Genomic DNA, 57,671 nt, shown 5'->3' with positions numbered 1-57,671 from the left:
GCTCAAACTATTGGTCAATAGTATTGATGGTAAAAGTGTTGGGAATAAAGACACGATCTCACTCAAGAAACCAACTGACTATTGGCATACATGGTTTATGGCTCCCTGTCTGTCGTAGAGATCCTATAAACGTGCATCATAAGCTCTAAAATAAAAAGTAACGCTGTGCCATGGGTAATACATCAGCTGGCTCACAGGTGAGTGTCTTACCATCCGCACGTACTTCATAGGTCTCAGGATTGATATCCATATCTGGACAGTAGCTGTTAAAGCGCATATCGCTTTTACGAATTTTACGGATGCCGTGTACTGGCTGAATAACTTTGGTCAGCCCGAGCTGCTTATCTACTTGTTTGTCGATAGCTGCTTGCGACATAAAGGTAATGCTAGTTTGGGCAACCGATTTTGGATATGTAGCAAACATAGGACGATAATGGACAGGCTGAGGAGTAGGAATAGAGGCATTAATATCGCCCATCGGTACCGCAGCGATGAGTCCACCTTTGATAATGCATTCAGGCTTTACCCCAAAAAACTTGGGCGACCATAGCACCATATCTGCCCATTTACCCACTTCGATTGAGCCGACCATATCGCTAATACCGTGAGTAATCGCAGGGTTTATTGTATATTTTGCGATATAACGTTTGATACGGAAGTTATCGTTGTCCGCGCTTTGGTCATAATCTGTCAAATTGATGTACTCTTGCTCATCTTCAATAGTCGCTGTTGGATCTGGCGCTAGATGGCCACGTTGCACTTTCATTTTGTGCGCGGTTTGCCATGTACGGATGACTACTTCACCCACCCGCCCCATAGCTTGAGAATCACTACTCATCATCGAAATCGCACCTAAGTCATGCAAGATGTCTTCTGCGGCGATGGTTTCTTGACGAATACGGCTTTCAGCAAAGGCCACATCTTCAGCGATAGCAGGGCTCAAGTGATGACAAACCATCAGCATATCGAGATGCTCATCAATAGTATTGACAGTGTATGGTCGTGTTGGGTTTGTTGAAGATGGCAAAACATGCGGTTCTCCAATAGCCTTTAGAATATCGGGCGCATGGCCACCGCCTGCCCCTTCAGTATGAAAAGTATGAATACAGCGGTTTTTAAAAGCAGCAAGCGTACTTTCGAGATAGCCGCTTTCATTTAAAGTATCGGTATGAATGGCCACTTGCACATCATAGTCATCAGCGACGCTCAAGCAGTTATCAATAGCTTGCGGCGTTGTACCCCAGTCTTCATGTAGCTTTAGCCCCACGGCACCTGCTTCGATCTGCTCAGCAATGGGTTCTGGTACACTCACATTGCCTTTACCTAGTAGTCCAATATTTATAGGGATACTATCGGTAGACTTTAGCATCGAGGCAATATGATATGCCCCTGGTGTACAGGTGGTGGCAAGCGTACCTTGAGCTGGCCCTGTACCGCCGCCTAGCATCGTCGTTACCCCTGACATAAGCGCTGTCTCACACTGCTGGGGTGCGATAAAGTGGATATGACTATCGACACCACCTGCTGTCAGGATTTTGCCTTCGCCAGAGATTATTTCGGTAGCACCGCCAATAGGAATATCAATAGCAGGCTGGATATCAGGATTGCCCGCTTTGCCAATAGCACTGATACGACCATCCTTGATACCGATATCTGCTTTATAGATACCTGTATAGTCAACAACCAATGCATTGGTAATAACCGTATCGGCAACTTCCGCGCCTAGTAACTGTCCTTGTCCCATGCCATCACGGATGACTTTACCACCACCAAATTTGACTTCTTCACCTTTGATTTCAATAGGCTTACTACTCTCACCACTTTGCGACGTATCTGCTTGATCAACAGCAGTCTCTGTATGACTGGTTAAATCCGCCTCAACCTGTAGCCAAAGCTCGGTATCGGCTAAACGGACTTTATCACCTGTGGTAGGGCCAAAATGCTCAGCATAAATACGACGACTGACTCGCTTTTGCGAAGTAGCGGTTACCTTTTTATTAGTAGTACTCTCTGATATTTTGTCTGTATGAGCGGCGCCCATGACACGCCCCGCAAAACCATATACATCTTGCTTGCCAGCGTATGCTACCAATTCGACTTCCCGCGATTGGCCAGGCTCAAAACGTACGGCGGTCCCAGAGATAATATTGAGACGAAAACCTCGAGTCTGCTCTCTCTCAAAACTCAATGCATCATTGACTTCATAAAAGTGATAATGCGAGCCGATTTGGATAGGTCTATCGCCAGTATTACTGACACTGATCGTCTGCACCTGTCGACCTTGGTTTAAGATAATATCGCCATCTTGGATATGGTATTCACCTGCTTGCATGGTAGCCGCCTTATTTTATAGTGAGCATTTCAGTGCTATAACAATGGTATACAGCGTTACACGATGGGATTATGTACCGTGACCAATTTGGTGCCATCAGGAAAAGTCGCCTCGATTTGCACTTCATCTACCATCTCTGCGACACCTTCCATGACATCATCAGCAGACAAATACGTAGCACCTTCACTCATCAATTCGGCAACTCTTTTACCATCTCGTGCGCCTTCCATCAGCAGCATACTGATATAAGCGATGGCTTCGGGATAGTTGAGTTTAACACCGCGACTTTTGCGACGCTCAGCCACCATACCAGCCGTAAATAGCATGAGTTTATCTTTTTCTGTTGGGGTCAGGTGCATGATAATTCCTTGTTGTACTTATCGTTATATTTATAGCAGATTAGGGGGTTTCAAAGCATATGATATCGATTAAAAACAGTCGCAATTTGTCTTAGTGTCATTATTTAGAGTGACCGTATTAAGTGTCCCAAATACGTGGACGACAAGGCTCAAGTTGCCACCAATGATCTCGCAAGACTTCTCTCAGCTGATAAAACGCTTCAAAACAACCACGTACATCTGAGCCAATATAGCGGATATTGATCGCTTGGCAATTATGCGTGCAGTAGACAGGCAGTTGTGCTTGAGCAATGACTTGGCGTAATGCTACGACAGTATTATCTAGATAGCGAGTTAATGACTGCTTGATAGTTGCTTGGGCCGTTTCGGTCGATTGCGTAGTTTGCGATGCGGAGAGTGCAAGATTGTCATGGACATCGCTTAAGCTAGGTACTGCCCAAAACGATCCATAAATATGCTGGTTCGCTAATCCTAAATTTGAGGTAAACCAGCGACTTTGTGCTGCCTGCGCCACTCGCTCAGCAACGATAACCTTACCATCTCGGTAGATACTCAATCCAGTATGATAACGCCCTTGCAGAAACTGCTCGTCGTAAGCTTGCCGCCCAAATACGCTAATCTCCCATGTCAGTAGGCTAGATGAATCTGTCAAATCGAAGCGGCTCACTGCATGCATATTGGCTTCGTTATAAATGATACTCTCTTGCGGTAGCCATTCTAAACGGGTATGTGCCACGAGGTTGGCCTGTACATGTTGGCTTGCATAGGCAGCTATTTCATTTTGACCCATACTTTGGTGAGCATCGTCGCTGCCCAACGGAACTTTATGTTTTTGACTGACGCTGTCTTTGCCATACCATTTACCTGCACCTGGTGTGGTGATAACAGCGTGGCTACCACTATCCAAATTTAGGTCTATAGTCAGCGTATCGCCACCTGCAATACCTGCTGGCGGGTACAACATCAGTATGTGACAAATACCCTGCTGTACGCTTGGCTCAGGATACAGAGCACGCTGTACCATTAAGGCACCCGTGTGCTTACGATGATAAAGCCGCGTTTTTGAGTTATCAGCCGTACCTTCTTTGGCCGTACTTGTACTGCTAACAGTGTCAAAGCTTAATGCTAAAGAAGAGGCCCAACTCATTTTATATACTCATTTACCAATTAAATATGTTTCAGTATTTTATATGACAGCTATCATTTGCTATCCGTTAAGACTCTATTGCCAATCGTTAACTACAGTTCATCAACTACAGTAATGTCAAAATAACAGCGAAGAAATACAGCGTACATCATTTATCGTGCCCAGCGCACCATGATAAATCAAAGCGTCAATGTTTTTATTGATACAAGCATTATGCCAACCCTTGATAGCAGGTAATCAAATAAGAAACCTTAGCAACTCAAAACTTTGATTTGTCTGCGCTTTTTTTTATTTAACTTAAATGATAAAAGTAACACTATATTCCCAGCTATTTTCTAAACGTTTTTTGAGCCTTAGTTATTTATAAAATTAGCAGATATTTGCACCAAAATAGTACATTTTGTCCATAACAGTGCATTTTTTAGCGTTATTGTTAGCGCAATATTTTATGATGATGTTAGATAAGCAAAAATACTAAACACATAACTATTTGCAGACTTAGTCAGTAAGATAGGTGGATTGTAGGGCTATTAATCAGGTATTCTATGTTAAAAAGTCAGGTTAGACATGATTTACGCTATTTGTATCGATATAGACACTGTCGATACAGGTACTATCAATATCTGTACGACTTGATAATAGATAAGATAGTATTTATCTACTTCTAGACGTATTTTTAGTATAAGTTTCAATATAAGCAATGAGTCCTAGACATATCGGAGGGTCACTTTTTCAGCTATTTTATGCACAAACCCGTTTTATAGGCTTGAATAGTGAGCGCAGCCCCCTTATAAACAACCCATTAGTCAAAAACTACTAGACAATAAAATCATTCAATTCATTTTTATTTTATACATTTATCGATAGGACTTTTCTATGACAGATTATGATCGCATCACTGCCAACCCGCATTTTGATATGCTGATGAGTGCGCACAAAGAAGTACAGACCACACAAGCGGCTTTAGTACCTATGGTGGTTGAACAGTCCTCACGCGGTGAACGCTCGTTTGATATCTTTTCACGTCTATTACGTGAGCGCGTTATCTTTTTGACCGGTCAGGTCGAAGACAACATGGCTAACCTTATCGTTGCCCAGTTACTATTCTTAGAAGCTGAAAACCCTGACAAAGATATCCATTTGTATATCAACTCACCAGGCGGCTCAGTAAGCGCTGGCTTGGCTATTTTTGATACCATGAACTTCATCAAACCTGAAGTGTCTACTATCTGTATGGGCGGTGCTTACAGCATGGGTTCATTCCTGTTGGCTGCTGGTCAAAAAGGCAAGCGCTATTCACTTGCTAATGCTCGCGTTATGATTCACCAACCATCAGGCGGCGCGCAGGGCCAAGCAACTGATATCGAAATTAACGCTCGTGAAATCCTTAAAACTCGTGCACGTCTAAATAGTATCTTAGCTGAGCGCACTGGGCAGCCAGTAGAGAAAATCGAAAAAGACGTTGAGCGTGATTATTGGTTAGATGCACAAGAAGCCAAAGAGTATGGTTTGGTTGACGAAGTATTAGAGCGTCGTCCTGAATCTTTGTAATCTAAGCATTAACGTGATGCCTCTTTATTGAGAGTGCAGTCATAAGACCTTTTATAGTTTATTTGCCGTACAGTAAACCGTTATCAATGTCATACCTGACCATTAGAAGGTATGACCATTGAATGAATACGATAAACGACATACTACAAATAAACTAACCAGTTTTAAATTTTAGGAGCGCCTTTTATGGCAGAAGATAATACCCCGCAGTGTTCGTTTTGCGGTAAAGCCAAAAGCGATGTACAGCAACTGATTGCTGCTGATGATGCCAACATCTGTAATGAATGTATCGAGCTATGTACTGACTTAATCGCAGACAGCGCAGAGCACGGTGATGACGATAGCGAAGTAGACACTTCTTGGGTCAATAAAAAACTACCAACGCCAAAAGAGCTGCGTGCCAAGCTTGATGAATATGTCATCGGTCAGGACGCTGCCAAAAAAGCATTGGCTGTGGCCGTCTATAACCATTACAAACGTCTAAAAGTTAGCCAGACGCTAGCCAACGACAGCAAAAAAGCCAAGATCGGCGCTGACGATGCAATGGTAGAATTGGCTAAGAGTAATATCTTGCTAATCGGTCCGACTGGTTCTGGTAAGACATTGCTTGCGCAAACCTTGGCTCGTCTGTTAGATGTACCTTTTGCGATGGCTGATGCCACGACCTTAACCGAAGCTGGTTATGTTGGTGAAGACGTTGAAAACATCGTACAAAAGCTACTTCAAGCTTCTGACTATGATGTAGCCAAAGCTGAGCAAGGTATCATCTATATTGATGAAATCGACAAAATCAGTAAAAAAGGCGACAACCCATCTATCACGCGTGATGTGTCAGGTGAAGGCGTGCAGCAAGCGTTGCTAAAGCTAATCGAAGGTACTGTGGCTGCTATTCCGCCGCACGGTGGTCGTAAGCATCCACAGCAAGAGCTGATCCAAGTTGATACTAGCAACATTCTAATCATCGTTGGTGGTGCATTTGCTGGACTTGATAAAGTCATTCAGCAACGTACCGAAAAAGGCGGTATTGGCTTTAACGCTGATGTTAGCTCAAAAGATGACAGCCGTCGAAGCTCAGACTTGCTACAAGAAGTCGAGCCAGAAGATTTGATCAAGTTTGGTCTGATTCCTGAGCTGATCGGTCGTCTGCCAGTACTTGCGGCACTGCAAGAGCTTGATGAAGAAGCACTGGTACAAATCTTGACGGAACCTAAGAACGCACTGGTAAAACAGTACAAGTACTTGTTCGATATGGAAGGTGCTGAGATTAGCTTTACTCAAGAAGCCCTAGATGCCATTGCCAAAAAAGCAATGGAGCGCAAGACAGGTGCACGTGGTCTACGTTCAATTGTAGAAAACGCCCTGCTTGAGACCATGTATGAGCTACCTTCTATGGAAAATGCTAAAACTGTAATGGTTGATGCGGACGTTATCAATGAAGGCAAAGTACCTAAAATTGCTTAAGTTATAGTTAGTTTAAATAGTCCGTTATCATTAACGGACTACTAAAAAGCGTCTGGCTAAATAAGCTAAGACGCTTTTTTTATGCCTATTATTTAACCAATTTGTTTGTTAAATAGCTTGCCTGTTAGATAACTTGATACTAGATAACTTGCCTACTGAAAATTGGCGACTTTCATTACACCTGCTCTGAAATGACAGCAGCGTTTATCAATCGCGAGTAAGCATCAGCACAAACCATGCTAATGTAGATAGACTGTTTTGGCCTTTATACTTTATTTCTATATACCGCAAGATATAGCCCGTACAACCCATATGATTAATAAGACAAAGGATTGTTTATTATGCTCAACCATGTGACCGCTATGGCGACTTCATTGCGCCAACATTTACCGTTTTCCTCTAACCGTACCTCGTTGGATGACTCGGATGTTGCATCCTACTATCGCAACCATGTCGCTGCTATCACAGGCGCAGGCTCTGGTATGGGACGTGAGCTAGCCATTCATTTAGCAAAAATGGGCTGTCATGTTGCATTATCAGATATCGATCCTGAACAGCTGGCAGCGACCAAACAGTTACTTGCCAATTATGATGTCAACGTCACTATTACCGTACTCGATGTATCAGACAATAAAGCCGTGGAAGCATGGGCTGATAACGTAATTGCAGAGCATGGCAAAGTAAATTTCATCTTTAACAATGCAGGTGTCGCACTCTACTCTACCGTCGAAGGCAGTAGTATTAGTGAGCTTGAATGGGTGATGAATATCAACTTTTGGGGCGTGGTTTACGGCACCAAGGCGTTTTTACCGTTAATCAAAAACAGCGTTAAACAGAGCCAGTTTAGTGAGCATGGTCATATTATCAATATCTCAAGTCTTTTTGGCCTAACCGCTCAGCCATCACAGTCAGCCTACAACTCTAGCAAATTTGCCGTACGCGGCTTCACAGAGAGCTTACGCCAAGAGCTAAACATCCAGAACTGCGGGGTATCAGCAACTTGTATCCATCCGGGCGGGATCAAAACCAATATTGCCAATAGCGCACGCGGTAATGAGAGTATCCATGATATTGGCATGAGTACTGGGCCCAAAGCCATCAGAAGTTTTAATAAATTCTTAAAATTCGATGCCAATGAAGCGGCTTGGATTATCCTACAGGCAGCAGCGACCAACCAACAGCGCTGCCTGATTGGTAACGATGCCAAGATGATTGATGCCATCCAACGTGTATTTCCTTCACATTATAGCCAAGTGCTGAACGACTTCCATCAACTGTCCCGCAAACTAAAACCACGTCGTCATAAGAAGCTAAAGACCGTTAAATAGTATGTTATCAACATTCCCTATATCATGAGGAATTGATTAATTTATATATAAAAAGCCCAGCTATAGTCGTAGCTGGGCTTTTTGAAAGTTGCCATTATTGATGAAGGATAAGACTGAATTTTGAGACTGTTGATGATATTTTAACTCAATACTCCAAGCATTAAGGCAGTTTCATATCACCAGCGACTAACCAGCCCATACGGCGCATGATATAAGCCACCAACCCTGCAACCACCGCAGGCAATATAAACATTAATAGAATAATCGCTGTCCATAATTGTCCAGTGCTCATAATCTCTTGTGACGCTTCAATCACTCCAAACACACCAACCAAACCAGCGGTACCCATACCCGCGCCTGTCGCGGTACAAGCTAATCCAAAACCGACAGTCGCGATAGGCCCAACGATAGCGCTAGCGATGACAGCAGGCAGTAAAACGATAGGCTTTTTAAGCACGTTAGGGATTTGCAGCATACTGGTACCCAAGCCTTGAGAGATGACGCCACTAACGCCATTGTCTTTAAAACTTGCGACAGCAAAGCCAATCATATGCGCTGCACATCCTACCACTGCTGCACCGCCAGCCAAGCCACCAAGCCCAATAGCAATACAAATAGCTGCACTCGACGTTGGTAGGGTCAATAAAATACCAACCACTACGGCGATGACGATACCCATTAGAAGTGGCTGTAATTCAGTAGCGGCATGAATACCCTGACCAATAGCTGCGACCCCCGCTACGATAGGCGGATTAAGAAGTGCGCAAACTAAAAGAGCAATACCGCATACAATTAAGGGCACCAATAAAATATCAAGCTTCGTTTTACCAGCGATCCAAGTGCCAGCACGATAAGCAAACACAGAGGTCAGATAAGCACCGATTGGATTACCCGGCAGTGCTACAAAGGTTGCAGGCCCACCCACTTGCGGCGTAAAAAGCGTGCCTGCCATTAGTGCTTCAGAATGGGCACCAAGCATACCTGCTACAAGGCAGCTAAGCATCACTAGCGTTGGTGCTTTGAGATAATAAGCGATACCTACGCCGATACCAGCACCCATTAATATCGAGGCAAGTTTCCCGACCGCGACCAATGCCGGCAAATCTAACCAACCACCGATTTGCGAGATAATCAGACCTGCGATCAACGTGACAAATAGCCCTAAAGCCATACCAGTAAAAGCATCGATAAAGTATTTTTGAAAGAACGCTTTAATGATGCCTGCTTGCGGTGTTACTGAGTTAGATACTGTCATAGCCATACTCTTAATGGACGTTTAATAGGATAAAACAGCTAGAAAGCTTTTGATAAAATGAAGAGATAAAAAAAGCGTCATTACGACGCTTTTTTTTAATAAATACAATAACTGTAACCTGCCTCATCTAGCGACGCTGCTCAACGATAATAGAGTCTATACCATTGTTCTGTAGGCGCTGCTGTGCCGTCGTCACTGCTTGACGGTTATTCAAAGGACGCGAGATGACTTGATAAATTGGCAAGCCATTACCCGTCGTGTTTTTGACCACGCGAGCATCGACACCCGCCATCAGTACTTGCGCACGGCGACGATCCGCTTCATCTGCATCACTAAAGCTATTGATCTGCAAGATGTAGGTCGCCGCGGGTTTGGCAGCTTGGATACTCGCCGTACCTGCTGCTGCATTATTATTGCGGGTTGTAGCGTTGCTAGTAGCAGGCGGCGTACCATCATAAGTTGCATCTTCTTCAACGACAACGATATCCTCACTAGACCCAGCATTATTACTACCAGCAGGCTCGACAGTCGCATTTTCCGAACCACCGAAGCTGCCCGCTTCTGTACTGCCTGCTGCATCGCTCTCTGGTTGAGTCACGACGACGTCTGGTTCAAACGCACCGATATCACCTATTTGATCATTATCAATATCAGCGATATCTTCATCAGGGATGGTTGCCATCTCTTGATTTGGCAAAATATCGTAGAACTCATAATCGCCATTGTCGGTATCAGTATCCACACGTGGCTGTACTTGGCGATCAGGGTCATTCTCAGCACTACCATCAGCGGGGCTGAAATTGAATAATGGTGAGAGGTAGATAAACACCCCGATCATAAGGGTCAATACGGCCCCAACAAACATCCACAATAAGCCTGATACGCTACTTGATTTGCGCTTTTCTGTTGCGCCTTTAGGTTTTTTGGCTAGCATGGATCTCGTTCTCCCTACTGGATTTAACTATCATCATCGAATTAATGCTATCAGCTGTCTATACTCATGTCACATATTAGAAAAGCACTACATGCTAGACGGTGCAGACAAGCCTAGCAGACTAAGGCCATTTGCTAATACCTGTCTAACGGCTTTTGACAGACGCAAACGTGCTTGCATTAAGTCTAGCTCATCCTGACTTGGCGGTTCACCTGACGTCAAGCTCATTGGCAAGATACGATTGGTGTCATACCAACCATGGAACAATGCCGCCAGCTCTTTTAGGTAGTTGGTTAAGACGTGTGGCTCGTAACCAGTCGCTGCACGAAGTAACGTCGCTGGATATCCTGCTAACAGTTTAATCAGCTCGTCTTCGTTTGGCGCACTTAGCAAGTCTTGATGTGCCAAACCAATGGCATCATCTACGGTCAAATCGTAGGTTGCCAGTTTTTCTAACACGCGGCAAACGCGCGCATGAGCATACTGAATATAATACACTTGATTGTCTTTGCTTTGTGATTTGGCAAGTTCTAAGTCAAAATCAACATGCACTTCAGGCTTACGCGCTACATAGTAGAATCGTGCAGCATCGTTACCCACTTCTGCACGTAGCTCACGTAAGGTCACAAACTGACCAGAACGCGAAGACATTTGTACCTTTTCACTACCGCGCCATAATGCCACAAACTGTACAAGTACCACATCAAGGCGTTCGGCATCGATACCAAGAGCTAGTAGAGCAGCTTTTACGCGTGGGACATAACCATGGTGGTCTGCGCCCCAAACGTTAATGACTTTATCAAAGCCGCGATCAAACTTGTTCTTATGATAAGCGATGTCAGAAGCAAAATACGTCGATTGACCATTTGCACGGCGTACCACACGGTCTTTCTCATCGCCGAAATCAGTCGATTTAAACCAGATGTTGCCATCTTTTTCGTATAAGTAGCCTTTGTCATCTAGTATCTGTAGGACAGGCTCAATCTCGCTATCGATAGATCTTTCGCTAAACCAGCACTCGTAGCTCACGCCAAAGTCATTTAAGTCGTCTTTGATATCTGCCAAAATACTGCTCAATGCCGCGTCTAAAAATAACGCGTAGCTGTCACCTAGCAAAGACTTACTATTGGCAATCAAGCCATCAATGTGCGCTTCTTTATCACCTGAGATAACGGTTTTTTCGCCATCAGCATTAATCTCAAACTGAGCATCTTCTGGCACATCTTTGGCAACGTCTGCAAAGCTATGTACATAGCTATCGCCATGTTGTGTTTTTAGCGTCTGTGCGATGTCACTAACATAATCACCTTGATAGGCGTTAACTGGGAAAGTTATCTCTTCACCATTTAGCTGTAGATAACGTAAATATGTACTGGTGGCCAAGATATCCATTTGACGACCAGCGTCATTGACATAATATTCACGCGTGACGTCATAGCCGATGGCCTCTAGCAAGTTAGCAACGCTCATGCCAAATGCAGCACCGCGACCGTGACCGACGTGCAGACTTGACGTTGGATTGGCAGAAACGAATTCAACCTGGACTTTTTGCCCATCAAACTGATTACTTAAGCCAAAGCGATCTTGCAATGTGAAGATATCGTCCAATACAGAAAACTTAGCTTCCGAGTTTAAAAATACGTTGATAAATCCTGGGCCTGCGATTTCTACTTGGCGAATATCTTGATTGTCAGGCAATGCGCTGACGATTTTTTCAGCAAGTTGACGCGGATTAGCCTTGGCCGCTTTCGCTGCCGTTAGCGCGATATTACTGGCAAAATCACCGTGACTTAAATCTTTTGTACGGGTGATTTGACTGTTGTTTTGCCAATCGCTTGGTAGCGTACCATCTGCTTGTAGGGTTTGAATTGCATCATTAAATAGGGATGCAAGCGTATCAATTTGGGCTTGTGACATAGGAATTTGAACTCAATTAAATAAACAACAAAAACGGTGCGAATGCGAGCAATCGATAACGGCTTATTATAATAGCGGCCGACATTGCAGGGATAGAATAATGTAAAAAGATAAGTAACCTGTAAATATAACAATCTTTGCGCTTTATTGCACCATTTGCGCCAAAATTAGCACTAAAATCTTACCGTTATCAGGATTTGGGCTGACTAATATCAATGATGCAAAACTGATAAATAACTCATAACGTGAATTGTAGCGTTACTGTTGCTCAATACTGGGCAGTCGTTTATACCTGACTGCTTCCACGTTATAATGATGGTTTGTACGGCTCTTCTGAAATATAGAAGACGCGTTACTACTCTATTATAGGATTACGCCATGTTTGCTATTGCCGCCAGTACTGTCACCAGTTGGGGACTGTACGTCTTGTTGCCGATATTCATCGCTTTCTTGTTTTTTATTATGTGGGATATCTCTAAAACATCTGAAGCTGGACGCGCTGGTACTTTTTGGATATTTCTAGCCCTAGGCGCAGGTTCTGTTGGTTTTATCCTTAAGATAGTCATGGAAGTCGCTTTCAAAAAATGGTTAATCTAATTGGCCATTTTTATCACTATCCTTTGATATCGCTTAGGACATAAGTATCAAAACTAAAAATGTAATGTATGGCTTGTGACTGCTGCGCTTGATAAGGTGTCAGTCATTTAAATCAAAGTCTTTTGAATCAAAGCCCCTCAAATCAAAGTCTTCTAAATCAAAAAGCTACTGAGCCTTAGCATTATTCTCTATAACCTGACTCACATACGTTGGTAGGTCCCACGCTCCACCAGCAAAACCTCGGCACATGCCCGTACTAGACTCTTCGCTCTTAGCAAACGTTTCACCATTCCACGTCCATGCAGTACGATTCCAGCAATCACCAATGCCTCGGTCTTTGTGAGTGGCAGAAATCTCACCATCAAAATAATCATTTCCTGCTGTCGTGATAAGCGTAGGTTTGCTAGGTTTTGCATTATCAATGAGCCAATAGCCGTTACTTGAGTTATAAGCGCCTAGCCAGCACGTATGCGTGGCTAAAGTATAGCTATCATCAACCGGTATAAAGTCCCAACCAAGCATCGTAGAGCCATACTCTGACATTCGCTGATATGTTTCAGTCTTTGGGTTAATCAGCTCACAATCGCCCATCACGTCCTTGGACCCTATAAGCTGCTCGGCATTAATATCGACCCACTTATCAATATTTCTCTGAAAATACGCCAGCTTTGATGGAGCAAGTGTTTTATTGTCTTTTGCTGAATACGCAAATGCTTTTTTAATGATTGGTTTTGGCAAGGTTGCTTTAGGACGTTGACGATTTGGATTATTCTTACTGACCAATGCTATCGGCGTCCCTACTCGACCTTGTACATCGTCTAGTTTGAGCAATACTGACGACATACCTTTATCGCTAATCTGCCATTGATTGTCGCCCACTCTAATCTCTATCTTAGTCACTATACGAGCATGATCAACCAGGGCCTGAGTCTGCTTGGCTGATAAGTCGTATAATAGACTGTCTTCTTTGTTGGCTTGCAGCAGTCCATATTTTTTATTACTCAGCCAAAGCTCAGCATGCTTAAGATCATCTAGCGGCACTTCTGATATAAACTGAATTTGCGCTTTTGGCAGAGCTACTTTTGGCAATGCTGTGAACAATATTGAAGCAGGCTCATCTATGAGCGCTTCACTTGCGTATCCAGCCGCTCGACAAGTCCGCGTATTATCACAAACCACTTGCCAGTCGTCTTGTACAAAGCCCCAGCCTTCGGATACAGTCCCATAACCTGCCGTAGCAGGTAGCGATAGCAAGCTGATGGTAGCTACAATCAAAGTCTTTGATGTCTTCATAATGCTTTCCTTATATTAGCTACCGCCATCAATGCTACTTTTTGGCAATCAAAGTCGCGCGCATGGGAGCAGGATATCCTTCGACGGTCTTAGTAGAATCATTAGGATCCAAGAAATCTGCTAACGAATGATAAGTCATCCATTCGGTTTGTCGTTGTTCTTCAGTCGAGGTGACTGCCACATCGACGCAGCGCACATCTGAAAACCCTGCTTTCTCTAACCAGCCAATTAATGCCGCAACCGATGGTAAGAAATAGACGTTATTCATCTGCGCGTAGCGGTCGTGCGGTACCAGTACAGTATTGGCATCACCTTCAATCACTAGCGTCTCAAGTACCAGCTCACCACCTTTGACCAACTGTCCTTTAAGCTGTTGTAAATGCTCAAACGGTGACTGACGATGATAAAGTACGCCCATGCTAAATACGGTATCAAACAGCTGACTGTGCTCAGGTAACGCTTCAAGCGGTACAGGGATATAATGCGTACGGTAGCGGCCTGTATCATGAGCATGAATATGAGCATCTGCGGCACCAACGAAATGACGAATCGCCATAAACTGATGATAAAACAAGCATGATGGATCAATAATAATAACCGTATCCGCGCCAGCCCCTGCCATGCGCCAGCCGTGATAACCAGAGCCACCGCCCACATCCAATACGCGGCGACCGTCTAATCTACTTAAATGCGGCGCAACGCGTTTCCATTTCCAATCACTATGCCACTCAGTATCGATCTTAATACCTGACCCATCATTGCCGATTTGACCGCCAATCTGAAATGGCCCTTTACGCCACGGCATTAACTGCTTTAATAGTGCCATTGTTTGCTTGCGCTGAGACTCATTTAGACTTGCCTCAATCGTCAAAGTATCGCTGTTTAGATCGACATGATTGACAGCTAAGTTTGGCAAACGAGCGACTGACGCTTGGTAGGCAGGCGCATGCGCATAGTTAGCTTTGTCTTTTATATCACCTAGCCATGTTGGTAATCGTTTGAGCCATTCATAAGCGTTTGGCTGCTGCTGTGCCAACTCTAGTAGAGTTAGATATAATTCGCGTTCGGCGTTGATGATAGTGTCATTGAGCATAAAAGCAGGTTACCGTATTGATTGTTATTTAAATGAATAAAATTAAAAGGGTTAAAATAAAGAAAGATAAGTTTTAATATGTAAACTCTTTGAAATTCGTGAACTACGCATTTCCTTGCAGAATTTCTGTTTCACTACGAAGATCGTCGTATTCAAAAACACCATAACCATTGTCCTGACTTTTGAAAACAACTTTGCCTTCTTCTAACCAGTTCCATACATTTTTAGCATCATCAATAATCTCGGGATACAACTTATCTAAGATAGTATCTATATTATGGTTAGATTCCGAAGTTTCGTAGTCTACTAGGCAGAACCCGTATATAACTCCTAGCTTGCCGAGAAAACCATAACCCTTACAATATAACTCATACATCATCCAAATCGCATTACTACAATTTCCATCTCTATCAATAATTGAGTTTAGATATTCTTTTATTCGGTCAGCTTCAAATTTATAAAAATGGACGTATTTCGCAAAACTATCATAAAAATCATCTTCAAAACTATAATCAAATGAAATCAGTTCAAGATATAAATCAGGGTTGCTAGACTCTAATACATCGTCTTTATACAACCATTGCTCAAATGATTGTACGCTCATTTTTTTTATTAACACTTGATGAATATTTTGTTCAACTATAGACGGAATCATATGAACACCTTGTTCGCTCCCAAAGTAAATCCTATTTAAACGCCACAATAGAGACGAAGTTCAAAAACTGAAACCATGTCAGATGACGCGCAAACCCAACTTGATCTAACCGTGCATGATGCTCATCTAAGGTATCAGTAATGAGGACATTTTCTAACGCATTACGCTTGCCGCTAATCTCCATCTCGGTGTAGCCATTGGCACGTTTAAAGTCATAATAACGCTCTACTAACCATGCATCATATTGCTCATCAAACGCATGGGTTTTTTCAGTCAGTACCAATATGCCGCCTTCGCTCAATGCCGCATAAATCTTCTCTAGCACTGCTATCCTATCAGCAGCTGGCAAAAACTGTAGCGTCAAGTTCAAAATCACCATGTCGCACGGCTCAAGCTCAATATCGCGGATATCTGCTGTGATCACTTCGATGTCATGCTTAGGATAATTCTCACTCAGTAGCGTGGTCGCCTCGGTCGTCATCGCTGGCGATATATCAATTGCTTTAATCTGTAAGTCTTGTGGGTCGAACTCACCCGCTAGCGTCATACTGGCGGCACCCAATGAACAGCCCAAGTCATAAACACGACTAACGCGTTGACCACTATCGCTCTGCTGGCGATACTTACAATGACGACGGGCAAATATGGGTAGCATCGCTAGTACCTGTCCATAACCGGGTACACTGCGGCGAATCATGTCAGGAAAACAAGCCACCACTTGCTCATCAAATGAAAAGCGTGCGGCCTTATCCAGTGGCGTGGTAAACGGTTTATCAAATAAGGTGTCATGTTTGATAATAGGCTGGGATTGGCTCATGGGGCGACTCGTTTTTTAGAATAGAACTGAAATTAAGAATTACTGGGTGACTATTGCTTGGTAGTTTTGCTTGTCATTGTCAGTTGAAAACTAAGCAACGTAGCAAAAGCCCATTATAACATTACTGTTTGTTACTTATCGCCTTTGGCTTGCCTGCTAAGCTGAATAAATAGTGCCAAGGGTAATGAAGCGTTTGAAAGAAGCATTGAAAAACGAGAGCATCACTACCAAATATAGCGCTTAACCCATATTTATAATAATAGGAAAAAATTATGCAAACGATCGTATTAGGTGGCGGCTGCTTCTGGTGCACTGAATCTGTATTTTTATCGGTAAAAGGTGTGCAATCTGTCGTCTCAGGCTACATGGGCGGCGATGCTGTCTCTGCTAACTATGAAGCTGTCTGTAGTGGAACGACTGGCCATGTCGAAGTCATCAAAGTCGAATTTGATGAGTCTATCGTCCCGTTAGAAGTAATACTCGATGTCTTCTTTGCCACGCATGATCCCACCACGATGGATCGTCAAGGCAATGATGTTGGTAGTCAGTATCGCAGCGTAGTCTTTTACACCGAAGACAGTCAAAAACCGACCGTTGACCGTACCATCAATAAGTTACGCGATATGGGTGTCAATGTGGTGACGGAAGTACATCCTGCCGTTGAGTTCTACCAAGCAGAAGACTCACATCAAGATTTCTTCAACAGAAATCCAGGACAAGCTTACTGCAACTTTGCAATTCCACCAAAGCTCGCCAAACTGCGTAAAGAATTTAGCAAATATATGGTTAGTTAAATGAGGGTTCGCTAAATTGAATAAGACATTATTTATTCAAAAATTTCCTTAGCCTAATGTTAGATACCAGCCAAACACTTATACTATAGGTGTTTGGCTTTTTACTATTTATACATTTGACATAACCAATCAATATTATTAAAGCTAAATCTATATATAAAAACTTGCAAATAGAGGTCACAGCATGAACCCTGAGTTTTGGCAAAAACGTTGGCAAAAAGGTCGCATTGGATTCAATCAATCTATGGTCAATCCATTACTGATTGAGTATTTCAACCGCCTCAATCTAACTGCGGGTAGCCGAATTTTCGTTCCATTGTGTGGTAAATCTATTGATATGGTTTGGCTAGCGACGCAAGGCTATGACGTAGTGGGCGTTGAGTTGGTCGAAACAGCCGTACAAGAATTCTTTGCTGAGCAAAACATCGAACCTACCGTCTATCAACAGGCAGACAATCCAACGATTAAATACTATCAAGGTCAGTTGTCAGGACAGACCATCACTTTATGGGTCGCTGATATTTTTGCACTGACCGCTAAAGATATTGGCTCTATTGATGCAGTATATGATAAAGCGGCATTAATCGCCCTGCCAGCTGACATGCATGTGAAATATAGTGAGCAAGTGCGGAAACTTAGTAGCGTTACCAGTAAAGTTGATGGTGCTAACAATAAAATAACACCGCAGCTTTTACTCACGCTAAATTACGATCAGCGTAAAAAGAATGGACCACCCTTCTCTATTAATGGCGAACAATTAGAGCAGTATTATAGCGCTCACTACCAAATCAGTGAGCTAGCAAGCGTGCCTTCTTCTATAGGTTCTGCACCTGATATCACCGTCACAGAACAGGTTTGGCTATTGAGCAATAAATAAAAACTCATATAACCTTTAACAAGCTGCTAAATCGCAACGGAGAAAATGAATGAAAATGATAGTCGGTCTAATGAGTGTAATTGCTATTCTGTTAGTTGCTCTGGCAGGCCCATTGTATAAGTTTGGCGTTGTAGAATTAGGTACCGCGTTTGCAGGGTTTAAATTTGGGTTATTTGCTGGTATCGCAGCATTGGTATTGTTGGCTATACAGCTATTATTTAAACGTAATACAGCCAGTATTGGAAGCGCACTAGCCTCAGCCGTACTTGCTGTCACTGCAATCGCTATTCCGCTCAGCATGATGAGTAAAGCCAAAGATGTACCACCTATTCACGATATTTCTACCGATCTGGTGAATCCGCCTGAGTTTGTCGCGACTGCTCCACTACGTGCAGATGCGCCAAATCCCGTAGAGTACGCAGGTGCAGGAGTGGCTGAACAACAACGTACTGCCTACCCTGACTTGCAGACATTGACCTATGCTCAGTCAAAGCCTGAATTGGTTAAGGCATCCAAACAAGCCATTGAGAATTTAGGATGGGAGCTGGTCAATACTGATGCCGATAAAGGCATCGTTGAAGCAACAGAGACGACTGCTTGGTTTGGCTTTAAAGATGATGTGATCATTCGTGTGACTGACAACGATAGCGAGTGCTTAGTTGATATTCGTAGTAAATCACGAGTTGGACAGAGCGATTTGGGCAAAAATGCAGCGCGTATTCATAGCTTTATAGAAGAACTAAATAGTGTGCTAGCCAAATAAACAAGTTCTACCTTCTAAGGAATAGTCCTCGAGTTGAAATACTGTTTAACGCTTTGCATTTTCAGCTCTATGAAATCCTCTTCTAATCTCACGGCAGCGTCAATTTATCGTAACCATTTATAACCTTGGTACTTCGACAGCTTTTCTTTACTGTTTAGATTGGTTACTCTACGTTAATATCACTTCTTGCCTTTCGATAACTATTTTAACGTTTATAGGATATTTTCATGCGTTTGATTCCTTTTTCTACTTTGTCGCTGCTTAGTGTTGCTGTCGGCATCAGCCTTGCTACCACTGCTCAAGCCGCGCAGCCGCCAGCACCTGATTTATCCAATAGCGAGTTTCAACAGTGCTTAGACAATCTAAAAAACTCTAGCAAATTTAGCGGTGTTGATAGCTATACTTTTAATAACTATCGCCCAAGCCAGCCTGATCCTAGTGTCATTCAGTCACTCAACTACCAGCCAGAGTTTCAAAAAGACGTCTGGGACTACTTATCAGCATTGGTAGACAAAGAGCGTGTCGAGGACGGTATCCGAGCCAAGCGTCAATGGGGCTCGACGCTACGTCAAATCGAATCGCGTTATGGCGTAAAAGCTGAACACGTGCTCGGTGTCTGGGGCGTAGAATCTAACTTTGGTCAAACGCTAGGTAAAAAACCATTATTTGAGTCTTTAGCGACCTTGTCTTGTTTCGATCGTCGTCAAAGCTATTTCCAAGGTGAGTACGCCAATGCGCTAAAAATCGTGCAAAACGGTGATATCGCACCAAATGATATGACAGGATCATGGGCAGGTGCTTTTGGACAGACACAGTTTATGCCGAGTACTTTCTTAGAATTGGCCGTGGATTTTGACGGTGACGGTCGCCGTGATTTGGTCAATAGCGTCCCTGATGCACTCGCTTCTACCGCAAACTTCTTGGACAATCGCGGCTATCGTACTGGTGAGCCTTGGGGCTATGAAGTCAAACTACCTGATGGATTTTGGGCCGCTTCGAATCGTAAAGACAAAAAGTCAATAAGCCACTGGCGTGACCAAGGTCTGACATTGGCTAATGGCAGTCCGCTACCATATGATTTGAGCAGTGCAGGCTTATTGTTACCCGCTGGTATGGAAGGCCCTGCTTTCTTAGTTGGTAAAAACTTCGATACTTTCTACTCTTATAATGCCTCAGAAAACTACGCACTGGCTATCGCACACTTATCAGATCTAATCACTCGCGAAGACAGCAGCAAAACAGACTTTATCACTGCGTGGCCGACAGATGATCCTGGTATCAGCCGCCAGCAGGCCAAAGACATTCAGCAAGCGTTGTTAAACGCAGGTTATGATATCGGCGGTGTAGATGGCATCATCGGAGACAATACTCGTACCGCTATCCAGCAATACCAGACTAGTCGCGGTATTTTCCCAGCTGACGGACGCGCAGGTCAAAAGTTCTATCGCGCCATCGTTGGTAATGCAGCGCCGAGTCAAACTCAATACGGCCAGCCTGCAAACAGCCAGCCCCTGAATCCTGCACCTGCCGATCGCATGGGACAATTAATTCAGCAGCAAACGACTGCTCCTAGTAGCTACTCATCTCAGCCATCAGTGAGCTCCTCAACTTCTAGCAATACACGTTATCGCCGCGTTACTGATGCCGATGGCACTATCAAGCTTGTTCGTATAGACCAAGGTTCATAGTAGCAAGATAAGTAATGCTATTTAGACGCACCAAAAAAGCCACGCTAACGATAGCGTGGCTTTTTTATTTATAGATAGTAATTAGAAGAACTTATCCAATTGACTCAAAATATGTGTCTAGACAATAGGTGGTGGCTTAGGTTGACCATTGTCGCCATTCCAGTTTTCACGAGCTTTGTCGTCTAAATCGGCAGCCGTTTTTGGCTCCCACTTACCATTTTCTTTCCAAGTCGCATCGCCCCAATCTTCATCTTCTGCTTTACTGTCTAAATCTTTGTAGGCCTTGCTAGGATCTATACCGCGGCGTTTCATATCTGCTACTTGCTCTTCTAACGTATGAAACTGATCAGCATCATGCATAGACTTTTCTAGACCATCAATCTCTCTTTTTAACTCGTCATTTTTAGCATTGCTCATCGTACGCTCTCCCTAATTATTAATATTATAGTTGTCATTCTCAAACAGCTAACGTTGTTAGCATAGTTAACTGACTGACTTCATTATTACGGGTCTGAGGAATATTCACAAGCATTGCACGTATGCTTTGTATTACAAAACGTAGTCGTGATGCCAGAGTGGACGTTTTAGATAGCTATTTTTGAACGCGCTAGCGAATAATTACTCGTCTTGTTTATTCGTGTTTTAGGTATGATTTTGCAGTAGGTTTTTTGCGTAGAAGGTAAGCTTCCATAGCTCTTGTGATACCCGCGTGCCATAAGTCATTAGTTGCATCCAATTTGCACCGACTAGCTTACGTTGCAAATTATTGATATCAGCTTGAGAGATTTGGCAGCGTGAGACAGCATGAACGTTTGGCATCTCTTTTTTGATGTCTACTTCTGCTTTGGCGGTAATCAAACGATTGATGGCATTTTGCAAGCCATAGCTCGAAAAAGTAGACGGTATTCTCATGAGTGTCATGAGTATCTCGTGCCACGAGAGTGTTAGCGATCTGGTTACGTCCGTTAGATTACCACCCTCATAAGCCTGAGCACTATATTGAATTTCAAAAAACTCCGTTAACACAATTGGCTCACTAACCTTATCCGATATAAAGTCTTCGTCATCAGGACCGTTGTTCTCTACCTCGGTAGTACTAGGTAATATATCGACTGGCTTCTCATACGCGACCTTTTTACTAGTCGTATTCTCTTCGTCATTCGCTCTGACCCAGCCACCTACCATTTTATTATTGGCGACTGCATTATAATGAGCCTGTACCAGTAATGGCTCGATATCTTCTTCCGTATCATAGTAATGTAGTTGATTATCTTGCTTGGTGACTAACTTAATAAACTCTTGAAGTTGTCGGCTAATGACGGCGTCTGGAGAGTGGTTTTTAACCAGCACAATTAGCGGCTTAAGCTTCGCTTTGGCATTGAGATAACTCAAATGCATTTGGCTAACGCCGTTTTTTTGCACAGTCCCGTAGCTGTCGCCAACGATCATGACTGCGTAATCACAAGAGTCAATACACTGACGCCCATAAAAAGAGGCTTTAGATAATTTACTAGAAACATCATAGGTCAGAAATGCGCGCGCCTGAAAAAATATCGCTAAGCTGTCTAGAACCAACAACTGGTCATTGTCAGCGCATATAATATGAATATGATAGCGACGATTCGGCACAATTACCTCTAAGCGTAGGTCGTGACATAAAAAGGATAGGATGTAAAATAGAACACAAAAATCTTGTCTTGCTCAGCCTAGCATACTCTTAGCTTAAAAAGATGCACTCAATTTATTTTAACTGAGTCAACGTTGCATACAGCGTATTGATATCACTAGCTTTGATAATAACTAGTGAGAGTAGTATTGCAATGCCATTTCTGTACCGAGTAAGCGCTCAACTAAAGCGCATAGTCTATCACTATATTTAGTGGCGTGAAAAGTTAATGGCGGTCTAGTAATGGTATTTTTATTACTGGTTTTTTGTGACAGATTTTCTCGTTTTTCACTCATCAATGATGCAGATAAGTTGTTTGCAATCAATAGCTGTCCAACCCGTTCAGCAATCGCTTGACCAGAATCAATGACTTGTATTGATAGCTGCTGCTGTGCAATCTCATCCAATAAAAATGTCTTAAAAAACGGATAATGCGTACATCCCAGCACCAACTGATCGACACCTTCATTAGCAAATACTCGTATCTGTTGACGTAATCTTTCGGCTGTCTCGTCTTGTTCTGACATACCTGCTTCTACCCAAGGTACCAATTGCGGATCAAAATACTTAGTGACTACTGTGTTATTAGGTTGAGCAAAATTGATGATAACATCATCTAATAAGGTGCCATTCAAAGTCGCTTTGGTTGCTAGCACCGCTACATGACCACTCTTACTCGCCAATACCGCAGGCTTCAATGCAGGGACAAGACCCACAATAGGTATATGTGGATAGCAGCGTCGGGCGGTATCTAGCGCATATGCTGAAGCACTGTTGCAAGCAATAACTATTAGCTTACAGCCTTGCTGATGTAACCACTCTACAGCCTTTAGCGTTAGCCCTTCAATATCTTCGCTGTCGCGATTACCATAAGGTACATTTAGCGTATCGGCATAATATACATAACGCTCAGTAGGCAGCTGCTGTGCTAAATGCAAATAAACAGACAAACCGCCAACACCAGAATCAAACACGCCAATGGGCGCGCTACGGTTTCTATCGCTTACAACTGTATTACTAGCATGTTTATTGACATCTGCTAGATCCATAGTTCTGAGACTCTGGTCAACAGATATATCGACACACGGTCTGAGTTTTTCGACTGTCTGGTTTTTGATATCCATCTTTATGCTAATGCCATTATCATATTATTCATCAATTTTATTACCCAGTTAAATGCGCTATATATATGTTACATGTATGACATTACTCTAAGTCGGCTCTCTATCAACTACCTTTATACGATAGGAATTTTTTAAACCAATAGAATCAGGTGACATTATAAAATTATAGCACTCATCGGTATACAGCAATTAATAGATAAACATAATACCTAATCAGTAGGCATCGATAATGAATAAGACTGGCCACCACTCTGTAGCGTCAATATCGTCTTGCCATTTTCTTCTGATAATACTCCAATTTCAGTCAGGTGATAAAAAGTATTGCGGCCAATAAGCGCAGTCAAGCCATTTCTAACCATCATGTAAGGGCGTACCTGTTCTGTAGATGCTAATTCCTGAGAATCTGCAACATCGTCAGCGGTACTCACTTGATTCACTTGATCGCTTTCACTAAAGTCGCTGTCATTAGAATCGCTCTTATTAGAGTTATACGCCTTTAATACGATCGAATGCTCATCGTCTAAGCGAACCACATCTCCTGTCGTCGTTGTAAACTCCAACCAACTCATATCATCTTCATGGACAATACCAACATCATTGATCAGAAGTGGTGCATCTTCAACTTGGATACGGATTTTCTGTACAGGGGTCTTCAGAAAGTACTCAGTATTGCCATTATTTTCTTCTTTCCATAGTATTGTAGCAAACAAGCTGACCAATGACTCACGGGTCATTTGCCCGCCTTCATGCCACCACTCTCCGTTTGCCTTGATAGTCAAATCCATATCAGCAATATCTTCAGGATGCCATTTTTCAAGTGGTGGTATCGCACGCCCTTCGCGAGTCCCTTTCGTAGACTTAATATACTGGCTTAGTGCATCTAAATTATCTAAGCTATCTAGGCTAGAAGGCTTACTGGTTGGTGCTTCCACTATTCTCTCATGGCTGTCTTCAGTGCTATTATTATCGTTATTCATTATTAATCCCTTTATTTAGTATTCAAAGTTTGGCTTATCTATTATTACTATAAATTTTTGTTTCAGGTATGATGAAACTTTATCGTTATAACAACCTCATTTTCTTAACATTACCTTAGCATCGATACTCATAAATGCGTATCGTGTTTGTAGGACTTTTCTTTTATAATGAGTAACGATTTTTTATTGAAATGGTCAAGTGGGTGTTGTATTGATGACACATCTTACGTTATGCGTTGATATCCTTAGATAAATTGGTATTAACCATGACGGGTCAATTGATGCCGCAAAGACAGTTTTATCGGGCAGCCATATGTCTGAGTGACGTTAGCGCCGCAAGTCTATTATTCAGTTGTTAAGCTAATGATGCCCTGAGATAAGCCACTAAAAGTTTAGGAGTAGGTATGCAAGAGCAAGACAATCAAACGCCAGTTATCGATGGTAATACTGTGAATGCTGACGCACCAGTAGCGACAGAGACCGCAACGCTAGATAAAGCAGAACCAGTCGTAGCGCCAGTTGCCGCGGAACCTGAAGTCGAACGCGAATCAATGGAGTTCGATGTCATCATCGTTGGTGGTGGACCTGCAGGTCTGTCTGCTGCCATCCGTTTGCGCCAGCTCGCTATTGAAGCTGGTAATGATGAGTTTATGGTTTGTGTGGTCGAAAAAGGTTCTGAGTTTGGTGCCCATACGTTGTCTGGTGCAGTCATCGAGCCACGCGCTCTAAATGAGCTAATCCCTGACTGGAAAGAGAAAGGTGCGCCGCTTAACGTGCCAGCGACAGAAGATCGTTTTTATTATCTAAACTCTGCCACACGCTCAACTAAAGTGCCTGACTCTTTGATTCCAGGTCCAATGCACAACGATGGCAACTATATTGTCTCGCTAGGTAATGTCGTTCGTTGGTTGGCCGTACAGGCAGAAGAGCTTGAAGTTATGATGTTCCCAGGCTTCCCTGCCGATGACATCTTATACAACGACGACGGTTCGGTCAGAGGTGTGTTAACGGGTGATATGGGTGTGGCCGCCAATGGTGAAGCCAAGCCGAGCTTTGAGCCTGGTTATGAGCTTCTTGCCAAATACACTATTTTTGCCGAAGGTAGCCGTGGGCATTTAGGCAAACGCTTAATCAGCCGTTTTGATCTAGATAAAGACTCTGATCCTCAGCATTATGGTATCGGTCTAAAAGAACTATGGGAAGTTGAGCCTGAAAAGCATGAGCAAGGCGTTGTCATGCATGGTCTTGGCTGGCCATTGACTGAAACTGGCTCTACTGGTGGCTGGTGGTTATACTTTGATGAAAACAACCAAGTAAGCTTTGGTCTTGTGGCGGATTTGTCTTACCACAACCCTTATATGTCTCCATTTGATGAAATGCAGCGCTTGAAAACGCACCCTGTTATCAAAAATGTTTTAGAAGGCGGTAAGCGTATTTCTTATGGCGCCCGTGCGTTGACCAAAGGTGGTCTAAACTCACTACCGAAGTTCACCTTCCCAGGTGGCGTGTTGGTAGGTGATGATGCTGGTTTCTTAAACCCAGCAAAAATCAAAGGCACGCATACCTCGATGAAGTCAGGCATGCTCGCAGCCGAAGCTATTTTTGAGGCGCTGCAAGCTGACCGTCAGCATGATGAAGTGGTTGCTTATAGCACAATGTACAAAGAGTCATGGTTGTATCAAGATAACTATGAGTCGCGCAACTTCTCACCTGCGATTCACCGTATGGGTCTGTTCATGGGCGGCGCTTTCACCTTTATCGAGCACAACTTGCTAAAAGGTAAAATGCCATTTACTTTACATGACAATATCCCAGATTATGATCAGTTGGAGCGGGCTAACCATGCTTATCAACCAACTTATCTTAAGCCTGATGGTAAGTTGGTATTTGATAAATTGTCGTCGGTATTTATCTCTAATACCAACCATGCAGAAGATCAGCCAACGCATCTAAAACTTACTGATCCAACGGTACCTATTTCAATCAACTTACCGTTGTACGCTGAGCCTGCACGTTTATACTGCCCAGCGGGTGTATACGAAGTGGTTAAAGATGCTGAGGGTGCTAAGTTTGTCATCAATGCACAGAACTGCGTGCATTGTAAGACCTGTGATATCAAAGACCCTTCACAGAACATCACTTGGGTAACGCCAGAAGGTGGCGGTGGTCCTAACTACCCAAACATGTAAATCAGGATAATTCTGGTTTGAGCTGGTATATTTAATATCATTAAAACTGCGCTCCAATAAAAACCGCCCTTCTCTTCATAAGAGTCGGGCGGTTTTTTAATACTTAGAACAAGCTATTTTTACCAATCAATGCTACTTAGTCTGTCCAAGCATCACGATTGGCTTCATCTCTGAGTTTTACAAAGTTATCAGGATCAAACTTTATCTGATCGCCTGTTTTACCCTCTTTTACCTGACGCTCATAGTCACGTAGTATTCTTAGCGCTACAGGAGACAACAGCAAGATAGCCACTAAGTTGACCAAGGCCATCAGACCCATAGATAAGTCAGCGAAGTTCCATATAGCAGGTAAACTGGCAACAGAGCCAATAAATACCATACCTAATACTAGGAAGCGGAAAATCATAATCATCACTTTGGCATTTTTGGCACCAGAGATAAACTCAAGATTTGACTCACCGTAGCTATAGTTGGCGATGATAGACGTAAATGAGAAGAAGAAAATCGCAATCGCCACGAACACCACACCTAGGTCACCCACATACTGTGATAAGGCTAGCTGAGTTAACTGAATACCTTCTTGCTCAACATTAGGATCGACCACACCAGACAAGATAATAATCGATGCCGTCGCGGTACAAATGATAAGGGTATCCATAAATACGCCAAGCATTTGCATAAAACCTTGCACCGCTGGGTGATCAGGATGACTCTTTGCCGTTGCTGCAGCATTCGGCGCTGAACCCATACCTGCTTCGTTAGAGAACAATCCGCGTTTAATACCGTTAATCATTGCTTGCGCAATACCATAACCGATGACACCGCCTGCCGCCTGCTCAAAACCAAATGCTGATTTTACAATCAACGCGATCGCTGCTGGGAACTGGCTGAAGTTAGTCACGATAATGAATAGCGCTAGCAAGATGTACAAGATAGCCATCACTGGTACAATTTTACCCGCGATACGAGCTACTGAGCGCAAACCACCGAATACCACTGGCGCTACCAGTACTACCAATACCAAACCTGTCATCCATGTTGGCACACCGAAGGCTTCATTGGTCGCTTGAGCGATGGTATTGGACTGTACGCCATTGAACGCCAAGCCAAAGGCCACTAACAAACATAATGAGAAAAACACGGCAAGCCAGCGTTTGCCTAGACCTTTTTCGATGTAATAAGCAGGGCCACCGCGGTACACATTATCGTTGTGCGGTACTTTATATGCCTGTGCTAAGGTTGACTCGATAAAGCTGGTCGACATACCGACCAGTGCCGTCATCCACATCCAGAATACAGCACCTGGTCCACCCAAATAGATGGCAATTGCCACACCTGCCAAGTTACCAGTACCAACACGCGCGGCCAGCGACGTCATCAATGCTTCAAATGAGCTAATACCACCATCTTTGCGTCCTTGGTTGGACACGCGTAGCAACTTCCACATATGACCAAAATGACGAAACTGAATAAAACGTGTCACGACGGTAAAGTAAAGACCCGCACCAATTAGTAAGAACATCAGTAATCCATACCAAGGGTTACTAGCAATCAGCCAATCATTGTTACCCCAGATAATACCGACACCATAATTTACGATGTTATTAAACCAACCTACTATCCCTTCGTTCATATGGGCTCCTTATTTATTCTTTATACGCGTTACTTAAGTTTCATATCGATATCATATTTTGATTGCCATGGACTATATAAGCCTCTGTTCAAAATACCTGATACCAAAAAGACACGTGCATGATATAGATATTAAGCGACATGCGACCATCACGTTTACTTATCGACTTCACATAATTATTTTCAAAATAAATAATGCTTATGTTTCATCTTATATAGAATAGATTAAGTGATAATTTAATCGCACAAATTACACGGTTGCCGTACCGTTTCCGTAACGTCGGGTTTTTCAATGAAGGCTAAGCAAACTAATTTTTAGTAATTTAATTATTATTCATGCGCAGTAGTTTGCAATTATCTATATTAAACCGTGCTAATATGAATTCTATATCCGTTTAGACTGTTTTACGGTTATCGAAGCTATCAAGCAGCACAACAGGTTAGCGTGTTAAAAAGATTAAAACTCTTGTCAGGAAGACGAGATTGTTAAAAAGACACTGGATAGTCCACCCTTCTGTCTTCCTCAAGAAACGTTATTTTTGCCATTCGATGGTTTAAGTCAATGCGATGCTTAAATAGTTAATTACTTTTATTTGAAGTAGAGAACTACTGAGCATTAAACGTACTATCACGCATCATCGTTTTCACTATATAAAGCAGTACCTGACTATTTTTTATACTTTTCGTGGTAAGAAATAATCGCAGTTCTTTTTATATGGTTGATATTTTTTAGGTAAGACAAAAGGAGTTGTCCTATGGAAAACCAAAACGATCCATCTGGATATTGGCGCGCCAATATTCGTCTCATTCTCGGCAGCTTGGTTGTTTGGGCGCTATGCTCATATGGCTTTGGTATCTTGTTTCGTCCATTGTTAGCTGGTATCAAAATCGGTGGTACTGATCTGGGCTTTTGGTTTGCTCAGCAAGGATCCATTGGTATATTTATCATCCTAATTTTCTTTTACGCTTGGCGTATGAATAAGTTAGATAAACAATATGGCGTAGACGAGGAATAGCCCCATGAGTCAATTTGTAATTAATCTTATTTTTGTGGGTCTATCCTTCGCTCTCTATTTCGGTATCGCGATTTGGGCTCGTGCTGGTTCAACCAGTGAATTTTATGTTGCTGGTGGTGGTGTCCATCCGGTCGTTAACGGTATGGCAACAGCTGCTGACTGGATGAGTGCGGCGTCATTTATCTCAATGGCAGGTCTTATTGCTGCTAGTGGTTATGGCGCTTCTACCTATTTGATGGGTTGGACTGGCGGTTATGTTCTGCTAGCGATGCTTTTAGCGCCTTATTTACGTAAGTTCGGTAAGTTCACGGTTCCTGATTTTATCGGCGATCGTTTTTACTCAAAAACGGCTGCTATGATTGCTGTGGTCTGTTTGATTACCGCATCGACCACTTACGTTATCGGTCAGATGACCGGTGCTGGTGTTGCATTCTCGCGCTTCTTAGAAGTTGAGAGCAGTACTGGTCTTATCATTGCGGCTATTGTTGTCTTCTTCTATGCCGTACTTGGTGGTATGAAAGGGATTACCTATACGCAGGTTGCACAGTATGTGGTTCTGATGATTGCCTATACTATTCCTGCTGTCTTTATTTCACTTGAGTTGACAGGTAACCCGATTCCAGGCCTTGGTTTGTTTTCAAACCATGTCGAATCAGGTGTCCCTATTTTGACTAAGCTTAACCAAGTTGTGACTGACTTAGGATTTGCCTCTTATACGGCTGATGTTCCTAACAAGCTAAACATGGTGCTATTTACCTTGACGCTAATGATCGGTACAGCAGGTCTACCACACGTTATCATTCGTTTTTTCACTGTACCTAAAGTGGCTGATGCACGTTGGACAGCAGGTTGGACACTGGTATTTATCTCGCTACTATACTTTACTGCTCCAGCAGTAGGTGCTATGGCTCGTCTAAACCTAATTGACACCGTTTACCCACAAGGGGTTGCAGAAGCGCCTCTAGAATATGATCAACGTCCAGACTGGATGATGACATGGGAAGAAACAGGTCTTATCAAGTATAACGATCTAAACAATGATGGTCGTATTCAGTTGTACAGTGATAGTGGGTTAGGTGCTGCTCAGATCGCCCTTAATACTGCTCAAACTGACGGTGGCGATGTTGCTGCAGCAACTGCAGCGGTAGAAACCGCTCGTATTGCACATGACCTCGAACTTGATGGTCGTTTTGCTAACGCTGGATGGGCAGGTAACGAGCTCGACGTCAATGCTGATATCTTGGTATTGGCTAACCCAGAGATTGCACAACTGCCATCTTGGGTAATTGGTTTGATCGCCGCAGGTGGTCTCGCTGCTGCACTATCAACTGCTGCTGGCCTATTGCTCGCTATCTCATCAGCCATCAGTCATGACTTGATCAAACGTAACTTAAACCCAAATATCACTGATAAACAAGAGCTAAAATATGCTCGTATCACTATGGGTATTGCGATTGTAGTAGCAACTTACTTAGGTATGAATCCGCCAGGGTTTGCCGCACAGGTCGTAGCACTGGCCTTCGGTATTGCTGCCTCTTCATTGTTCCCTGTGTTAATGATGGGTATTTTCTCTAAACGCATCAACAATCTTGGCGCGATCGCCGGTATGTTGACTGGTTTAATAGTCGTTCTTGTCTATATCTTTATGTTCAAAGGTTGGTTCTTCATCAGTGGTACTGCTAACTTCCCTGATACAGCAGAGTACTGGTTATTTGGTATCTCACCACTATCATTTGGTGCAGTTGGTGCATTGCTTAACTTCATCGTAGCATTCGCTGTATCTTATGCTACTGCGCCACCACCAGCACATATTCAAGAGCTGGTTGAGAGCGTACGTTCTCCACGTGGCGCTGGCGGTGCAGTCGACCACTAAGCTCACAACTGATGATATATCTTCTGTTACTATATATCACTCACAGGCAGTAGCTGCTTGTGGGTGATTTTTTTATCCTATAGCTATAATAACTAAATTTTAGATTTTTACTTTATCTAATAGGTTCAATTAGACACATCAAACGCATTAAGGAATATTTTATGCTTTTTGAGTTTATCGCTACCATCGCTGCCGCATTTGGTATGGCTGGACTAGCACTTATCATAACTCACCTCAGCAAACTGGCAGGCAAACGTGCACCTAAATGGCTGATTCCCTTATTTGCTGCTATTGGGATGTTTGCATTTCAGATAAACCAGGAATACAGCTGGTATGGTCAACAAGTGCGAGATCTGCCAGAAGGCGTAGAAGTTGTCAAAACAGCAGAAAGCACGGAATGGTTCCGTCCATGGTCTTATGCTAAACCACAAACATTACGTTTTATCGCTGCCGATACTGGAAATGCTAGTGTGCAAGTAGACAACCCAAATATATATTTATTCAATTTATATTTATTTGAAAGACGAAGAAGTGTAGAGAAAGTTCCACAAGTTATCGATTGCAGTGTTCCTGCGCGTGCAGATTACGTTATACCAGAAAAAGACAGCAAGCTTACGGTTGATGAACACGTAAAGCAAACCACTGCATGGCGAGAGCTGACTACAGATGATCCTTTATTTATCAAAATCTGTACTGATACAAACGTCTAATCCAATAACGCTTAGTACAACGATGCTGGTTTATTAAACACTGATAGTACTTCGCTTTTAATAGCGTTGAGAAGCAGCTGAATAAGTATGCTTTGAATTGGCGCCCAGCAATAGCCCAGCACACAAACCACCAAAATGTGCCGCAAACGAGATGCCTTGTTGCGGCATCAACCCTTGCTTGATAGTCAACCAATAGCCAGTTCCCATGACAATACAAGCAATCAGATAACCCCAACGCCGCGCAAATATTGCCCCGCCTATCATATAACCTAACATTGCAAAGCAAAGCCCTGATGCACCAATATGAATAGAAGATGGCGACCCAATAATCCAAGTGACCAGTCCTGAGGCGACCACCAGTTTAATTACCGTGCGATAAGCATTCTTCTCAAACAGTCCAAACAAAAACAAAATCTGTAATAGCGTCACTGTATTGCCAGTCAAATGCGACAAATTGCCATGCATGGTCCATGAAGCAAACACCCCTATCATACTACCCACATCTAAAGCACGCGGTACGATACCAAAGATGTTCCACATACCAAATAAGGCCACTTCATTTAGAAAAAACATGCCCCACATCGGTATAAGTACAAAAGCATAAAGTCCGATGACCTGCTTTATCCGTACGACAATTAAGTGAAGCAACTGCTGCCAATTCATATACCGTCCTATCCTTATTACCTAGATTTTTTATGCCTACTTAATGATTTACAGCAAATAGTGGGTGCACAGCAGGTTTGAACGATAATAATGATGCGTCTTCATCAACAGTGAGATAGTTGTCACCATGTAATAACGATGTCGAATGATACGGAACCAAGGCTGTAGGAATAAAGCGACGTGCTGCATCAATGTGCTTGATTGAATCATCAAAGAAGATATGCGGCGCAAATGTTCTGAGTACCGCTGTTTTCTCCAACCCTCCCAAAAAAAACGCCATATCAACGTTCACGCCCCACTCTCGCAACGTCTTGATAGCACGTAAGTCAGCTGGTGCATTGCGCGCCGTCACCAGCGCAATTTTTATTGGCGAGTATTTTAAACCAGCAGGTAGGCGCTCTTGCAAATTTGATAATTTAATCAACAATTCAGCATAAGGACCTTTTTCAATCGGCAAATCACGCATTTGTACTTCACGATCATGAAAGGCTCGCAGCCCTTTTTGTTTGTATAGCAATTCACCTGAGTCATCAAAAAGCACCGCATCCCCATCAAAGGCAATGCGCAGCTGCTCAGTATCCAGCTCATAAGTATTCACAGGCGTCGCATCTAATATGGCACAGGCACAGATATTAGCATCCGTAACTTGCTGAGCATCCTCACGATTAGTGGTCAAGAACAGATCAACGTTGAAGTCTTTAATATAAGGCGCTACTGGGCTACCTGAAACAAAAGCAGAACGGGAGATATTGATACCATGTTCTAGAATTGCATTAAGCACCTGAATACCAGTGTCTGGACTACTTTTTGACACGATAACGACTTCGACCAATGGTGTTTCAATATCTGAATCTTGTCCGTCACTATTATCAGAATACTTATTTAGGTTTAGTAACGCTTTAATTAGCGGATAACCTGCACCAATATTCAAGGGATCATTTTCACGCTCGGTCATGTACTCCCTAAATTCTTTTATAGCACTTGTAGGTCGTTGCTCTAGCAGCTCTAGCAAATAGTTTTCCGATTCAGTCAAATCAAAAAGTGCCGTCGCAGAAATTGCGACGATAAGCGTATTACTAAAATCGACAGCCATGACTATCTCTACTTATAAAGTTATATAGGAAAATGAATGAAAACCAGTTTACTACATTCACAGGCCTTTATAACACTAAGAAAAGTTATCATCATCCAGCGTCACAGATTGTTAGTTTCTAAAATATCCTTCTCTTAATTCTTAGTCAAAATATCAGCCAATAAAAAAGCCATACTGCTTTATTAGCAATATGGCTTCATACAATAACTCTATAAGCTAAGGTTTAGATTCAGCCTACCCGAGCAGCACAAGCGAGATGGCAGGGAACATCACCAAGATAACCAAACGAATCACATCAGAGACAATGAATGGTGCCACCCCTCGGAACATATCACTCAGCTTAATGTGCGGTGCCATCGCCTTAATCACAAAGATATTCATCCCCATCGGCGGCGTAATCAAACCAAGCTCCACCGTCAATACCGCAATGATGCCAAACCAGACCGGATCAAATCCTAACGCTAGAATGATGGGATATACCACAGGTATGGTGATTACTAGCATCGCTAAGGCATCCATGAACAATCCCAATAGGAAGTACATGAACAGAATACAGATCAGCACTATCATTGGACTGACCGCCAGCCCACCGATCCAAGATGCCAAGGTATAAGACAAGCGTGAGACTGAGATAAAATAACCTAGTGCCTCTGCACCCAGTAGCATAAAGAACACCACTGCAGAGAGTGCTAGTGTCTCAATCAGTGACTGCTTAAGACCATCTAAACGCATGCCTTTAGCAAAGGCATAAGCCCATGAGACAAACGCCCCTACTGCCGCGCCCTCTGTTGGGGTAAATAACCCAAAGAAGATACCGGCAATAATCACAATAAAGATAAAGCTAAATGGTATTAGGCCAGTTAATGACAGTAGCTTGGCTTTCCACGTGGTTTTCTCACCACGTTTTGCCAAGTGCGGTTTCCAGCGTACCATCACCATGACCGTGAGTGAGTACATCACCATACCGAGCATACCCGGTAAGAAACCAGCGATGAACATGTCACCTACCGACTGCTGGGTTAAGATGGCATAGACCAGTAAGGCAATACTGGGCGGAATCATAATACCAAGCGTACCACCAGCGGCTAAGATACCGCAGGCAAAGCCTGGCTGATAACCGTACTTCTCCATTTGCGGTAAGGCCACTTTGGTCATGGTAGAGGCAGTAGCAAGTGATGAGCCTGAGATAGAGGCAAAGATACCGGATGAACCAATACCAGCAATACCAAGACTCCCCCTTACCCCGCCAAATATGGTTCGGGTGGCTTCAAAGAGTTTACCTGCCATACCTGAGTGAGTAGCAAACACGCCCATGAGAATAAATAAGGGAATCGCACTAAAGTCATACTTTGCTAAGACATCAACGGGAATGTCTTTGAGCATTTGCAGAGCACCACTAGGCGCGGTGACCGCACCAAAACCGACTAAGCCTACCCCTAACATGGCAAGTGCGACGGGTACTCGTAAGACGACAAGCAGGATCATGACAACTAGGCCAATCGCACCGATAATTTCTGGACTCATGCGCCTGTCTCCTCAGCGTCAAAGAATTCGCCTGTCTTAAAGATGTTGATGGATTCGATCAATGAGCGAATGGCGAGTAGGATGCTTAAGAAAGCACTAACCATATAGATAGGCATCATAGATATTCGAAGATCTTGGGTAACTTTGCCATACTCTAAGGCGTCAATGGCGCTCTCGTAGAGTCCCCATGAGAAGACGATGCCGATAATAAAGAAGCCCATCATAAAGATACCCATAAGGTAGCCTTTGATAGACTGGGGTATTTTCTGGGTGAAGACGTCGACGATGATTTGTGAGCGTTCGACAAACGCGGCAAAGGCAGCGAGTAATGCAAATAGCATGAAGTAGGAGACAATCTCTACACTGCCTTTGACAGTAAAGCCAAACTCACCGCCGGTGAGTTTGAATATGTAGCGTGCGACGACGTCGAGCATGGTGGTTAGTACGATGATGATGAGACTGACCCCACCGATAAACTGGCATAATCTAGAGATTAAGACGCTGAGCTTGACTAAAAATGCCATGTGACACCTCCAATTAGGTTAGACCTTACAGGCAGCACTGGCAGCTTTTGCTTTTTCATAGACACTATCAGCATCCAAACCCAAAGTATTAACATCCTTTAGATATTTTTGTGTTCCTCTTTCAAGTGGCCCTTTCCAGTCTGGATCATTTAATGGATCAGGAATCTCGACAATTTCATCACCTTTATCTTTAGCAGCTTGAATTGCCATTTGGTCATGTTTATCAAACACTTCACCGACCTTATTAGCTAATGCCATCCCTGAGTTTTTATCCAAAACTTGTTTTAGATCATCAGGTAAATTGTCATATTTGTCCTTATTCATCGTGACCATAAGCGCTGAGCTATAGAAAGGAATATTGGTATGATACTTGGTAATCTCATCAATTTTAAATGCTGTTACTGCTTCCCAAGGGAAACTCAAACCATCAACAACGCCGCGCTGTAACGAGGTATACATATCATTAGCAGGTAAACCTACTGGCGAAGCACCAGCGCTTTCAATAATATCACCAGCAACAGCTGAAGGACGGCGAATACGCATACCTTTCATGTCTTCAGGTGTTCGAATTAGCTTATCAGTTGTATGAAGCGCCCCAGGTCCAGCCCCGTACATAAATAATAAATGAGTATCTTCATATTCACTAGCTAGCGTACCATCATCATAAAGAGTCTGGAGCATACAACCCATTTGAGTGGCTGAATTTGATAAACCTGGAAGCTCAGTAATCTGAGTCAAAGGAAAGCGACCATTGGTATAACCATGCGCTTGTGAACCGATATCGATCGTACCTTTAGCAGCAGATTCATAAGTAACGTCTGCTTTAGCAAGGCCTGCTGATGGATACAGTTCAACTTTTAGACGGCCGTCAGAATCTGTTTCTATCTGTTTCGCCCAAGGCTCAAAGACTTCTTTACTGATAGATGAGGTTGCAGGCCAAAAATGCGAAAACCGTAGCACGGTAGTTTCTTGAGAAGTCGCTGATGAGCTATCAGTCGTATCAGCAGATTGGTTAGAACAGCCAAGAAGACTAATAGCGGCTAAAGCACCAATTGAAAAAAGAGGAGCTAATTTCATTATCAATTCCTTTTGATAATTATGAGAATAGGAGTAAGGTATTACGAGCAGACAATTTGATTCATCCTAGATTAAATTGTCTACAAGGTTTAGATATATTTTTTACACACCTGTAATAAAAGTACTGTTTAAAATTAGCAGCTATAATGATAGAAGTCAAATCATTTTGAGCAGATTATGAAGGATATATTCATATTATAGATATATTTCTAATACTTGAATTGTCTACATAAATAATAATAGAAAGTAAGCAGAATAAAATAATTCCTCATAAAAAAGCTCTCAGACTGTTATCCAGTTGAGAGCTCTTTTATATAGATACTATATGAATTCATAGAAGCTGCTCTAGGCAGTTATACAAATCATAATAGTGGTGAAGCACTATTCTTCCATCTGCCACTTATCATCTACCCATACAGCATCGTTATCATCTAGATGCACATGCCATTCTGCATCAGTTACCGCAAGGCGAATCTTAGTCAAACACTGTAGCCAATGCTCTAAGGTATATATAAGATCTTCTACATCTAGACTAACAGGTAACTTTGTAGCTCCTGCTAATATGACCTCTGACTCACTATCATCGTATGCATAGAGATCAAAAGTCTCTGCATCATCTGCATGCTCAAAATTTTCATTATATTTATCGACTATTGATGCAACCTTTTCTTGCTCCTGTTGAGTCAAGAGAGTAGAACGTTCAGCAGTATAGTAGAGTGAAACGCCCATAATGTGCTCCAAAATAAATGAGAGATTGTAGATTCTAGATTCTAGATTCTAGATTCTAGATTCTAGATTCTAGAAGTGAATAAATAATATCACATCAAAATGGTACATAGGAAAGTTTGAGTTCTTGACCGAAGCATCTAGCGCTAAAATTTCTTACATCAAGCACTGTCACCAAACTGCGCGCAAAGAAAATCCCCCGGCTAGATAACTAGTCGGGGGATAATCAGGAATAGAGAGCTGACGATGACCTACTCTCACATGGGCGAACCACACTACCATTGGCGCTACGATGTTTCACTTCTGAGTTCGGGAAGGGATCAGGTGGGGCCATCGCGCTATTGTCGTCAGCAAAGGGGGTTAGATATGAGTCTGTTATTGTTTTTATTGACATCAAGTTTGAGCTTGTTGTCGATCAACTTGTAACCTAACTGAATCAAGGTTAAAGGTGATATCGAAATATTCTTTCTTATTCTATAGCCTGAGCTATACAAGATAGATTAATTAGACTTGTATACAAACCACTTGGGTGTTGTATGGTCAAGCCAAACGAGCAATTAGTACAGGTTAGCTACACGCATCGCTGCGCTTCCACACCCTGCCTATCAACGTCCTAGTCTTGAACGGCTCTTTAGGGAAATCTAATCTTGAGGTGGGCTTCCCGCTTAGATGCTTTCAGCGGTTATCCCATCCGAACGTAGCTACCGGGCAATGCCACTGGCGTGACAACCCGAACACCAGAGGTTCGTCCACTCTGGTCCTCTCGTACTAGGAGCAGATCCTCTCAAATTTCCAACGCCCACGGTAGATAGGGACCGAACTGTCTCACGACGTTCTAAACCCAGCTCGCGTACCTCTTTAAATGGCGAACAGCCATACCCTTAGGACCTGCTTCAGCCCTAGGATGAGATGAGCCGACATCGAGGTGCCAAACACCGCCGTCGATATGAACTCTTGGGCGGTATCAGCCTGTTATCCCCAGAGTACCTTTTATCCGTTGAGCGATGGCCCTTCCATACAGAACCACCGGATCACTAAGACCTACTTTCGTACCTGCTCGACTTGTGGGTCTCGCAGTTAAGCGCGCTTTTGCCTTTATACTCTACGACCGATTTCCGACCGGTCTGAGCGCACCTTCGTACTCCTCCGTTACTCTTTAGGAGGAGACCGCCCCAGTCAAACTACCCACCATACATTGTCCTCGGTATTGTTATACCTGAGTTAGAACCCCAACATGACCAGGGTGGTATTTCAAGATTGGCTCCACCGAGACTAGCGTCTCGGCTTCAAAGCCTCCCACCTATCCTGCACAAGTCAGGTCAAAGTTCAATGTAAAGCTGTAGTAAAGGTTCACGGGGTCTTTCCGTCTAGCCGCGGGTACACAGCATCTTCACTGCGATTTCGATTTCACTGAGTCTCTGCTGGAGACAGCGCTGCCATCATTATGTCATTCGTGCAGGTCGGAACTTACCCGACAAGGAATTTCGCTACCTTAGGACCGTTATAGTTACGGCCGCCGTTTACTGGGGCTTCGATCAAGAGCTTCGCTTACGCTAACCCCATCAATTAACCTTCCAGCACCGGGCAGACATCACACCCTATACGTCCACTTTCGTGTTTGCAGAGTGCTGTGTTTTTAATAAACAGTTGCAGCAGCCTGGTATCTGCGACTGCCAACAGCTCAAGGAGCAAGTCCTATCACCATCAACAGCGTACCTTCTCCCGAAGTTACGGTACCATTTTGCCTAGTTCCTTCAGCAGAGTTCTCTCAAGCGCCTTGGTATTCTCTACCTGATCACCTGTGTCGGTTTAGGGTACGATTCGTTTATAACTATTGCTTAGAAGCTTTTCCTGGAAGCATGGTATTTGCCACTTCGCTGTACAAGTACAGCTTGCTATCAGATCTCGGTATAGAATAGCCCGGATTTACCTAAGCTATAAACCTACATCCTTTCACCTGGACAACCAACGCCAGGCTGACATAACCTTCTCCGTCCCTCCATCGCATTATAAACAAGTATCGGAATATTAACCGATTTCCCATCGACTACGCCTTTCGGCCTCGCCTTAGGGGTCGACTCACCCAGCCCCGATTAACGTTGGACTGGAACCCTTGATCTTCCGGCGTGCGAGCTTTTCACTCGCATTATCGTTACTCACGTCAGCATTCGCTCTTGTGATACCTCCAGCATGCTTTACAACACACCTTCACAGGCTTACACAACGCTCCCCTACCACTTGAAAACAAATTCAAATCCGCAGCTTCGGCTCCTAGTTTGAGCCCCGTTACATCTTCCGCGCGGGCCGACTCGACTAGTGAGCTATTACGCTTTCTTTAAAGGATGGCTGCTTCTAAGCCAACCTCCTAGCTGTCTATGCCTTCCCACCTCGTTTCCCACTTAACTAGGAATTTGGGGCCTTAGCTGGCGGTCTGGGTTGTTTCCCTCTCCACGATGGACGTTAGCACCCACCGTGTGTCTCCCGGATATCACTCATCGGTATTCGGAGTTTGCATCGGTTTGGTAAGTCGGTATGACCCCCTAGCCGAAACAGTGCTCTACCCCCAATGGTGTTCGTCCGAGGCGCTACCTAAATAGCTTTCGGGGAGAACCAGCTATCACCGAGTTTGATTAGCCTTTCACCCCTATCCACAAGTCATCCCCTGGCTTTTCAACGACAGTGGGTTCGGTCCTCCGGTGCCTGTTACGGCACTTTCAACCTGCTCATGGATAGATCACTCGGTTTCGGGTCTATACCCTGCAACTAAACGCCCTATTAAGACTCGGTTTCCCTACGGCTCCCCTAAACGGTTAACCTTGCTACAGAATATAAGTCGCTGACCCATTATACAAAAGGTACGCGGTCACCCAACAAGTGGGCTCCCACTGCTTGTACGCACACGGTTTCAGGTTCTATTTCACTCCCCTCACAGGGGTTCTTTTCGCCTTTCCCTCACGGTACTGGTTCACTATCGGTCAGTCAGGAGTATTTAGCCTTGGAGGATGGTCCCCCCATCTTCAAACAGGATTTCTCGTGCCCCGCTCTACTTAATATGTTAACTCTAATGTTTCGAATACAGGACTATCACCTACTACGGTCAGCTTTCCCACGCTGTTCTTCTACATTAGAATTAATCGGCTTCTCCCCGTTCGCTCGCCGCTACTAGGGGAATCTCAATTGATGTCTATTCCTAAGGGTACTGAGATGTTTCACTTCCCCTCGTTCGCTTCCTAATAAATTAGGATACCTACCTTATGGTAAGTGGGTTTCCCCATTCAGAAATCTCCGGATCACAGGATATTGCCGCCTCCCCGAAGCTTATCGCAGGCTGTCACGTCTTTCATCGCCTCTGACTGCCAAGGCATCCACCATGTGCGCTTCATTACTTGACCATACAACCCCAAGTAGTCTTTCGACTTCTAAGTGTCATACAATCTAATTATGATAACGATATCACCTATGTTTATACGCTTGATTCAGTTCTCTTTACTTTTTTTAATAACTCACCCCTGGGATAACAACTGATGTCGTTAAGAGGTGAGTTATTAAGGTTAAGAAGTGCGCGTGAACACGCTCTTCTTAACCCAGACTCATATCTATGTTTTTAAATAGTCTCTATGCTCTCGTCGAGTCACAGATTCTGTATAAAACAGAAAGAAGTAATCATTAACAATCACTTGTTTCTATTTAATACCTATTTATTTATTGGCATCTAAAGCTTACTTAACCGTCTTAGTAGTGGTGGAGCCAAACGGAGTCGAACCGTTGACCTCCTGCGTGCAAGGCAGGCGCTCTACCAACTGAGCTATGGCCCCATTGTAAAATGGTGGGTCTAGGTGGACTTGAACCACCGACCCCCGCGTTATCAACACGGTGCTCTAACCAGCTGAGCTACAGACCCTAATACGTTTGTTAAAAACGTAAGCTTAAACTAAAGAACAACTTGTTGTGAATTCTTGCTGACCGAATGCGTCTATAAGGAGGTGATCCAGCCGCAGGTTCCCCTACGGCTACCTTGTTACGACTTCACCCCAGTCATCAACCACACCGTGGTGAACGCCTCCCCGAAGGTTAAGCTATCCACTTCTGGTGCAATCAACTCCCATGGTGTGACGGGCGGTGTGTACAAGGCCCGGGAACGTATTCACCGCGGCATTCTGATCCGCGATTACTAGCGATTCCTACTTCATGGAGTCGAGTTGCAGACTCCAATCTGGACTACGATAGGCTTTTTGAGATTCGCATCACATCGCTGTGTAGCTGCCCTCTGTACCTACCATTGTAGCACGTGTGTAGCCCTGGTCGTAAGGGCCATGATGACTTGACGTCGTCCCCGCCTTCCTCCAGTTTGTCACTGGCAGTATCCTTAGAGTTCCCGGCTTAACCCGCTGGTAACTAAGGACAAGGGTTGCGCTCGTTGCGGGACTTAACCCAACATCTCACGACACGAGCTGACGACAGCCATGCAGCACCTGTATTCTAATTCCCGAAGGCACTCCCGCATCTCTGCAGGATTCTAGATATGTCAAGACCAGGTAAGGTTCTTCGCGTTGCATCGAATTAAACCACATGCTCCACCGCTTGTGCGGGCCCCCGTCAATTCATTTGAGTTTTAACCTTGCGGCCGTACTCCCCAGGCGGTCTACTTATTGCGTTAGCTGCGTCACTAAGTCCTCAAGGGACCCAACGACTAGTAGACATCGTTTACGGCGTGGACTACCAGGGTATCTAATCCTGTTTGCTACCCACGCTTTCGAGCCTCAGTGTCAGTATGATGCCAGGAAGCTGCCTTCGCCATCGGTATTCCTTCAGATCTCTACGCATTTCACCGCTACACCTGAAATTCTACTTCCCTCTCACCTACTCTAGCCTAACAGTTTCAGATGCAGTTCCCAGGTTAAGCCCGGGGATTTCACATCTGACTTATCAAGCCACCTACGCTCGCTTTACGCCCAGTAATTCCGATTAACGCTTGCACCCTCTGTATTACCGCGGCTGCTGGCACAGAGTTAGCCGGTGCTTATTCTGCAGCTAATGTCATCGTCTCCGGGTATTAACCGAAGAGTCTTCTTCACTGCTTAAAGTGCTTTACAACCAAAAGGCCTTCTTCACACACGCGGCATGGCTGGATCAGGGTTTCCCCCATTGTCCAATATTCCCCACTGCTGCCTCCCGTAGGAGTCCGGGCCGTGTCTCAGTCCCGGTGTGGCTGATCATCCTCTCAGACCAGCTACAGATCGTCGCCATGGTAGGCCTTTACCCCACCATCTAGCTAATCCGACTTAGGCTCATCTAATAGCGAGAGCAGTAAACTGCCCCCTTTCTCCCGTAGGTCGTATGCGGTATTAATACGAGTTTCCCCGTGCTATCCCCCACTACTAGGTAGATTCCTAAGTATTACTCACCCGTCCGCCGCTCGACGCCTGGTAGCAAGCTACCATCGTTTCCGCTCGACTTGCATGTGTTAAGCCTGCCGCCAGCGTTCAATCTGAGCCATGATCAAACTCTTCAGTTTAATCTTGCTATGAAGCTCTTTAAAGAAGCTTCTAAACTTGGCTCATCTAATCTGGCAAAATCGCTAAAAATTATGTTCGTAATGAATTAACTTTGAGTTTTTCTGCTGTCTTAAATGATAATTTTTATAGTTAATAATCTTCCCGAAAAGAAAAGATAGTCAACTTTATTTTTTAGCATTCTGAATCAGCAAAAATCCACACAAGTTGTTCTTTAGTTATGCTTTTAAATAATGTCTGACACTGTCGTCCAGTGCTAGTATTTCAAACTAAACAAGTCAACCAATGTGGCTTATCCTATTTAGCGAGCTGACCATCATATCATGTTTTAATAGTCTGTCAACTTCTTTTTTTAATTTGTTTCAACAAGTTGACTGGGTTATTAATGTGTAATCACACACTAGCTACTTCCAGCTCGTCTTGATGAGGTGCGTATTATAGACGGTTTATCTTTTGTGTCAACCCGTTTTATTAATGTTTTTAATCTTATTTTAGTAGATGAATAAATCTGTATTTTTTTCAATGGGTTATGATTTAACTAATTTTAATAGGTGTAGAAACTGATTATAAATGTGCTATTTACTGTACTTTCTAACATCAAAAACGTTCAGCTTTACTAGATAAATACCTTTTACTATCTCTGAGCTTTATCGTCTATTAGTGCAACCACTTCTCTAGTTGCACTTTATAACTTACCCATTTTTTCAAAAAACGCTTTATACGCCGCTACTTTCTTATCCAACGATAACGGATAGGCACGTGAGGTCGACGGTAACCTATATAGGGTTAGATTATTCACATCAGCTTTCTGATTATCTGTACTTTGCCATTGATAAGGGTAATCCATACTTTGATTGGTTTTTGGATGTTTTGATTTGGCAATTGGCTCGTCTAATAACCCAAGCAGTACCTCGGTCGCCTTGCCTCCTGTCGTAAATAATGACTTTACCTTTGGCACTTGCGGTAAGATAACATCTAGATCAACAGGTGTGACTACTGTTAGATTTTTATCTGAAGCGTTACCCGTCTCACGAATGGCCTGCTTTACTGTCGGACAAGAAGCAATGCCACGTTCAAACATAAAATCTCGAATGCGCTCAGGGTCAAAGCGCTTCTCATCGCCTATTCTAAAGTAGTCAGCATCGTCAAAAAACACTCGGCCATATATCCGCCACATATCATTATAAAAATTAGGATAATGAAAGCTCATTGCCCATTTATCAGCAGTCGGTGGAAACGTACCCATCATCATGACCGTTGAATTGGGCGGTAAGACAGGCTCAAAGGGGTGAGTTTCAAGCTCTGTGGCTTTGTCATTAGACAATTTCGATTCAGTATCAGTGGTTTTTTGAGTGCTTGGTGTTTTTATAGTCATGATATTCTTCATCAGAAAAGCGGTTTTTTTGGTATCATAGCAAGTCTAAACACTACCTCACTTATAATCACGTTATATAGTCAAAATTAGTCGGTTCAATCAGTTGACTTAAATAGCCTGATATCATTTTACTTAGCCTGAATTGCTTAGGCTTTGATGGCAGCTGTGAACGCAAATATTGTCATTGCGATAAATGAGCACTGTCGTAAAGTAGTTTATTAGCTTGATTGTGAAGGATTTAACTTTACTATTTATAAGCTGAAGATATGGTTAAAGTGCGGTAAGTGTTTGTATCTTTTATACTAATAGCAACCGCAGTAACTGCGCAAGCATCAGACAAGAAACCAAGAGAGTACTTATGAGTGACTTAAACAGCGATTTAAAAATTACGGTAATCGATCATCCACTAGTCCGTCATAAACTCAGCCTTATGCGCGAAAAAGACTGTAGTACTTATAAATTTCGTACATTGACCAAAGAGCTTGCACGCTTGATGGCTTATGAAGCAAGCCGTGATTTTGAAATCGAAACTTTCCCAATGGAAGGCTGGTGTGGCGAAATCACTGGTGAGCAAATCATCGGTAAGACGGCGACGATCGTACCGATTTTACGCGCAGGTATCGGTATGCTTGATGGGGTGCTCGACTTGATCCCTACTGCTAAGATTTCTGTGGTCGGCCTACAACGTGATGAAGAAACGTTGCAGCCAGTACCGTTCTTTGAAAAATTTGTCAGTCACATGGACAAACGTCCTGCGCTGATCATTGATCCAATGCTAGCCACAGGCGGATCAATGGTTGCGACCATCGAGATGCTAAAGAAAAATGGCTGTACTAATATTAAAGCATTGGTATTGGTGGCTGCACCTGAAGGTGTACGTTTAGTAAACGAAGCGCATCCTGACGTGACTATCTATACCGCTGCATTAGACAGCCATTTGGATGAGCACGGCTACATCATCCCAGGTCTAGGCGATGCTGGTGATAAAATCTTTGGTAAGCAGTTATCCAATAGATAAGTCGCATTAGGGTAAACAAAGCCATCATCAAAACTATGGCAACAGCAGACAGTATCAATAATAAGGACAGATCATGAATGTATTGATTACAGGAGCAAGCGCGGGGTTTGGTAAAGCGTTGGCAGAGCGTTTGGTTGCTAACGGTCATCGCGTGATTGGTTGCGCCAGACGCCTTGATAAACTGAATGCTTTGGCAGAAATTTTAGGTGAGGCTTTTTTACCCGTGGTTATGGATGTGAGTGATACAGCTTCTATCCCACAAATCATTGCTGACTTGCCTGATGACTTTAAACAAATCGATGTCTTGGTCAATAATGCAGGATTGGCACTGGGTACAGAGCCTGCTCACAAGGCCAGTCTTGATGACTGGATGCGTATGACTGATACCAATGTTAAGGGCTTGATGGCGTTAACCCATGCGGTCTTGCCAGCGATGGTTGAGCGTGACAGTGGTTATGTCATCAATGTCGGTTCGATTGCTGGTAGCTGGCCTTACTTTGGTGGCAATGTTTACGGCGCAACTAAAGCATTTGTAAAACAGTTCAGCTTAAACTTGCGAGCGGATCTGATTGGTACTCAAGTGCGTGTGACCAATCTTGAACCTGGCAACGTTGCTGGCACTGAGTTTTCAAACGTGCGCTATCACGGTGACGATGACAAAGCGGCAAAGGTGTATGATGGCTTTAAAACCATGACAGGTGAAGATATCGGTGATATTTTGTTATGGTTAATCGAATCACCTGCTCATATTAACGTCAACCGTTTAGAAGTAATGCCAGTTGCCCAGACTTATAATGGACTGACGATTGCCAAGCAAAGTTAATATTAACTGCTCGGCTAGTTATAGTATCGATATTGATTATCGATATATCACTTATCAATACCGAACCTGTTAGCGTATCTCATACGATCGAAGCAATATAGAGTCATCTATATTGCTTTTTTTTATGTCTTCAATAGCTTGCTCATTGACCAAACGCAAATTCTGAAAGTCCAAAATCAGCACTTCGTTACGCAGACGTTCACTAGTGCGCTTATTATGACGTATGGCAAACCCCAATACTTGCTTACCAGTGATGGTTATCTGATTAATGATTAACCTTGAATTACTCACGGACAGCTTTTGTGCCAGATTATGGGATATTGTCTGAGCATTTATGATTGCAGTCGCTGGATTTACCGTCGTGGTTAACGTCTTAGTCTGTCGTACATTTTTGAGTATATCTCCTGCAAAAAACAATACCTGACCTAATGGTAAATACTGCGCATGGCGTACTAGTTCTTGTCGGAACAATGCGGGCATGTCTGTGTTAAAACTGTCTTCTGTCTGCTGATAAAATGCGGTAAAGTTACGATGCAAATAACGCCCAAACACCGTGGTGTTAATCCATTCTTGATAGACATCGTCTGCCAATAACTGCTTGGTAAAAGCACTAGCATCAATTGTGACATCCTTACTCAAAGTAGCAGATAACATCGACAGTAAAAGCGCTTGCGGACTGGCAAATGTCTGCTGCTGCCACACTTGTGGATATAGGCTACTATCGAGTAATGGTAATGTTGATCTACTCATGCACTTGTATCCTCAACGATAATTTTCAGCCCCTACATAGCACTGGTATAGTCTCACTGTTAACTTTTACCCTTAGCCAAATTCTATGCTATGGTCAGGTGATAGCTTTAATATAGCAGTCTTTTATTCGCGGTATAACTGTTTTGTAGCGGTGTACTCTACCGCAATATTCTCTTAGCTAAATTGACCGAGACAGCTTAAAAATCAAAGAGATATCACTCTATGAAAAAAGACCTCATACCCTTTCTTCCTCCCTACCAGCTAAAGACCATTACTGTCCAAACAGCTGATGGAACGTTGCTGCCAGTCTCTGTCATCGGCAAAGGTAAACCTGTCCTATTAATGCACGCTTTTGGTATGGATGCGAGGCAATTTTTGCCATTTATTTTACCGCTCATTCAGCACTACTGCTTTTACTTGCCGCATTTTAGAGGTTTTGGTTTGGCCAGTCATCTGACTTTACCAACGTTTGATTTTATTGAGCAATATGCACAGGATACCCAAGGTGTGTTTGAATACGTGAGCAAAGAAACTGGTGTTGAGGCTTTTCCTGTGGCCGCGATATCGATGGGGGCATTGGTCATGTGGGCATATTTTCAGCGCTTTGGTACTCAGCGCGTGAGTCACTATCTGAACATTGATCAAGCACCGATTATTCATAATCAGCCAGACTGGCAAGGTGGCGGTGTATTTGGTACCCGACAAACCGAATTGTTTGCGCAATTTACACAGCTAATTACCGATACTGCTCCTTATCTACAAGCCGAGCAAGTGGTTGACTTCCGTCACCTGCCCTATCAATTAAAAGTAAGCTTATTAGACATGGAGCGCTCTTTTTCTCTGCTCTCTGTCAGTCGCAAACCTTCGCAATTATTAGTAAAAGCCCTCAGTTATCGGGCACCGCACAAAATCTCATTAATGGAACACGCGACTTGGCAACATAAACTGCGTTGCCTATCTGCTTATGTTGCGCTGCCCTACGATTATCGAGACGTTTTGCCAACGGTCAATATTCCGACTACCTTACTGATTGGTGCGCGCTCGCAGTTATATAATGCAGAGTGGCAACAGCGTTTGACCACTCTGCTGCCCAATGCGCACAGTATTATTTTGCCAACATCGGGCCATGCTGTACCGATGGATGCACCAGTTAGTTTTTATAAAGTATTGAAAGAGTTTCTGAACGCTTAATGATGGGTTTTTAATAATGCACAAAAAAAACGACCTCAACGGGTCGTTTTTTTGCGCTAAATTCAATCTAAATCATTGGCTAAGTATTAATCATTCAATAGTTTAATCAATTCAAAGCGTGGTATTTCCTTACCATCAACCGTGACTGTCTCAGCGAACATGTCTAATGGGCGAACCCACACGCCATACTCACCATATAAGCAACGATATACCACTAGCGATTCTTCGGTTTCTGAATGCTGCGCCGTATGCAATACTTGATACAAGCTACCTTTATAATGGCGGTAAATGCCTTGGTGGATGGTTTTAGTCATAGCAAACTCCTACTATTAAAAATGGCTACTAATTATCGCTTCATAAAAAAGGTCGACAATGACTGCCGACCTCACTTTTAATCATTTTTATAGATTATCTAACCGACTGTCACTTTCGCATAAGCCTTTTTGCCTGCTTGAATTACGACCGTTTGACCTGAGGTCAAGCTAAAGCCAGCATTGACCTCTTCGCCATCGACTTTGACTGCGTTGCGCTTAATCATGTCTTTTGCCGCTGCACTATTTTTAGTCAAACCTGCTTGGTTTAATACCTGTGTGATAAACAAGGCCTCTTGACCTTCTTCAAGCGTTAATGTCACTTCTGGCAAATCAACTGGTAGCTCGCCATCTGCTAAGACGTTACCGGCAGATTTATGCGCATTTGCCGCTGCATCAACATCATGGAAACGTTCGATTAATTCTTCAGCTAAGATACGTTTGATTTCTTGTGGGTTACGACCCTCTTTCATCTCCGCCAATAAAGCTTCGACTTCTTCCATTGGCTTAAAGCTTAAGAACTCAAAGTAACGATGGATTAGTGTGTCCGGCATAGACAGGATTTTTTGATACATGGTGCCTGGTGCATCATAGATAGCGACATAGTTGCCCAGTGATTTGGACATTTTATTGACACCATCCAGCCCCTCTAAGATTGGCACGGTGATACAAACTTGCGGCTCTTGGCCATAGCGTCCTTGCAACGTGCGACCCATTAGCAAGTTAAAGGTCTGATCAGTACCACCAAGCTCAACATCGGCTTTTAGGGCGATAGAGTCGTAGCCTTGTACTAACGGATAAAGAAACTCATGGATTGAGATGGGCGTTTGTGATGCATAGCGTTTTGAAAAATCATCACGCTCAAGCATACGCGAGACGGTTTGCTGACTGGCTAGCTGAATCATATCAGCGGCGCTCATGTCATTGAACCACTCAGAGTTAAAGACTACGTGAGTCTTTTCTTTGTCCAATATTTTGAATACTTGCTCAGCATAAGTCGTTGCGTTGGCTTTGATTTGCTCATCGGTCAACGGTGGACGTGTGCTGTTTTTGCCAGAAGGGTCACCAATCTTGGCGGTATAATCGCCGATTAAAAAATAAATCTCATGACCCAAATCTTGAAAATGCTTAAGCTTATTGATCAATACTGTGTGACCCAAATGCAGATCTGGTGCGGTAGGATCAAAGCCAGCCTTGATACGTAATGGACGATTGAGCTTTAGCTTAGCCACTAAGTCATCTTCAGATAATATCTCTTGCGTACCGCGCTGAATAAGGGCCAGTTGTTCTTCTAGGGTGTAAGTTTGATTGGTCATGATGCTCTCTATATATCACTTTAATTGGGATTTTTATGAATGACGGTTACTGGCTCAACACCTTAGGAAGTTTAGAACCTCAAAAGGTCAGAAAAAATGCTAGAATTTGACGGATATACTAGCGTTTTTTAAGGTAAATTGCCATGACCAACCCCGCATCGATTGCTGATACTGACCATAATGCTCTCGCAGACTTGCTTATGAATAATGGTTTGGATAACAGTTCAGACGATATTGATGATTTGACCTCTGATAATTCGAACTATGCCACCCTAACGGATGCCCTTGAGCAAACCGTATTTGAAAGCTTCGATGATGGCTTATATATCGGTATGATGTCTGGCACCAGTTTGGACGGTATGGATGCGGTTCTTTGTCAGTTTAATCCTGAGATAAGCAACGAAGATAACACTCAACCGCCGATGCGACTGCTTGCAACCTATAGCCAAGATTTTCCGCCACGTCTGCGTGAAGTACTATTGGCATTGTGTCAGCCGAATGGTGTGAATCAACTCGTACTAGAGGCTGATGAACCAAGCAGTGAGTTGGATTGGTTCGGCTGGGCAAGTCGCGCGTATGCTGAGTTCGCGAGTGAAGTGGTCAATACGCTATTGCAGCAATCAAATACCGATCCCGAGTCAGTGTTAGCGATTGGCTGTCATGGACAAACCGTACGCCATCGCCCGCAGATGGGTTTTAGCTTACAACTGGTCGATGCCAATATCATCGCTGAGCGCACAGGCATCAGCGTGGTCAATGATTTCCGACGTCGTGACATGGCAGTTGGTGGTCAAGGTGCGCCGTTGGTACCTGCGTTTCATCAGGCACTATTTGCCAATCCTGATAGTACCCGTGTGCTATTAAACTTAGGCGGCATTGCCAATATAACCGTCTTGCCAGCCAATGAAGAAGTTCAAGTTGTTGGTTACGATACTGGGCCTGCCAACTTATTATTGGATGCGTGGACCTCATTGCATACCGACAATACCTATGACGCAAGTGGCACTTGGGCGCAGTCTGGAACCCTCATTGAACCATTATTACAGCAACTTTTGGCACATCCATTTTTTGCTCAGTCTCATCCAAAAAGCACAGGTCGTGAGGACTTTAATTTAACTTGGCTGCAAGATGAGCTACAGGCTTTTGAACAAGCCAATGCTAACATCAGTTATTCAGCCGCCGATGTGCAAGCAACTTTAACTGAGTTAACCGCTATCAGTGCCAGTACGCAAATCAATATGTTTGTCAGCCCTGCCAAAAACAGCTCGGTCTATGTTTGCGGTGGCGGCGCATTGAATGACTATTTAATGACACGCTTGCAAGCACATCTACCCTATTGCACAGTAAAAACCACTGAACATTTAGGGCTTGCGCCAACATGGGTAGAGGCCGTTGCTTTTGCATGGTTGGCTAGACAAACATTGATGGGTGAAACTGGTAATTTATCAGCGGTAACTGGTGCAAATAAAGGCGTGGTATTGGGTCAAGTATGTTTTGCCTGACCAGTTAAATTTTAGTTTACATACGTGCACCTATGTGTTTTATAATGACTTTTGAAACGCCATCCTCTTAGGACCTGTAAGTATAGGATATATCGCATGAGCCAGAATAGTAGTTCACCTATCGACCAAGCCACCACTGATGACACAAATAATATGACTGCAGCACCTGTACATAAATCGCGTCAAAAACCACCTCACTACGAGCGTTCTGATGATACGCGTGTGGTAGTCACAGGTATGGGCGCCATTACGCCGCTCGGTCTAGACGTCGATAGCTCATGGACCAAATTGCTCAATGGCGAGAGTGGTATCTCACCGATTACGCATTTCGATGCCACAGGCTACCGTGCGCAAATCGCAGGCGTGATCAAAGATTTTGATGCCAAGCAATATATGAATGCTAAAGATGCGCGTCGCTATGATGAGTTCATGCATTATGGGGTTGCCGCTTCTGCCATGGCCCTAAAGCACGCTGGTTTTATCGAGGAAATCAGTGCTGCTGATGCGCCTGTACAAGGTGTTGACCAAGATCGCTTTGGTATCATTTTAGGTTCAGGTATTGGCGGTATCCAAACAATCGAAAACAGCCGTGATACCCTACACGAAAAAGGCGCGGGCAAAGTCTCACCTTTTATTATCCCAGGCTCTATCGTCAATATGGCCGCTGGACTAGTAGCGATTAAGCATAAGTTAAAAGGCCCAAACCTTGCGACATCAACGGCTTGTACCACGGCGACTCATGCTATGGGTCTTGCTGCTCGTTTGATTGCTTACGGTGATGCTGACGTTATGTTGGCAGGCGGTAGTGAAAAGGGTTCTAGCCCACTTGGTATAGCTGGATTTAGTGCTATGCATGCACTATCTACGCGCAATGACGAGCCAACCAAAGCCTCACGTCCATTTGATAAAGGTCGTGACGGGTTTGTCCTTGGTGATGGTGCTGGTGTGGTGGTATTAGAAAGCCTTGCTCATGCTAAAGCACGTGGTGCAACGATATTGGCAGAATTAGTCGGGTTTGGTATGAGTGATGATGCCAGTCATATTACTGCACCACCAGAAGACGGTAGCGGTGCGGCAAGAGCGATGCAAAATGCACTCAACGATGCTGGTATCGAGTCATCAAGCGTCGGTTATGTCAACGCTCATGGTACCAGTACCCCTGCGGGTGACGTGGCTGAGTCTATTGCTATCGAAACTGTGTTCTCTCCTGTAAAAGACAGCATCTTAGTCAGCTCAACCAAGTCGATGACCGGTCACTTACTTGGTGCCGCTGGTGGAGTTGAAGCTATCTTTACAGTATTAGCCCTACAGCATCAGCATGTACCACCTACGATCAATCTAGAGGATGTCGAAGACAACTGTAACCTTGATTATGTGGCTAATCAATCACGCAAAGTTGATAACTTGCAGTATGCAGTATCCAACAGCTTTGGCTTTGGTGGTACCAATGGCTCATTGGTATTTGCTCGCTGGCCTGTCAGTCAATAACAGCCACCCAACTACCTCGCAGCGCATGGTAATGAATGCGTTGTAACGTTGGTGTCAGATTTGCTACGTTTGTCCACTTGCAGCCCCTTATCGTACTTGCGTATGATAAGGGGTAATTTTTGGAACATTTATGGAAGATACCATGTCAAGCTACTCATTTTCCCATCAGTTTTATCAACGCTGGACGTGTGCACCTGAGCCAGTACGCGCAGCGATTACCCAAGAACTAAAAGACATCACTACTCTGCTGCAATCTGACACCTCATTTGAAGACTTCACTTTTAATACCCATGACTTAGATGCGCATGTAGACGAGCTATACGACAACTACAATGCTGAGCAAGCCATTGCTAAAGCAATCACGGACAAACAAGAGCAAGAAGACGCGGCCGCTGCAAAACAAAAGCTAAAAGAAGAGCAGAAGCAAAAAGAAACAGAAGAAGCCACACGCAAGGCAGAAGCGACTCAAAAAGAACAAGAAAAAAATAAGCAACCCGTGTTAGAGACAGACAACGACAAAGAAATAGCTGCTACCGACGTAGCCAAATCAAACACAGATAAAGTCGTGACAGATAGCGCTGTTACTGATAATTCTAGTGCAAAGACTGAAAAAGCGGCATTAGAAGTCGTAAATACTGAAGGCAATACTAGCGATAGTAAAAATGCTGATCACAAAACCATTAGCGAACAGGCACATACGCTTAGCGATAACCACATTAAAGATATTAATAATAAAGCCAGTGCAGCGATTAATTTGGCCTTAAAAGACGCGAAGCTAGATGCAACACATCAACAGCTAATCCGAGAGCTAGAAACACAGGTCGATGACTATTTAAGCGAGCAAATGATGCTGATGTCTGAAAACCTAAAGTCTTGGCTACGTGCTGAGGTCACTCAACACTTTAGCGAGCAGAGTGATTCAACTACTAATAATGAAGCTGCTAAGAAAAGCATCCACTAATAGTGATTATTTTTCAGTGTTAGACGTATATTTAGAAACAGCTGCTCAGTAGTAAGTAGTAAGTAATAAATAACGAGCACTAAAAAGCCCCGTAAATTATTTACGGGGCTTTTTAGTGCTTTTAGTTAATGTTTTGAGCTTAGTATTAAATGGCTTTGGTACGTTCAGTCAACCACTCAAGCGCTGCACCTTCGACACGATCTTTTAGCTCTGCGAAGACTTGGCTATGATAGTCATTTAACCAATCAATCTCGGTTTGGTCCAACAACGATGGCTCAATCAGACGCGTATCGATTGGGCAGTAAGTGATGGTCTCAAAGTTCAAGAAACCACCAAACTCTGTCTCAGTAAGCTTAGCAACTGGCGTATTTACTACCAAGTTCTCGATACGAATACCCCATTTACCTTCGCGGTATAGACCTGGCTCATTACTAGAAATCATACCTTCTTTCATCGCGCGCTCTTTTGGTGTGCTTGCGCTATAGGCGATGACTTGTGGGCCTTCGTGTACATTCAAGAAATACCCAACACCGTGACCCGTACCATGACCATAGTCCATCTGTGCTTGCCACAATGGCGCACGGCAAATAGCATCGATCAACGGTGAGGCGATACCATCAGGGAAATGGGCACGAGCCAGCGCAATGTGGGCTTTTAGCACAATCGTAAAGTCGCGTTTATGCTCAGCAGTAACTTGTCCAATACCGACGACACGGGTGATATCAGTCGTACCGTTTTGATATTGTGCGCCTGAGTCAATCAGTAGCAATCCGCCTTCGCCCTCGGTCACATCAAGGTAGCTGAATTTTTCTGGTGTCGCACGGTAATGTGGCAATGCGCCATTTTCATTAAAGCCTGCAATGGTTGGGAAGCTTGGCGAGACATAATGCGGCTGACGACTGCGCACGTCTATCAGCATGCTATCAACATCTAGTTCACTTAGACGCTCGCCTTTTGCTAGACGCTGCTCAAATGTCGCAAAAAACTCAGCCAAAGCAGCGCCATCTTGACGCATCGCTTCACGCACATGATCGATATCTGCATCTGACTTTACAGATTTGAGTAATGTACTAGGTGCCATTTGCTCAATAAAGCCAACATCATCTGCCATTTTTGAGAGCGTACCTACTGCGACTTTGCTCGGATCTAACAATAATAAATCGTCTGGCGTTAATGCACTCAATGCCTCTTGCACAGCAGAATAATCAGCCAATGTGATACCACTGTCTTTTAGACTTTGTGCAATATCTTCGCTTACTTTATTAATATCAACAAACAACGTTGCTTTATCGGCATCAATCAACATATGTGACAAGAATACCGGATTATAATCAACATCAGCGCCGCGTAAGTTTGTCAACCAAGCGATATCGTCTAGACTTGAGAGTAAATGATGGGTCGCACCTGCTTCTGCCATGCCTTCGCGTACTGCAGCCAGCTTTGATGTGGCAGACTGAGCAAGGAACTGCTCATCATGAGCGTATAATTTGGCCGCTGGTAGTGCTGGACGATCTGTCCAAATCTCTGTCAGCACATCACGCTCAGTGATCAAAGTAATATCATTAGCATCAAAAGCATTTAACAGGCGATCTTGCTCAGCGATAGATAACACATTGCCATCCACTGCTACGCTATCCCCTTCTTGCAAATGCTCGGCTAGCCAGTCGATATGATTTGGCTGACCTGGCGCAAGCTTTTCTAAAGTAATACCTGTGCCTTCTAGCTGTTCGGCAGCATGTACCCAATAACGGCTATCCGTCCATAGACCTGCAAAATCAGCAGTCACAACCAGCGTGCCGACAGAACCGGTAAACCCTGACAGCCATAAGCGTGCTTGCCAGTATTCTGGTAGATATTCAGATAAATGTGGATCAGCAGACGGTACGATGATTGCGGTGAGATCTTGCGCGGCTAAGGTGCTGCGTAAGTTAGCAATACGTTCGTGAATGGCTTGTTTATTCATTGAATGTGTCCTTATAGAGGTTATAAAAATATGATGACGGCGCGATTATTTACAATCGTCTTGTTCTAATAGTCGTCTTGTTTGAGTTGTTGATACCGCTTTAGTTTTAATAAGATATCTATCATTGATAGCAATTGTTCAAGCAAACAGTCTACTTATTTAGCTATCTAATTATGTTTGTTTGGGTAATTACTTCTACTTATTGAGAATAAAAAATTGAGATTAATATTGCGTCACTGGGGTTCACAGTGCCCTATCATTAGATGTTTGGGCAGATAGTAAGCTTTCAATGGCTTGTGCCAAATATCTCATTAACTAAAATAATAAAACGTGCTACCAGTAATGGTAACACGTCTCATCATATGTCACTTGTGCTGTTGTTAATCACAAATGTACATCAGACTATCTTATTGCTTGGCCAGTTGTTTCTCACGCTCGCTTTCTTTAAGCATTTTATTGATAGGTTTTGCTAGTATCAATAATAGTACAGCGGTCACTACCAAGAAGATGGTCATGGTGGTAAATAGACTTGGTAAGCCTTCGATTTTATCAGCTGATACATGCCCACCGAAGAAGGCGGCAACCAAGTTACCCATAGCGATAGAAGCGAAGAACAGCCCCATCATTTGCCCTTGCATACCCTCTGGCGCTAGCTTAGTCATGGCAGACAACCCAACTGGGCTTAATGCTAACTCACCTAGCGTCAATAATAATAAACTACCCACCAACCATAGTGGTGATGCCAAGCCAGCACCAGGCGCTAAAATGCTTTTAGAGGCAAAAATCATCAAGGCAAAACCTGCGGCTGCCAGTAGCATACCGAGTGCAAACTTAGCCATACTACTAGGCTCAAGACCGCGGTTACCAAGCTTGACCCAGATGATGCTAATGATAGGTGCCAATATCAAAATAAATAGTGGGTTCAATGACTGGAACCAAATACTTGGTATCTCAAACCCTAAAACATTCAGATCGGTATAACGATCGGCAAATAAGTTAAAAGACGTTGGCTGCTGCTCAAAGCTTGACCAAAACAGCGTCGAGCCAATGATTAAGACAAAACAAATTAACAAACGTAGTTTATCCGTCTTATCTAATCGCGGTGAGATAAACATAATAGCGAAATACAAGATGACCACTGCAGCAATGATATACGTCATATACTCTGCAACCATCTCAGGATTGAACGATATCATGCCAGTAGATACTAATAGCACTGCGGCTACTAGCAAGGCGACAAAACCACCAACCCAGCGACCGATGTTTTTGTAATGGTCGTTAGATTTTTCCCACTCAGCAGAAATACCTTTAGCGCGTGCATAACGCGTTAAGTTCTTTTGCGCGACAAAACGATAGATCAGTAATGAAACCAGCATACCCAGACCACCAACGCCAAAGCCGACATGCCACATGCCTTTTTCTTTGAATACGCCAACGATAAGTGCCGCTAGTAACGCACCGATGTTAATACCCATGTAAAACAAGGTGAAACCGCCATCACGGCGAGAGTCGCCTTTAGGATACAAGGCACCGACCATCACTGAGATACAGGTCTTAAATAACCCTGAACCTAAGACAATACAGATTAAACCAACGAAGAACAGCGTCATACCAAACATCGCTGAAAGCGCGATACACAAGTGACCAAGGGCAATAATAATACTGCCCCACCACAACGCCCGCTCTTGACCTAGCCAGTTATCTGCTAGCCAACCACCTGGTACTGCTGCTAAGTATAACGAACCCGCAAAGATACCATAAATAGCAGAAGCGGTGACTTCATCGAAGCCAAAACCGCCACTGCT

Annotated in this window: 45 protein-coding genes, 2 tRNA genes and 3 rRNA genes (1 of these 50 only partly in view); 18 read left to right on the top strand and 32 right to left on the bottom strand. The window is 43.6% G+C overall.

Translation table 11 applies throughout. The features are described 5' to 3' along the window. Nucleotides 1-145 precede the first annotated feature (145 nt). The 3 genes from ureC to ACTXGF_RS15085 form a co-directional block, all read right to left on the bottom strand. Complete coding sequence (gene ureC / locus ACTXGF_RS15095) at nucleotides 146-2,332, bottom strand: urease subunit alpha (protein ID WP_443535527.1); 2,187 nt, start codon at nucleotides 2,330-2,332, stop codon at nucleotides 146-148. Nucleotides 2,333-2,388: 56 nt separating this feature from the next. Further along, nucleotides 2,389-2,691 (bottom strand): urease subunit gamma, encoded by a 303-nt coding sequence (ureA, locus tag ACTXGF_RS15090; RefSeq protein WP_443535528.1) that lies wholly within the window; start codon nucleotides 2,689-2,691, stop codon nucleotides 2,389-2,391. Nucleotides 2,692-2,809: 118 nt separating this feature from the next. Then, a complete protein-coding gene (locus ACTXGF_RS15085) occupies nucleotides 2,810-3,838 on the bottom strand; it encodes an urease accessory protein UreD (protein ID WP_443535530.1) in 1,029 nt (342 codons plus the stop codon). A gap of 924 nt (nucleotides 3,839-4,762) precedes the next feature. On the opposite strand from ACTXGF_RS15085, the gene clpP reads away from it, so the two are divergent. The 3 genes from clpP to ACTXGF_RS15070 all read left to right on the top strand — a co-directional run bounded on the left by clpP (nucleotide 4,763) and on the right by ACTXGF_RS15070 (nucleotide 8,178). Beyond that, a complete protein-coding gene (clpP, locus tag ACTXGF_RS15080) occupies nucleotides 4,763-5,389 on the top strand; it encodes an ATP-dependent Clp endopeptidase proteolytic subunit ClpP (RefSeq protein ID WP_197411852.1) in 627 nt (208 codons plus the stop codon). A gap of 186 nt (nucleotides 5,390-5,575) precedes the next feature. Continuing rightward, on the top strand, nucleotides 5,576-6,850 hold the full coding sequence (clpX, locus tag ACTXGF_RS15075) for an ATP-dependent protease ATP-binding subunit ClpX (RefSeq protein WP_427568523.1): 1,275 nt from the start codon (nucleotides 5,576-5,578) through the stop codon (nucleotides 6,848-6,850). A gap of 341 nt (nucleotides 6,851-7,191) precedes the next feature. Beyond that, nucleotides 7,192-8,178: an SDR family NAD(P)-dependent oxidoreductase gene (locus tag ACTXGF_RS15070; protein ID WP_443535532.1), complete on the top strand. Its 987-nt coding sequence runs from the start codon at nucleotides 7,192-7,194 to the stop codon at nucleotides 8,176-8,178. Between the two features lie 160 nt (nucleotides 8,179-8,338). On the opposite strand, the gene ACTXGF_RS15065 is transcribed toward ACTXGF_RS15070, so the two are convergent. The 3 genes from ACTXGF_RS15065 to argS all read right to left on the bottom strand — a co-directional run bounded on the left by ACTXGF_RS15065 (nucleotide 8,339) and on the right by argS (nucleotide 12,284). Further along, nucleotides 8,339-9,433 carry a PTS sugar transporter subunit IIC gene (locus ACTXGF_RS15065; RefSeq protein ID WP_443535534.1) on the bottom strand — a complete coding sequence of 365 codons (1,095 nt, stop codon included), beginning with the start codon at nucleotides 9,431-9,433 and terminating at the stop codon, nucleotides 8,339-8,341. A 127-nt stretch (nucleotides 9,434-9,560) separates the two neighbouring features. Further along, on the bottom strand, nucleotides 9,561-10,367 hold the full coding sequence (locus ACTXGF_RS15060) for an SPOR domain-containing protein (protein WP_443535535.1): 807 nt from the start codon (nucleotides 10,365-10,367) through the stop codon (nucleotides 9,561-9,563). Nucleotides 10,368-10,454: 87 nt separating this feature from the next. Next, a complete protein-coding gene (argS, locus tag ACTXGF_RS15055) occupies nucleotides 10,455-12,284 on the bottom strand; it encodes an arginine--tRNA ligase (protein WP_443535537.1) in 1,830 nt (609 codons plus the stop codon). 378 nt (nucleotides 12,285-12,662) lie between these two features. Between argS and ACTXGF_RS15050 the strand changes: the two genes are divergently transcribed. After that, nucleotides 12,663-12,881 (top strand): DUF2788 domain-containing protein, encoded by a 219-nt coding sequence (locus ACTXGF_RS15050; RefSeq protein ID WP_101205310.1) that lies wholly within the window; start codon nucleotides 12,663-12,665, stop codon nucleotides 12,879-12,881. Between the two features lie 165 nt (nucleotides 12,882-13,046). On the opposite strand, the gene ACTXGF_RS15045 is transcribed toward ACTXGF_RS15050, so the two are convergent. The 4 genes from ACTXGF_RS15045 to cmoA all read right to left on the bottom strand — a co-directional run bounded on the left by ACTXGF_RS15045 (nucleotide 13,047) and on the right by cmoA (nucleotide 16,739). Then, nucleotides 13,047-14,174 carry a DUF1176 domain-containing protein gene (locus ACTXGF_RS15045; protein WP_443535539.1) on the bottom strand — a complete coding sequence of 376 codons (1,128 nt, stop codon included), beginning with the start codon at nucleotides 14,172-14,174 and terminating at the stop codon, nucleotides 13,047-13,049. A gap of 34 nt (nucleotides 14,175-14,208) precedes the next feature. Further along, on the bottom strand, nucleotides 14,209-15,267 hold the full coding sequence (gene cmoB, locus ACTXGF_RS15040) for a tRNA 5-methoxyuridine(34)/uridine 5-oxyacetic acid(34) synthase CmoB (protein WP_443535541.1): 1,059 nt from the start codon (nucleotides 15,265-15,267) through the stop codon (nucleotides 14,209-14,211). A gap of 103 nt (nucleotides 15,268-15,370) precedes the next feature. After that, the gene (locus ACTXGF_RS15035) at nucleotides 15,371-15,922 is read right to left on the bottom strand and encodes a hypothetical protein (protein WP_443535543.1); all 552 of its coding nucleotides are present in this window, start codon (nucleotides 15,920-15,922) and stop codon (nucleotides 15,371-15,373) included. Between the two features lie 31 nt (nucleotides 15,923-15,953). Next, nucleotides 15,954-16,739, bottom strand: a complete 786-nt coding sequence (gene cmoA / locus ACTXGF_RS15030) for a carboxy-S-adenosyl-L-methionine synthase CmoA (RefSeq protein WP_443535545.1) — start codon at nucleotides 16,737-16,739, stop codon at nucleotides 15,954-15,956. Nucleotides 16,740-17,011: 272 nt separating this feature from the next. Here cmoA and msrA point away from each other — a divergent pair, with 272 nt between their 5' ends. From msrA to ACTXGF_RS15010, 4 genes are all read left to right on the top strand, one after another. Beyond that, a complete protein-coding gene (gene msrA / locus ACTXGF_RS15025) occupies nucleotides 17,012-17,533 on the top strand; it encodes a peptide-methionine (S)-S-oxide reductase MsrA (protein WP_057761837.1) in 522 nt (173 codons plus the stop codon). A 184-nt stretch (nucleotides 17,534-17,717) separates the two neighbouring features. Next, nucleotides 17,718-18,410, top strand: a complete 693-nt coding sequence (gene tmpT, locus ACTXGF_RS15020; RefSeq protein WP_443535547.1) for a thiopurine S-methyltransferase — start codon at nucleotides 17,718-17,720, stop codon at nucleotides 18,408-18,410. A gap of 49 nt (nucleotides 18,411-18,459) precedes the next feature. Continuing rightward, nucleotides 18,460-19,173: a DUF1499 domain-containing protein gene (locus ACTXGF_RS15015; protein ID WP_443535549.1), complete on the top strand. Its 714-nt coding sequence runs from the start codon at nucleotides 18,460-18,462 to the stop codon at nucleotides 19,171-19,173. Nucleotides 19,174-19,400: 227 nt separating this feature from the next. After that, nucleotides 19,401-20,861 carry a lytic murein transglycosylase gene (locus ACTXGF_RS15010; protein WP_443535551.1) on the top strand — a complete coding sequence of 487 codons (1,461 nt, stop codon included), beginning with the start codon at nucleotides 19,401-19,403 and terminating at the stop codon, nucleotides 20,859-20,861. A 117-nt stretch (nucleotides 20,862-20,978) separates the two neighbouring features. Here the strand turns inward: ACTXGF_RS15010 and ACTXGF_RS15005 are convergent, their stop codons facing one another. From ACTXGF_RS15005 to ACTXGF_RS14990, 4 genes are all read right to left on the bottom strand, one after another. After that, nucleotides 20,979-21,278, bottom strand: coding sequence for a hypothetical protein (locus tag ACTXGF_RS15005; protein WP_057761845.1), 300 nt, complete (start codon nucleotides 21,276-21,278; stop codon nucleotides 20,979-20,981). Between the two features lie 225 nt (nucleotides 21,279-21,503). Further along, complete coding sequence (locus tag ACTXGF_RS15000) at nucleotides 21,504-22,490, bottom strand: DUF4062 domain-containing protein (protein ID WP_443535553.1); 987 nt, start codon at nucleotides 22,488-22,490, stop codon at nucleotides 21,504-21,506. A 171-nt stretch (nucleotides 22,491-22,661) separates the two neighbouring features. Beyond that, a complete protein-coding gene (gene murI / locus ACTXGF_RS14995; RefSeq protein ID WP_443535573.1) occupies nucleotides 22,662-23,576 on the bottom strand; it encodes a glutamate racemase in 915 nt (304 codons plus the stop codon). 284 nt (nucleotides 23,577-23,860) lie between these two features. Beyond that, the gene (locus ACTXGF_RS14990) at nucleotides 23,861-24,628 is read right to left on the bottom strand and encodes a DUF1285 domain-containing protein (protein WP_443535555.1); all 768 of its coding nucleotides are present in this window, start codon (nucleotides 24,626-24,628) and stop codon (nucleotides 23,861-23,863) included. A 551-nt stretch (nucleotides 24,629-25,179) separates the two neighbouring features. On the opposite strand from ACTXGF_RS14990, the gene ACTXGF_RS14985 reads away from it, so the two are divergent. Continuing rightward, a complete protein-coding gene (locus ACTXGF_RS14985) occupies nucleotides 25,180-26,817 on the top strand; it encodes an electron transfer flavoprotein-ubiquinone oxidoreductase (RefSeq protein ID WP_057762658.1) in 1,638 nt (545 codons plus the stop codon). A 136-nt stretch (nucleotides 26,818-26,953) separates the two neighbouring features. Here the strand turns inward: ACTXGF_RS14985 and ACTXGF_RS14980 are convergent, their stop codons facing one another. Then, nucleotides 26,954-28,450 carry an alanine/glycine:cation symporter family protein gene (locus ACTXGF_RS14980; RefSeq protein WP_201608209.1) on the bottom strand — a complete coding sequence of 499 codons (1,497 nt, stop codon included), beginning with the start codon at nucleotides 28,448-28,450 and terminating at the stop codon, nucleotides 26,954-26,956. A gap of 754 nt (nucleotides 28,451-29,204) precedes the next feature. On the opposite strand from ACTXGF_RS14980, the gene ACTXGF_RS14975 reads away from it, so the two are divergent. The 3 genes from ACTXGF_RS14975 to ACTXGF_RS14965 all read left to right on the top strand — a co-directional run bounded on the left by ACTXGF_RS14975 (nucleotide 29,205) and on the right by ACTXGF_RS14965 (nucleotide 32,048). Continuing rightward, nucleotides 29,205-29,465 (top strand): DUF4212 domain-containing protein, encoded by a 261-nt coding sequence (locus tag ACTXGF_RS14975; RefSeq protein WP_443535557.1) that lies wholly within the window; start codon nucleotides 29,205-29,207, stop codon nucleotides 29,463-29,465. 4 nt (nucleotides 29,466-29,469) lie between these two features. After that, the gene (locus ACTXGF_RS14970; protein WP_443535559.1) at nucleotides 29,470-31,338 is read left to right on the top strand and encodes a sodium:solute symporter family protein; all 1,869 of its coding nucleotides are present in this window, start codon (nucleotides 29,470-29,472) and stop codon (nucleotides 31,336-31,338) included. A 161-nt stretch (nucleotides 31,339-31,499) separates the two neighbouring features. Then, a complete protein-coding gene (locus ACTXGF_RS14965; protein ID WP_443535560.1) occupies nucleotides 31,500-32,048 on the top strand; it encodes a hypothetical protein in 549 nt (182 codons plus the stop codon). Nucleotides 32,049-32,105: 57 nt separating this feature from the next. Here ACTXGF_RS14965 and ACTXGF_RS14960 read toward each other — a convergent pair whose 3' ends face one another. From ACTXGF_RS14960 to ACTXGF_RS14905, 12 genes are all read right to left on the bottom strand, one after another. Further along, nucleotides 32,106-32,711: a rhomboid family intramembrane serine protease gene (locus tag ACTXGF_RS14960; RefSeq protein ID WP_443535561.1), complete on the bottom strand. Its 606-nt coding sequence runs from the start codon at nucleotides 32,709-32,711 to the stop codon at nucleotides 32,106-32,108. A gap of 40 nt (nucleotides 32,712-32,751) precedes the next feature. Then, nucleotides 32,752-33,804 carry a 5'-nucleotidase gene (locus ACTXGF_RS14955; protein WP_443535563.1) on the bottom strand — a complete coding sequence of 351 codons (1,053 nt, stop codon included), beginning with the start codon at nucleotides 33,802-33,804 and terminating at the stop codon, nucleotides 32,752-32,754. 234 nt (nucleotides 33,805-34,038) lie between these two features. Then, nucleotides 34,039-35,328: a TRAP transporter large permease gene (locus tag ACTXGF_RS14950; RefSeq protein WP_101204395.1), complete on the bottom strand. Its 1,290-nt coding sequence runs from the start codon at nucleotides 35,326-35,328 to the stop codon at nucleotides 34,039-34,041. Then, nucleotides 35,325-35,852, bottom strand: a complete 528-nt coding sequence (locus tag ACTXGF_RS14945) for a TRAP transporter small permease (protein ID WP_443535565.1) — start codon at nucleotides 35,850-35,852, stop codon at nucleotides 35,325-35,327. Before ACTXGF_RS14945 ends, ACTXGF_RS14950 begins: the two co-directional genes overlap by 4 nt. Before the next feature lie 18 nt (nucleotides 35,853-35,870). Beyond that, the gene (locus tag ACTXGF_RS14940; protein WP_443535567.1) at nucleotides 35,871-36,929 is read right to left on the bottom strand and encodes a TRAP transporter substrate-binding protein; all 1,059 of its coding nucleotides are present in this window, start codon (nucleotides 36,927-36,929) and stop codon (nucleotides 35,871-35,873) included. Nucleotides 36,930-37,310: 381 nt separating this feature from the next. After that, nucleotides 37,311-37,658, bottom strand: a complete 348-nt coding sequence (locus ACTXGF_RS14935) for a hypothetical protein (RefSeq protein ID WP_443535569.1) — start codon at nucleotides 37,656-37,658, stop codon at nucleotides 37,311-37,313. 235 nt (nucleotides 37,659-37,893) lie between these two features. Then, nucleotides 37,894-38,007: ribosomal RNA gene (rrf, locus tag ACTXGF_RS14930) — 5S ribosomal RNA — on the bottom strand. Between the two features lie 184 nt (nucleotides 38,008-38,191). Beyond that, nucleotides 38,192-41,047, bottom strand: a 23S ribosomal RNA gene (locus ACTXGF_RS14925). Between the two features lie 347 nt (nucleotides 41,048-41,394). Next, nucleotides 41,395-41,470, bottom strand: a tRNA-Ala gene (locus tag ACTXGF_RS14920). Between the two features lie 9 nt (nucleotides 41,471-41,479). After that, nucleotides 41,480-41,556, bottom strand: a tRNA-Ile gene (locus ACTXGF_RS14915). Nucleotides 41,557-41,631: 75 nt separating this feature from the next. Next, nucleotides 41,632-43,170 (bottom strand): 16S ribosomal RNA (locus ACTXGF_RS14910). Together the 16S, 23S and 5S rRNA genes with 2 tRNA genes alongside form the textbook arrangement of a ribosomal RNA operon. A 683-nt stretch (nucleotides 43,171-43,853) precedes the next feature. Further along, complete coding sequence (locus tag ACTXGF_RS14905; RefSeq protein ID WP_443534918.1) at nucleotides 43,854-44,543, bottom strand: uracil-DNA glycosylase family protein; 690 nt, start codon at nucleotides 44,541-44,543, stop codon at nucleotides 43,854-43,856. 358 nt (nucleotides 44,544-44,901) lie between these two features. Here ACTXGF_RS14905 and upp point away from each other — a divergent pair, with 358 nt between their 5' ends. Both upp and ACTXGF_RS14895 read left to right on the top strand, forming a co-directional pair. Beyond that, a complete protein-coding gene (gene upp, locus ACTXGF_RS14900; RefSeq protein ID WP_057761878.1) occupies nucleotides 44,902-45,561 on the top strand; it encodes a uracil phosphoribosyltransferase in 660 nt (219 codons plus the stop codon). A 73-nt stretch (nucleotides 45,562-45,634) separates the two neighbouring features. After that, a complete protein-coding gene (locus ACTXGF_RS14895; protein WP_443534920.1) occupies nucleotides 45,635-46,384 on the top strand; it encodes an SDR family NAD(P)-dependent oxidoreductase in 750 nt (249 codons plus the stop codon). A gap of 69 nt (nucleotides 46,385-46,453) precedes the next feature. Here ACTXGF_RS14895 and ACTXGF_RS14890 read toward each other — a convergent pair whose 3' ends face one another. Next, complete coding sequence (locus tag ACTXGF_RS14890; RefSeq protein WP_443534922.1) at nucleotides 46,454-47,134, bottom strand: hypothetical protein; 681 nt, start codon at nucleotides 47,132-47,134, stop codon at nucleotides 46,454-46,456. Between the two features lie 222 nt (nucleotides 47,135-47,356). Here ACTXGF_RS14890 and ACTXGF_RS14885 point away from each other — a divergent pair, with 222 nt between their 5' ends. After that, entirely contained in the window at nucleotides 47,357-48,325 is a 969-nt protein-coding gene (locus ACTXGF_RS14885; protein ID WP_443534924.1) for an alpha/beta fold hydrolase, read from the top strand. An 86-nt stretch (nucleotides 48,326-48,411) separates the two neighbouring features. Here the strand turns inward: ACTXGF_RS14885 and ACTXGF_RS14880 are convergent, their stop codons facing one another. Both ACTXGF_RS14880 and tyrS read right to left on the bottom strand, forming a co-directional pair. Beyond that, nucleotides 48,412-48,639 (bottom strand): DUF1653 domain-containing protein, encoded by a 228-nt coding sequence (locus ACTXGF_RS14880; RefSeq protein ID WP_201572033.1) that lies wholly within the window; start codon nucleotides 48,637-48,639, stop codon nucleotides 48,412-48,414. Between the two features lie 98 nt (nucleotides 48,640-48,737). Beyond that, nucleotides 48,738-49,952: a tyrosine--tRNA ligase gene (tyrS, locus tag ACTXGF_RS14875; RefSeq protein WP_443534926.1), complete on the bottom strand. Its 1,215-nt coding sequence runs from the start codon at nucleotides 49,950-49,952 to the stop codon at nucleotides 48,738-48,740. Nucleotides 49,953-50,095: 143 nt separating this feature from the next. On the opposite strand from tyrS, the gene ACTXGF_RS14870 reads away from it, so the two are divergent. From ACTXGF_RS14870 to ACTXGF_RS14860, 3 genes are all read left to right on the top strand, one after another. Then, nucleotides 50,096-51,454 carry an anhydro-N-acetylmuramic acid kinase gene (locus tag ACTXGF_RS14870; RefSeq protein WP_443534928.1) on the top strand — a complete coding sequence of 453 codons (1,359 nt, stop codon included), beginning with the start codon at nucleotides 50,096-50,098 and terminating at the stop codon, nucleotides 51,452-51,454. A 153-nt stretch (nucleotides 51,455-51,607) separates the two neighbouring features. Next, nucleotides 51,608-52,942, top strand: coding sequence for a beta-ketoacyl-ACP synthase II (gene fabF, locus ACTXGF_RS14865; protein WP_443535078.1), 1,335 nt, complete (start codon nucleotides 51,608-51,610; stop codon nucleotides 52,940-52,942). 130 nt (nucleotides 52,943-53,072) lie between these two features. Then, nucleotides 53,073-53,903, top strand: a complete 831-nt coding sequence (locus ACTXGF_RS14860; protein WP_443534930.1) for a hypothetical protein — start codon at nucleotides 53,073-53,075, stop codon at nucleotides 53,901-53,903. A gap of 145 nt (nucleotides 53,904-54,048) precedes the next feature. Here ACTXGF_RS14860 and ACTXGF_RS14855 read toward each other — a convergent pair whose 3' ends face one another. Together ACTXGF_RS14855 and ACTXGF_RS14850 are read right to left on the bottom strand one after the other, a co-directional pair. After that, nucleotides 54,049-55,866: an aminopeptidase P family protein gene (locus tag ACTXGF_RS14855; protein WP_443534932.1), complete on the bottom strand. Its 1,818-nt coding sequence runs from the start codon at nucleotides 55,864-55,866 to the stop codon at nucleotides 54,049-54,051. A gap of 407 nt (nucleotides 55,867-56,273) precedes the next feature. Next, nucleotides 56,274-57,671, bottom strand: partial view of a peptide MFS transporter gene (locus ACTXGF_RS14850; RefSeq protein ID WP_443534934.1) — the 3' portion only. 171 nt of this gene lie beyond the right edge of the window; the window shows 1,398 of its 1,569 coding nt (coding positions 172-1,569); its start codon lies beyond the right edge, outside the window — the gene reads right to left on this strand; it ends in the stop codon at nucleotides 56,274-56,276.

Origin of the sequence: Psychrobacter sp. 1Y6, from assembly GCF_052258385.2 — a bacterium.
In the GTDB taxonomy this organism is placed as follows: domain Bacteria; phylum Pseudomonadota; class Gammaproteobacteria; order Pseudomonadales; family Moraxellaceae; genus Psychrobacter.
Note: the sequence above shows the minus strand (reverse complement) of the source record. Positions and strands in the feature narration are given on the sequence as shown.

Bases quoted from the DNA above. Each gene is read 5' to 3' on its own strand.
- ureC (WP_443535527.1), bottom strand. From the start codon at position 2,332: ATGCAAGCAGGTGAATACCATATCCAAGATGGCGATATTATCTTAAAC.
- ureA (WP_443535528.1), bottom strand. From the start codon at position 2,691: ATGCACCTGACCCCAACAGAAAAAGATAAACTCATGCTATTTACGGCT.
- ACTXGF_RS15085 (WP_443535530.1), bottom strand. From the start codon at position 3,838: ATGAGTTGGGCCTCTTCTTTAGCATTAAGCTTTGACACTGTTAGCAGT.
- clpP (WP_197411852.1), top strand. From the start codon at position 4,763: ATGAGTGCGCACAAAGAAGTACAGACCACACAAGCGGCTTTAGTACCT.
- clpX (WP_427568523.1), top strand. From the start codon at position 5,576: ATGGCAGAAGATAATACCCCGCAGTGTTCGTTTTGCGGTAAAGCCAAA.
- ACTXGF_RS15070 (WP_443535532.1), top strand. From the start codon at position 7,192: ATGCTCAACCATGTGACCGCTATGGCGACTTCATTGCGCCAACATTTA.
- ACTXGF_RS15065 (WP_443535534.1), bottom strand. From the start codon at position 9,433: ATGACAGTATCTAACTCAGTAACACCGCAAGCAGGCATCATTAAAGCG.
- ACTXGF_RS15060 (WP_443535535.1), bottom strand. From the start codon at position 10,367: ATGCTAGCCAAAAAACCTAAAGGCGCAACAGAAAAGCGCAAATCAAGT.
- argS (WP_443535537.1), bottom strand. From the start codon at position 12,284: ATGTCACAAGCCCAAATTGATACGCTTGCATCCCTATTTAATGATGCA.
- ACTXGF_RS15050 (WP_101205310.1), top strand. From the start codon at position 12,663: ATGTTTGCTATTGCCGCCAGTACTGTCACCAGTTGGGGACTGTACGTC.
- ACTXGF_RS15045 (WP_443535539.1), bottom strand. From the start codon at position 14,174: ATGAAGACATCAAAGACTTTGATTGTAGCTACCATCAGCTTGCTATCG.
- cmoB (WP_443535541.1), bottom strand. From the start codon at position 15,267: ATGCTCAATGACACTATCATCAACGCCGAACGCGAATTATATCTAACT.
- ACTXGF_RS15035 (WP_443535543.1), bottom strand. From the start codon at position 15,922: ATGATTCCGTCTATAGTTGAACAAAATATTCATCAAGTGTTAATAAAA.
- cmoA (WP_443535545.1), bottom strand. From the start codon at position 16,739: ATGAGCCAATCCCAGCCTATTATCAAACATGACACCTTATTTGATAAA.
- msrA (WP_057761837.1), top strand. From the start codon at position 17,012: ATGCAAACGATCGTATTAGGTGGCGGCTGCTTCTGGTGCACTGAATCT.
- tmpT (WP_443535547.1), top strand. From the start codon at position 17,718: ATGAACCCTGAGTTTTGGCAAAAACGTTGGCAAAAAGGTCGCATTGGA.
- ACTXGF_RS15015 (WP_443535549.1), top strand. From the start codon at position 18,460: ATGAAAATGATAGTCGGTCTAATGAGTGTAATTGCTATTCTGTTAGTT.
- ACTXGF_RS15010 (WP_443535551.1), top strand. From the start codon at position 19,401: ATGCGTTTGATTCCTTTTTCTACTTTGTCGCTGCTTAGTGTTGCTGTC.
- ACTXGF_RS15005 (WP_057761845.1), bottom strand. From the start codon at position 21,278: ATGAGCAATGCTAAAAATGACGAGTTAAAAAGAGAGATTGATGGTCTA.
- murI (WP_443535573.1), bottom strand. From the start codon at position 23,576: ATGGATCTAGCAGATGTCAATAAACATGCTAGTAATACAGTTGTAAGC.
- ACTXGF_RS14990 (WP_443535555.1), bottom strand. From the start codon at position 24,628: ATGAATAACGATAATAATAGCACTGAAGACAGCCATGAGAGAATAGTG.
- ACTXGF_RS14985 (WP_057762658.1), top strand. From the start codon at position 25,180: ATGGAGTTCGATGTCATCATCGTTGGTGGTGGACCTGCAGGTCTGTCT.
- ACTXGF_RS14980 (WP_201608209.1), bottom strand. From the start codon at position 28,450: ATGAACGAAGGGATAGTAGGTTGGTTTAATAACATCGTAAATTATGGT.
- ACTXGF_RS14975 (WP_443535557.1), top strand. From the start codon at position 29,205: ATGGAAAACCAAAACGATCCATCTGGATATTGGCGCGCCAATATTCGT.
- ACTXGF_RS14970 (WP_443535559.1), top strand. From the start codon at position 29,470: ATGAGTCAATTTGTAATTAATCTTATTTTTGTGGGTCTATCCTTCGCT.
- ACTXGF_RS14965 (WP_443535560.1), top strand. From the start codon at position 31,500: ATGCTTTTTGAGTTTATCGCTACCATCGCTGCCGCATTTGGTATGGCT.
- ACTXGF_RS14960 (WP_443535561.1), bottom strand. From the start codon at position 32,711: ATGAATTGGCAGCAGTTGCTTCACTTAATTGTCGTACGGATAAAGCAG.
- ACTXGF_RS14955 (WP_443535563.1), bottom strand. From the start codon at position 33,804: ATGGCTGTCGATTTTAGTAATACGCTTATCGTCGCAATTTCTGCGACG.
- ACTXGF_RS14950 (WP_101204395.1), bottom strand. From the start codon at position 35,328: ATGAGTCCAGAAATTATCGGTGCGATTGGCCTAGTTGTCATGATCCTG.
- ACTXGF_RS14945 (WP_443535565.1), bottom strand. From the start codon at position 35,852: ATGGCATTTTTAGTCAAGCTCAGCGTCTTAATCTCTAGATTATGCCAG.
- ACTXGF_RS14940 (WP_443535567.1), bottom strand. From the start codon at position 36,929: ATGAAATTAGCTCCTCTTTTTTCAATTGGTGCTTTAGCCGCTATTAGT.
- ACTXGF_RS14935 (WP_443535569.1), bottom strand. From the start codon at position 37,658: ATGGGCGTTTCACTCTACTATACTGCTGAACGTTCTACTCTCTTGACT.
- ACTXGF_RS14905 (WP_443534918.1), bottom strand. From the start codon at position 44,543: ATGACTATAAAAACACCAAGCACTCAAAAAACCACTGATACTGAATCG.
- upp (WP_057761878.1), top strand. From the start codon at position 44,902: ATGAGTGACTTAAACAGCGATTTAAAAATTACGGTAATCGATCATCCA.
- ACTXGF_RS14895 (WP_443534920.1), top strand. From the start codon at position 45,635: ATGAATGTATTGATTACAGGAGCAAGCGCGGGGTTTGGTAAAGCGTTG.
- ACTXGF_RS14890 (WP_443534922.1), bottom strand. From the start codon at position 47,134: ATGAGTAGATCAACATTACCATTACTCGATAGTAGCCTATATCCACAA.
- ACTXGF_RS14885 (WP_443534924.1), top strand. From the start codon at position 47,357: ATGAAAAAAGACCTCATACCCTTTCTTCCTCCCTACCAGCTAAAGACC.
- ACTXGF_RS14880 (WP_201572033.1), bottom strand. From the start codon at position 48,639: ATGACTAAAACCATCCACCAAGGCATTTACCGCCATTATAAAGGTAGC.
- tyrS (WP_443534926.1), bottom strand. From the start codon at position 49,952: ATGACCAATCAAACTTACACCCTAGAAGAACAACTGGCCCTTATTCAG.
- ACTXGF_RS14870 (WP_443534928.1), top strand. From the start codon at position 50,096: ATGACCAACCCCGCATCGATTGCTGATACTGACCATAATGCTCTCGCA.
- fabF (WP_443535078.1), top strand. From the start codon at position 51,608: ATGACTGCAGCACCTGTACATAAATCGCGTCAAAAACCACCTCACTAC.
- ACTXGF_RS14860 (WP_443534930.1), top strand. From the start codon at position 53,073: ATGGAAGATACCATGTCAAGCTACTCATTTTCCCATCAGTTTTATCAA.
- ACTXGF_RS14855 (WP_443534932.1), bottom strand. From the start codon at position 55,866: ATGAATAAACAAGCCATTCACGAACGTATTGCTAACTTACGCAGCACC.